General features: G+C 56.8%; 53 protein-coding genes, 1 tRNA gene and 2 pseudogenes (1 of these 56 running past the window's edge). 23 read left to right on the top strand and 33 right to left on the bottom strand.

Annotated features, from left to right (window positions below; genetic code table 11):
• From BN1128_RS26425 to BN1128_RS02390, 4 genes are all read left to right on the top strand, one after another.
• A partial coding sequence (locus BN1128_RS26425; protein WP_042866077.1) for a VWA domain-containing protein occupies nt 1-1675 on the top strand: 1675 nt, incomplete at its 5' end.
• Nucleotides 1644-2267, top strand: coding sequence for a type I secretion C-terminal target domain-containing protein (locus BN1128_RS02380; protein ID WP_167335788.1), 624 nt, complete (start codon nt 1644-1646; stop codon nt 2265-2267). The genes BN1128_RS26425 and BN1128_RS02380, both read left to right, overlap by 32 nt.
• Nucleotides 2268-2353: 86 nt before the next feature.
• Nucleotides 2354-2911 carry a hypothetical protein gene (locus BN1128_RS02385; RefSeq protein ID WP_042866079.1) on the top strand — a complete coding sequence of 186 codons (558 nt, stop codon included), beginning with the start codon at nt 2354-2356 and terminating at the stop codon, nt 2909-2911.
• Between the two features lie 56 nt (nt 2912-2967).
• Nucleotides 2968-3675 (top strand): SIMPL domain-containing protein, encoded by a 708-nt coding sequence (locus BN1128_RS02390; protein ID WP_042866080.1) that lies wholly within the window; start codon nt 2968-2970, stop codon nt 3673-3675.
• A 269-nt stretch (nt 3676-3944) separates the two neighbouring features.
• Here BN1128_RS02390 and BN1128_RS02395 read toward each other — a convergent pair whose 3' ends face one another.
• Nucleotides 3945-5321 (bottom strand): amino acid permease, encoded by a 1377-nt coding sequence (locus BN1128_RS02395; protein WP_042866081.1) that lies wholly within the window; start codon nt 5319-5321, stop codon nt 3945-3947.
• A 361-nt stretch (nt 5322-5682) separates the two neighbouring features.
• Between BN1128_RS02395 and BN1128_RS02400 the strand changes: the two genes are divergently transcribed.
• Nucleotides 5683-5976 (top strand): hypothetical protein, encoded by a 294-nt coding sequence (locus tag BN1128_RS02400; RefSeq protein WP_042866082.1) that lies wholly within the window; start codon nt 5683-5685, stop codon nt 5974-5976.
• Nucleotides 5977-6088: 112 nt separating this feature from the next.
• On the opposite strand, the gene ppsR is transcribed toward BN1128_RS02400, so the two are convergent.
• A complete protein-coding gene (ppsR, locus tag BN1128_RS02405; protein ID WP_082030336.1) occupies nt 6089-6901 on the bottom strand; it encodes a posphoenolpyruvate synthetase regulatory kinase/phosphorylase PpsR in 813 nt (270 codons plus the stop codon).
• 320 nt (nt 6902-7221) lie between these two features.
• On the opposite strand from ppsR, the gene ppsA reads away from it, so the two are divergent.
• Complete coding sequence (gene ppsA / locus BN1128_RS02410; RefSeq protein WP_042866083.1) at nt 7222-9600, top strand: phosphoenolpyruvate synthase; 2379 nt, start codon at nt 7222-7224, stop codon at nt 9598-9600.
• Between the two features lie 354 nt (nt 9601-9954).
• Nucleotides 9955-10932, top strand: coding sequence for an AraC family transcriptional regulator (locus tag BN1128_RS02415; RefSeq protein WP_042866084.1), 978 nt, complete (start codon nt 9955-9957; stop codon nt 10930-10932).
• Nucleotides 10933-11033: 101 nt separating this feature from the next.
• Here the strand turns inward: BN1128_RS02415 and BN1128_RS02420 are convergent, their stop codons facing one another.
• The 6 genes from BN1128_RS02420 to BN1128_RS02445 all read right to left on the bottom strand — a co-directional run bounded on the left by BN1128_RS02420 (nt 11034) and on the right by BN1128_RS02445 (nt 18655).
• Nucleotides 11034-13415 (bottom strand): beta-glucosidase family protein, encoded by a 2382-nt coding sequence (locus tag BN1128_RS02420; protein ID WP_042866085.1) that lies wholly within the window; start codon nt 13413-13415, stop codon nt 11034-11036.
• Between the two features lie 455 nt (nt 13416-13870).
• Nucleotides 13871-14332, bottom strand: a complete 462-nt coding sequence (locus tag BN1128_RS02425; RefSeq protein WP_042866086.1) for a serine protease chaperone — start codon at nt 14330-14332, stop codon at nt 13871-13873.
• Between the two features lie 18 nt (nt 14333-14350).
• Nucleotides 14351-16228 carry a serine protease Asp gene (asp, locus tag BN1128_RS02430; protein WP_042866087.1) on the bottom strand — a complete coding sequence of 626 codons (1878 nt, stop codon included), beginning with the start codon at nt 16226-16228 and terminating at the stop codon, nt 14351-14353.
• A gap of 433 nt (nt 16229-16661) precedes the next feature.
• The gene (locus tag BN1128_RS02435; protein ID WP_042866088.1) at nt 16662-17201 is read right to left on the bottom strand and encodes a hydrolase; all 540 of its coding nucleotides are present in this window, start codon (nt 17199-17201) and stop codon (nt 16662-16664) included.
• Nucleotides 17202-17215: 14 nt separating this feature from the next.
• Nucleotides 17216-17584, bottom strand: a complete 369-nt coding sequence (locus BN1128_RS02440; protein ID WP_042866089.1) for a hypothetical protein — start codon at nt 17582-17584, stop codon at nt 17216-17218.
• Between the two features lie 336 nt (nt 17585-17920).
• Nucleotides 17921-18655: an NYN domain-containing protein gene (locus BN1128_RS02445; protein ID WP_042866090.1), complete on the bottom strand. Its 735-nt coding sequence runs from the start codon at nt 18653-18655 to the stop codon at nt 17921-17923.
• A 717-nt stretch (nt 18656-19372) separates the two neighbouring features.
• On the opposite strand from BN1128_RS02445, the gene BN1128_RS02455 reads away from it, so the two are divergent.
• Complete coding sequence (locus BN1128_RS02455) at nt 19373-20203, top strand: MetQ/NlpA family ABC transporter substrate-binding protein (protein WP_042866092.1); 831 nt, start codon at nt 19373-19375, stop codon at nt 20201-20203.
• 84 nt (nt 20204-20287) lie between these two features.
• On the opposite strand, the gene BN1128_RS02460 is transcribed toward BN1128_RS02455, so the two are convergent.
• Nucleotides 20288-21010, bottom strand: a complete 723-nt coding sequence (locus tag BN1128_RS02460) for a phosphatase PAP2 family protein (protein ID WP_042866093.1) — start codon at nt 21008-21010, stop codon at nt 20288-20290.
• A gap of 371 nt (nt 21011-21381) precedes the next feature.
• Between BN1128_RS02460 and BN1128_RS02465 the strand changes: the two genes are divergently transcribed.
• The 7 genes from BN1128_RS02465 to dedD all read left to right on the top strand — a co-directional run bounded on the left by BN1128_RS02465 (nt 21382) and on the right by dedD (nt 30466).
• The gene (locus BN1128_RS02465; protein ID WP_042866094.1) at nt 21382-22506 is read left to right on the top strand and encodes a 4-phosphoerythronate dehydrogenase; all 1125 of its coding nucleotides are present in this window, start codon (nt 21382-21384) and stop codon (nt 22504-22506) included.
• A 205-nt stretch (nt 22507-22711) separates the two neighbouring features.
• Nucleotides 22712-23728 carry an aspartate-semialdehyde dehydrogenase gene (locus BN1128_RS02470; RefSeq protein WP_042866095.1) on the top strand — a complete coding sequence of 339 codons (1017 nt, stop codon included), beginning with the start codon at nt 22712-22714 and terminating at the stop codon, nt 23726-23728.
• A gap of 278 nt (nt 23729-24006) precedes the next feature.
• Nucleotides 24007-26169: a FimV/HubP family polar landmark protein gene (locus BN1128_RS02475; RefSeq protein ID WP_042866096.1), complete on the top strand. Its 2163-nt coding sequence runs from the start codon at nt 24007-24009 to the stop codon at nt 26167-26169.
• 168 nt (nt 26170-26337) lie between these two features.
• Nucleotides 26338-27147 (top strand): tRNA pseudouridine(38-40) synthase TruA, encoded by an 810-nt coding sequence (truA, locus tag BN1128_RS02480; protein WP_042866097.1) that lies wholly within the window; start codon nt 26338-26340, stop codon nt 27145-27147.
• 119 nt (nt 27148-27266) lie between these two features.
• On the top strand, nt 27267-28130 hold the full coding sequence (gene accD / locus BN1128_RS02485) for an acetyl-CoA carboxylase, carboxyltransferase subunit beta (RefSeq protein ID WP_042866098.1): 864 nt from the start codon (nt 27267-27269) through the stop codon (nt 28128-28130).
• Nucleotides 28131-28132: 2 nt separating this feature from the next.
• The gene (gene folC, locus BN1128_RS02490) at nt 28133-29392 is read left to right on the top strand and encodes a bifunctional tetrahydrofolate synthase/dihydrofolate synthase (protein ID WP_042866099.1); all 1260 of its coding nucleotides are present in this window, start codon (nt 28133-28135) and stop codon (nt 29390-29392) included.
• Nucleotides 29393-29692: 300 nt separating this feature from the next.
• Complete coding sequence (gene dedD / locus BN1128_RS02495; protein WP_042866100.1) at nt 29693-30466, top strand: cell division protein DedD; 774 nt, start codon at nt 29693-29695, stop codon at nt 30464-30466.
• Nucleotides 30467-30563: 97 nt separating this feature from the next.
• On the opposite strand, the gene BN1128_RS02500 is transcribed toward dedD, so the two are convergent.
• The 3 genes from BN1128_RS02500 to BN1128_RS02510 all read right to left on the bottom strand — a co-directional run bounded on the left by BN1128_RS02500 (nt 30564) and on the right by BN1128_RS02510 (nt 33993).
• Complete coding sequence (locus BN1128_RS02500; RefSeq protein ID WP_042866101.1) at nt 30564-30908, bottom strand: TusE/DsrC/DsvC family sulfur relay protein; 345 nt, start codon at nt 30906-30908, stop codon at nt 30564-30566.
• Nucleotides 30909-30933: 25 nt separating this feature from the next.
• Nucleotides 30934-33087, bottom strand: a complete 2154-nt coding sequence (gene yccS, locus BN1128_RS02505; RefSeq protein ID WP_042866102.1) for a YccS family putative transporter — start codon at nt 33085-33087, stop codon at nt 30934-30936.
• A 249-nt stretch (nt 33088-33336) separates the two neighbouring features.
• A complete protein-coding gene (locus BN1128_RS02510) occupies nt 33337-33993 on the bottom strand; it encodes a Bax inhibitor-1/YccA family protein (RefSeq protein ID WP_042652487.1) in 657 nt (218 codons plus the stop codon).
• Nucleotides 33994-34177: 184 nt separating this feature from the next.
• On the opposite strand from BN1128_RS02510, the gene BN1128_RS02515 reads away from it, so the two are divergent.
• Nucleotides 34178-34265 (top strand) — tRNA-Ser (locus BN1128_RS02515).
• A 209-nt stretch (nt 34266-34474) separates the two neighbouring features.
• Here BN1128_RS02515 and BN1128_RS02520 read toward each other — a convergent pair.
• The 21 genes and pseudogenes from BN1128_RS02520 to BN1128_RS24025 form a co-directional block, all read right to left on the bottom strand.
• The gene (locus tag BN1128_RS02520; protein WP_042866103.1) at nt 34475-35854 is read right to left on the bottom strand and encodes an amidohydrolase; all 1380 of its coding nucleotides are present in this window, start codon (nt 35852-35854) and stop codon (nt 34475-34477) included.
• Between the two features lie 317 nt (nt 35855-36171).
• Entirely contained in the window at nt 36172-36537 is a 366-nt protein-coding gene (locus BN1128_RS02525; protein WP_082030337.1) for a type IV toxin-antitoxin system YeeU family antitoxin, read from the bottom strand.
• Between the two features lie 2 nt (nt 36538-36539).
• The gene (locus tag BN1128_RS02530) at nt 36540-36854 is read right to left on the bottom strand and encodes a hypothetical protein (RefSeq protein WP_042866104.1); all 315 of its coding nucleotides are present in this window, start codon (nt 36852-36854) and stop codon (nt 36540-36542) included.
• 117 nt (nt 36855-36971) lie between these two features.
• Nucleotides 36972-37268 carry a hypothetical protein gene (locus BN1128_RS02535; RefSeq protein WP_042866105.1) on the bottom strand — a complete coding sequence of 99 codons (297 nt, stop codon included), beginning with the start codon at nt 37266-37268 and terminating at the stop codon, nt 36972-36974.
• 63 nt (nt 37269-37331) lie between these two features.
• Nucleotides 37332-37562: a hypothetical protein gene (locus BN1128_RS24375; protein ID WP_244464544.1), complete on the bottom strand. Its 231-nt coding sequence runs from the start codon at nt 37560-37562 to the stop codon at nt 37332-37334.
• A 112-nt stretch (nt 37563-37674) separates the two neighbouring features.
• A complete protein-coding gene (locus tag BN1128_RS02540) occupies nt 37675-38217 on the bottom strand; it encodes a hypothetical protein (RefSeq protein WP_042866106.1) in 543 nt (180 codons plus the stop codon).
• Between the two features lie 69 nt (nt 38218-38286).
• Nucleotides 38287-38574: a hypothetical protein gene (locus BN1128_RS02545; RefSeq protein WP_244464545.1), complete on the bottom strand. Its 288-nt coding sequence runs from the start codon at nt 38572-38574 to the stop codon at nt 38287-38289.
• Nucleotides 38571-38933, bottom strand: coding sequence for a hypothetical protein (locus BN1128_RS02550; protein ID WP_042866108.1), 363 nt, complete (start codon nt 38931-38933; stop codon nt 38571-38573). The genes BN1128_RS02545 and BN1128_RS02550 overlap by 4 nt, the downstream gene beginning before the upstream one ends.
• Before the next feature lie 45 nt (nt 38934-38978).
• Complete coding sequence (locus BN1128_RS02555) at nt 38979-39485, bottom strand: hypothetical protein (protein ID WP_042866109.1); 507 nt, start codon at nt 39483-39485, stop codon at nt 38979-38981.
• Nucleotides 39486-39908: 423 nt separating this feature from the next.
• Nucleotides 39909-41660, bottom strand: a complete 1752-nt coding sequence (locus tag BN1128_RS02560) for an amidohydrolase (protein ID WP_042866110.1) — start codon at nt 41658-41660, stop codon at nt 39909-39911.
• Between the two features lie 66 nt (nt 41661-41726).
• Nucleotides 41727-42638, bottom strand: a complete 912-nt coding sequence (locus BN1128_RS02565; RefSeq protein ID WP_209428537.1) for an AraC family transcriptional regulator — start codon at nt 42636-42638, stop codon at nt 41727-41729.
• Between the two features lie 161 nt (nt 42639-42799).
• A complete protein-coding gene (locus tag BN1128_RS02570; RefSeq protein ID WP_244464546.1) occupies nt 42800-43375 on the bottom strand; it encodes a cytochrome b in 576 nt (191 codons plus the stop codon).
• A 140-nt stretch (nt 43376-43515) separates the two neighbouring features.
• Nucleotides 43516-43614: pseudogene (locus BN1128_RS26130) on the bottom strand (transposase); the annotation flags it as partial.
• Between the two features lie 467 nt (nt 43615-44081).
• Entirely contained in the window at nt 44082-46208 is a 2127-nt protein-coding gene (locus BN1128_RS02580) for a sensor domain-containing diguanylate cyclase (protein WP_042866111.1), read from the bottom strand.
• Nucleotides 46209-46560: 352 nt separating this feature from the next.
• Nucleotides 46561-46752 carry a hypothetical protein gene (locus BN1128_RS02585; protein WP_042866112.1) on the bottom strand — a complete coding sequence of 64 codons (192 nt, stop codon included), beginning with the start codon at nt 46750-46752 and terminating at the stop codon, nt 46561-46563.
• Complete coding sequence (gene radC / locus BN1128_RS02590; RefSeq protein ID WP_042866113.1) at nt 46749-47246, bottom strand: RadC family protein; 498 nt, start codon at nt 47244-47246, stop codon at nt 46749-46751. Before radC ends, BN1128_RS02585 begins: the two co-directional genes overlap by 4 nt.
• A gap of 87 nt (nt 47247-47333) precedes the next feature.
• A pseudogene (locus BN1128_RS26540) lies at nt 47334-47599 on the bottom strand (hypothetical protein).
• Entirely contained in the window at nt 47574-48002 is a 429-nt protein-coding gene (locus BN1128_RS02595; protein ID WP_042866114.1) for a hypothetical protein, read from the bottom strand. The pseudogene BN1128_RS26540 and the gene BN1128_RS02595 overlap by 26 nt, the downstream one beginning before the upstream one ends.
• A gap of 10 nt (nt 48003-48012) precedes the next feature.
• A complete protein-coding gene (locus BN1128_RS02600) occupies nt 48013-48438 on the bottom strand; it encodes a DUF2787 domain-containing protein (protein WP_042866115.1) in 426 nt (141 codons plus the stop codon).
• Nucleotides 48439-48458: 20 nt separating this feature from the next.
• On the bottom strand, nt 48459-48806 hold the full coding sequence (locus tag BN1128_RS02605; RefSeq protein WP_042866116.1) for a YkvA family protein: 348 nt from the start codon (nt 48804-48806) through the stop codon (nt 48459-48461).
• Between the two features lie 66 nt (nt 48807-48872).
• Nucleotides 48873-49673, bottom strand: a complete 801-nt coding sequence (locus BN1128_RS24025; protein WP_052445479.1) for a hypothetical protein — start codon at nt 49671-49673, stop codon at nt 48873-48875.
• A gap of 202 nt (nt 49674-49875) precedes the next feature.
• Between BN1128_RS24025 and BN1128_RS02615 the strand changes: the two genes are divergently transcribed.
• From BN1128_RS02615 to BN1128_RS02645, 7 genes are all read left to right on the top strand, one after another.
• Nucleotides 49876-50247: a helix-turn-helix domain-containing protein gene (locus tag BN1128_RS02615; RefSeq protein ID WP_042866117.1), complete on the top strand. Its 372-nt coding sequence runs from the start codon at nt 49876-49878 to the stop codon at nt 50245-50247.
• Between the two features lie 494 nt (nt 50248-50741).
• A complete protein-coding gene (locus BN1128_RS02620; protein ID WP_042866118.1) occupies nt 50742-50945 on the top strand; it encodes an AlpA family phage regulatory protein in 204 nt (67 codons plus the stop codon).
• 373 nt (nt 50946-51318) lie between these two features.
• A complete protein-coding gene (locus tag BN1128_RS24030) occupies nt 51319-52401 on the top strand; it encodes a YagK/YfjJ domain-containing protein (protein ID WP_052445480.1) in 1083 nt (360 codons plus the stop codon).
• Nucleotides 52382-53638: a hypothetical protein gene (locus BN1128_RS02630; protein WP_156140082.1), complete on the top strand. Its 1257-nt coding sequence runs from the start codon at nt 52382-52384 to the stop codon at nt 53636-53638. The genes BN1128_RS24030 and BN1128_RS02630 overlap by 20 nt, the downstream gene beginning before the upstream one ends.
• Nucleotides 53639-54029: 391 nt before the next feature.
• Nucleotides 54030-54548, top strand: coding sequence for a type VI secretion system effector Hcp1 (gene hcp1 / locus BN1128_RS02635; protein ID WP_010634822.1), 519 nt, complete (start codon nt 54030-54032; stop codon nt 54546-54548).
• 327 nt (nt 54549-54875) lie between these two features.
• On the top strand, nt 54876-56912 hold the full coding sequence (locus BN1128_RS02640; protein ID WP_042866120.1) for a type VI secretion system Vgr family protein: 2037 nt from the start codon (nt 54876-54878) through the stop codon (nt 56910-56912).
• 9 nt (nt 56913-56921) lie between these two features.
• Nucleotides 56922-57671 carry the 5' portion of a PAAR domain-containing protein gene (locus BN1128_RS02645; RefSeq protein ID WP_042866121.1) on the top strand. The gene runs 639 nt beyond the window's last position, so the window shows 750 of its 1389 coding nt (coding positions 1-750); the start codon lies at nt 56922-56924; its stop codon lies off the right edge, out of view.

A 57671-nucleotide genomic window follows, 5' to 3' on the forward strand; every position in this document is an offset into this window, starting at 1 on the left:
GGACAACAGCAACGACAACAACCTCATCAGCCTGGCCAGTGGCAAGGTGCTGCTGAGTGCAACGGTGACGGTGGTGGATGGCGACAACGACACCGCGACCGGCACGGTGAGTGCGGATCTGGGTGGCAACATCCGCTTCGAAGACGACGTGCCGACAGCAAGCCCTGCAACTAATGCGGGTCAAGCAACTCAGGCTCAAAATACCAACCTGATGTTGATCCTCGATATTTCCGGCAGCATGGATTATGAATCCGGTTATCAAGGTATGACTCGAATGCAAGTCATGCAGAAATCAGCATTGGAGTTGCTCGACAAGTACAGTGCTTATGGCAATGTCATGGTCAATATCATTACATTTGCTACTTCAGCAACCAACCCGACTGGTGTGTGGGTCAATGTGGATACAGCCAAGGCAATTATCCTTGGTCTGGTATCGACAGATTCAACAAACTATGACGACGCACTTAACGAGGCGATCAAAGCATTCGGTGACACAGGCAAGCTCTCGAATGCTCAGAATGTCTCTTACTTCATGTCTGATGGCGAGCCTAATGACAATGCTCTGAGCGGTAGCTCCGCCACAGTACCCGATGGCAACAATAGCTTGGGTGGCGGGGATGGTATTGATGGTGACGGAACCACTCTCACCGGAGAAGCAAAAGACTGGGCTGATTTCCTGAAGGCGAATGACATCAACTCGTTTGCTCTCGGTATGGGAAGTGGCTCAACCGCCTCGGCATTGGATCCCATAGCCTATAACGGAGTCAGTGAGGTGAACACAACGTCGATTATTGTGACGGACTTCAGTCAGCTGGCTGCCACGTTGCTGAGCACTGTTGTGGCTCCGCCATTATCCGGGGTATTGCTCAACGGGGGGTTAACCGCAAGTGCCGGTGGTGATGGAGGATGGATTGGTTCTATTACTGTCGCAGGTGTTACCTATCATTACGACCAGAAAATAGACAGTTCTAGTGTTACTGGTGGTACCTCAGCGGGAACATTCAACACGACGACCAACGAATGGTCTATCTCGGTTGCTGGCGGCACCCTGAAGGTTGATATGGACAATGGTGTCTATACCTTTACTCCCCCATCGGTAATTCCGTCGGGCGGGATAAGTCAGGTGTTTGGCTACAACGTGATTGATCATGATGGAGATACAGCCTCAAGTACCCTGTCTCTCATTATCAATCCAGCCATCGGACCTACTGTGGTGCGTGATGATTTTGTCATTACCAATCAAGACCCCTCGACTATCCCTGATTGGGCACTGCTTGCCAATGACACTGGGCCACTGGCTGCCACCCAGGCAATCACAGGTGTATCTGGTGCAGTTGGTGGCACGGTGACAGATGGTGTGGGTTCTGTCGTGTTTGATGACACCTCTGGTAGTGCAACACCCAATCTCTATGATGGTTCATTTAACTACACCAACAGTACGACTGCTGATCCGGCCAAGGTATTCGTAGATGTGCAGAATGGCTCTACCCTCACGGGGAGTTATCTTGACGAAATCCTGATTGGTGGTTCAGGGAATGACACGCTCAACGGAAATGCTGGCAACGATACCCTGCTTGGGGGAGCAGGCAACGATAGCCTGAATGGCGGGGAGGGCAACGACATTCTTGTCGGTGGCGTGGGTAATGACACCACTGAATGGTGGCAATGGCAATGATACGGCGAGCTACCTTGATAGTTCTGCAGGAGTCTCGGTCATTGTGAATGGTAACAACCAGGCTACCGGTGGTGCAGGAATGGACAGCTTGAGCAACATGGAAAACCTGATTGGCTCCATGTTTAACGACTCTCTGACAGGTGATGGCAGTGCCAACGTCCTCAGTGGTCTTGCTGGCAATGATATCCTGAGTGGTGGTGGCGGTGACGACATGCTGATCGGTGGCTCTGGCAGTGACACCATGACAGGGGGAGCAGGTAAGGATACCTTCAAGTGGATGTCGGGTGATGCCGGTGGTATTGATACCATCAAGGATTTCACCACGGGAGCTAATGGAGATGTGCTGGATCTGAGCGATTTGCTGAGCGGGGAACATACAAATACAGCAACATTGGATCAGTATTTCAACTTTGCATCCGGTCCAGGTAGCAATAAGTCTACTCTGACGATCGACCTGGATGGCTCGAGCAGTGGGTCTACAACCCATACTATCTTCTTTGATAACGTGGACCTTACCCTTGGAGGAACAAGAACAGATCAACAGATCATTCAAGACTTGCTGGATCAAGGCAACCTCAAGGTTGATCCGTAATCGGGTGATGGGGCCGGGCTATGCCTGGCCCCTGTTTTTTGACTGAGGGGGCGGCTAAGATAGCGGCAGTACAGGAGAGGGTCACCATGCAGTCATTCAATTGGGTCGATATCGATGGCATTCGCTATAGCTGGGATGGGCAGGGCAGCATTACCTGCACCGGCCAGTTTGGCTATCAGGCCACGATGGCAGGTGATCGGATCGATGCACTGGATCTTGAAAGCCAAGATGGCGAAGTAGCGGGTTCCCTCAATGTGGACTTCGCGGCCGCGACCATTGCCTTCACGCCGGCAGTAGATGCAGAGCCACCTCATATGGTGGTGCTGGTTGGGCATGATCAGGGCGAGCAGGAGTATTCGCTGCAGAGTTTGAGCGATACCTGTCTGCAGGATCTGCTCATGCACTCCGACAGCATCGACTGTGTTCCACTCATAACATCCACGCTGGCAGACCTGGTGATCCCGCCGCAAGGACACGTTCTGTCGTGGGATTCCTTCCATTTTGATGATGACGTCGTGCTCGGTTCCCGCAGCGTCATACCGATGGCGCCCAGCCATCAAGGGCTGATGGGCAACGAGATCAGCATCAACATCGACATGACCAATCAGGTGCTGGATCAGATACCGCCATTGCACGATATATGAATCCCATTGGGCCACGGGCATAATGACCTCACTCTAATTGACTGAGGTTTTTTTCTATGTGGCGTCCCCTTCTTACCCTTTCTGCTCTGGTCGTCAGTGCCCCGTTATTCGCGCTTGAAGTACCACAAGCCCCGCATCTGGTGGTGAGTGGCTATGCCGAGCAGAAGGCCGAACCCGATATGCTGACCCTCAATGTGTCGGTGACTGCGCTGGAAAAACAGGGCATCAAGGCCAAGCAGCAGGTGGATGGCAAGGTTGCAGCCTTTTTTGGCCAACTGGAAGGGTTGGGCATCAAGCGCAGTGACGTGGAGGCGGGCAACCTGGTGATCTCCCCCGAGTATCAGTATCCGCAGAACAAGAAGCCGGAACTGGTGGGCTACCGTGCCCAGCGTCAACTCGCGGTCAAACTCTACCAGCTCGACAAGCTGAGCGAGCTGATGGATACCGCCCTCAAGGCGGGTCTGGAGTCTGTATCCCAGATAGAGTACGGCCTCAAGTCGCCGCAGACCATCAAGGAGCAGGCGCGTGTCGGTGCGGTGGAAGATGCTAAGACCAAGGCGGAATCCCTGGCCAAGGCGTTCGGCATGAAGCTTGGCAAGGTCTACAGTGTCGAGTACCGCAACAACACCCCCATGCCCATCTATAGCCGTGCACTCAAGGCGGCCGCCATGGCTGCGCCTGCCGCCGACATGATGGAAAACAGCTATCAACAGCAGCAGATCAGCATCACGGACAACGTGGAAGCCGTCTTCCTGCTGGAATAAGGCGTTGGCCATCCGGCCTTGTCGATCTATCCCATGCCCGAGGCTCATCCCCTCGGGCTTGTCGTTTCTACCTGGCAAGCGGGACTTGAGTGTGCAGGCGAGAGCGCGGCAACCAGATGATAATGTGGCTGGCCGGATCCGGATCTATATGACGCAAAGACGGGTGGCGCTGTGCCCGGCTCGACGCTTTGGTGCCCGCGAGTGCAGATGACGGACAGAAAGATGCCGGTCGGTGACCGGCATCTGATGGCGTAACGAGGTGGCGCGGATCAACCCAGGTTGGCGGCAACCCGTGCACGACGCTTCTGTTTGAGCTGATAGCCGATGGCCAGCACGACGATCCAGACCGGAATGAGCAGCACCGAGATCTGGATGCCCGGAGTCAGGTACATGATGACCAGAATACCTGCCATGAAGGCAAGGCAGAGGTAGTTACCGAACGGGTACCAGAATGCCTTGAACTTGGGCTCAACCCCTTCGGCCTGTTTGCTCTTGCGAAACTTCAGATGCGCGAGGCTTATCATGGCCCAGTTGATGACCAGGGCCGAGACCACCAGCGCCATCAGCAGCTCGAACGCCTTGCCCGGCATCAGGTAGTTGATCAGCACGCACAAGAGGGTTGCTGCGGCGGAGACGGAGATGGCTACCACGGGCACACCGCTCTTGTTGGTCTTGAGCAGGCTGCGCGGGCCGTTGCCCTGCTTGGCCAGACCGAACAGCATGCGGCTGTTGCAGTAGACGCAGCTGTTGTAGACCGACAAGGCGGCGGTTAGCACCACCATGTTGAGCACGGTCGCCACCAGGTTGCTGTCCAGCGCGTGGAAGATCATCACGAAGGGGCTGCCGCCTTCCACGACCTTGCCCCAGGGGTAGAGGGACATCAGCACGGCCAGGGCGCCAATGTAGAAAATGAGGATGCGGTAGATAACCTGATTGGTGGCCTTGGGAATGCTCTTCTCGGGGTCATCCGCCTCTGCGGCCGTGATCCCCACCAGCTCAAGACCGCCGAACGAGAACATGATCACCGCCATCGCCATCACCAGACCACTGATGCCGTTGGGGAAGAAACCGCCCTGGTCCCACAGGTTGGTGATGCTGGCATCCGGTCCGCCGTTGCCGCTGGCGAGCAGGTAGCCGCCAAAACCAATCATGCCGACGATGGCGACCACCTTGATGATGGCAAACCAGAACTCCATCTCGCCGAACGCCTTGACGTTGGAGAGGTTGATGGCGTTGATCAGCACGAAGAAGACGGCAGCCGACATCCAGGTCGGGATCTCGGGCCACCAGTACTGGACATAGATGCCGACCGCCGTCAGCTCGGCCATGCTCACCAGTACGTAGAGTACCCAGTAGTTCCAGCCGGAGGCGAAACCGGCGAAGTCACCCCAGTATTTGTAGGCAAAGTGGCTGAACGAGCCTGCTACCGGCTCTTCCACCACCATTTCGCCCAGCTGGCGCATGATGAGGAAGGCGATAAAGCCGCCGATGGCATAGCCGAGCAGTACTGAGGGACCCGCCATCTTGATGGTCTGGGCAATGCCGAGAAACAGGCCGGTACCTATGGCACCGCCCAATGCGATGAGCTGGATATGGCGGTTTTTCAGGCCGCGCTTCAGCTCCTCGCCGTCTTGTTGAAGATCCATTCTTCCTTCCTTACGTCTCTGATGTCACTCGTCTGTCATCTCGCCCGTCGAGTCACTCCATGTGACCTTGCACGGCAAAGCGTGCTTGAAACGTGACGAAATCCGTATTTATTTCGTTACGGCAGGCCGCTTGTTGTTTTTTGTGGCGGCTACCAACGGAAGCAGAATAGTGATAATCGGTCGTCCACGCACCTGTTTTCCTCATCATTCGCCGGTTTTTTCGGCATAAAGCAGGTTTTTCAGGACTCTAAATACAAAAAGAGGAGTGGCTGGCTACATTGTGAACAATCGAATGCTGTTCAGTTGACTCTTTGGTGGATTCCTGTTTTATGAAGCCTCCTCCGTAAAAAGGATGTGATTCATGCAACGTATTATTGGCAGCCTGCTGGCCGTCGTGCTTTGGTTGACTGTCTGGCTCTCTCCCTTGTTGCTGACCATGGCGGCGGGATGCATGCTGGTCTGGGCGGTGCAGGGTGATGACTATCTGGTGATGCACTTTCGAACCGTGCTGCTGACAGCTGGCGCAGTTGGTTTGCTGCCAGCGCTCTGGTTGACCGAACGGGTGCGCCGGCGTCATGGCGTGCTCAACTTCTATGCCATGCTGATGAACAACAAGGAGTTGAACAGCACAGCCTCCCGTTCCCGCCAATCATAAAAAACCGAGCCAGATGCGGCCGCATCTGGCTCGGTTTTCATTTCTGCCTGTCACTCCTGCTCGTCTGTCGCCCATGGACCATGCCGGGCTCAGCTCCGGACCCCAGCCCGGTTCAATAGAGCTGACGGCGCATGCCGGTTGCCTCCAGAATTTTCGCGCTTATCTCCTCCACCGAATGAGAGCTGGTATCGAGGAAGCGGATCGCCTCTTGGCGAAACAGCCGCTCCACGCTCGCCAGCTCCTGCTCGCACTGCTCCAGCGATGAATAGCGGCTGTTGGCGCGGCGCTGGTTGCGGATCTCGTGCAACCGCTGCGGCGCTATGGTGAGGCCGAACAGTTTGTGGCGGTTGGCCTTGAGGGCGCTCGGCAAGTCCAGCGTGCCCATGTCCTGCTCGATGAAGGGGTAGTTGGCGGCCCGGATGCCAAATTGCAGCGCCAGATAGAGGCTGGTCGGGGTCTTGCCGCAGCGGGAGACCCCGATGAGGATGATGTCCGCCTCCTCATACTCCTTGGTGGTGATGCCGTCGTCATTGGCCAGCGCGAAGTTCACTGCCTCGATGCGATCGTCATAGAGCTTGCGATTCTCCATGCCGTGAGTGCGATGCAGTCTGGGTTCGGCCTTGACCCCCAGTTCCTGTTCCAGCGGGCTGACGAAGGTGTTGAGAAAGTCGTGGCTGCTGGCCTGGGCCTTGAGCACCTCTTCCCGTACCAGGGGGTCGACTATGGTGTGAAACAATATGGGGCGTATCCCGGTCTGGCGGAATTGCTCGTCGATGCGCGCCCGCACCTGCCTGGCTTTTTCCTGGCTCTCCACGAAGGGGATGGTGACTTGCTCAAACACCAGTGGAAACTGGCTCAAGACGGCGTGGCCGAACACCTCGGCCGTGATGGCGGTGCCGTCGGATACATAGAATACGGTGTGCACGATGCGCTCCTGTGGTACTGGTTGGCGAGGTTGCGAGCAGTCAGTATCTCTCGAAACCATACCGATTTTGTCAACCGATCTGCTGTGCCCAAGTTGTGAAGTGGCTTGCAAACCTGAGTCGTTACCTTTTTGTGTTGGCATTGTAGAATGTCTGTGTCATTCGGCCATCCCCAAATCTTGCTCGGGGATTTTTTTGATAACAAGTAGAAAACGTTTTCATGGTCGTTGGCAACAGTAGAAACAGACAATAACGCATATAACTCACGCACCTAATTTGGCGCAGAAGGTGCCACGGCACCCGAGCCCACCAACCTGGAGACATGCAAGTGCAACAGTACGTACTCTGGTACGAACAACTCGGTATGCAAGATGTAGAACGAGTTGGCGGCAAGAACGCATCCCTTGGCGAGATGATCAGCAACCTCTCTGGTGCCGGTGTATCCGTGCCGGGTGGCTTTGCGACCACGGCCTTTGCGTTTAATGAGTTTCTGGAGTTAAGCGGCCTCAACGGCAAGATCCATGATCTGCTCGATACCCTGGATGTGGACGACATAGCCGCCCTCAACCGGGCCGGTCAGCAGATCCGTGACTGGGTGATCGATGCCCCGTTCCAGCCTGCACTGGAGCAGGCGATCTGCGCCGCCTACGACAAGCTGAGTGCGGGTCTGGATGCTTCTTTCGCGGTGCGCTCTTCTGCCACCGCCGAGGATATGCCGGACGCTTCCTTTGCCGGTCAGCAGGAGACCTTCCTCAACGTACGCGGCATAGACTCTGTCATGATTGCCGTCAAGCATGTGTTTGCTTCACTGTTCAACGATCGCGCCATCTCCTACCGGGTGCATCAGGGGTATGACCACAAGGGCGTGGCGCTCTCGGCCGGGGTGCAGCGCATGGTGCGCTCGGACTTGGCCGCCTCCGGTGTCATGTTCACCCTGGATACCGAGTCGGGTTTCAACGATGTGGTCTTCATCACGGGTGCCCAGGGCCTGGGCGAGATGGTGGTGCAGGGCGCCGTCAACCCGGACGAGTTTTATGTGCACAAGCCAACCCTCAGGGGCGGGCGTCCTGCCGTGGTGCGCAAGACCCTCGGCTCCAAACTGATCAAGATGACCTACTCAGGCGATGCAGGTCACGGCCGTCAGGTGAAGATAGTCGACACCGATGAGGCCGAGCGCAGCCGCTTCTGCATCACGGATGAGGAAGTGATGGCGTTGGCGAAACAAGCGCTCATCATAGAGCAGCACTATGGTCGCCCCATGGATATCGAGTGGGCCAAGGATGGACAGGATGGTCAGCTCTACATAGTGCAGGCTCGTCCCGAGACGGTGCGCAGCCGCCAGGAGGCCAACACGCTCGAACGTTTTGCCCTCAAACAGGCGGGCAAGGTGCTGATCGAGGGGCGTGCCATCGGCCACAAGATTGGCGCGGGCCCGGCGCGGGTCATCTCCTCCATCAGCCAGATGGACGAGGTACAGCCCGGTGATGTGCTGGTCACCGACATGACGGATCCGGACTGGGAGCCCATCATGAAGCGGGCCTCCGCCATCGTCACCAACCGTGGCGGGCGCACCTGTCACGCCGCCATCATAGCCCGCGAGCTGGGTATTCCGGCGGTGGTAGGTTGCGGCAACGCCACCGATCATATTGCCCCGGGTCAGCTCATTACCGTCTCCTGCGCGGAAGGGGATACCGGCTTCATCTATGACGGCGAGCTCGATTTCGATGTGGCGGTCACCGAGGTGGGCAACATGCCGCACCTGCCCATCAAGATCATGATGAACGTCGGCAATCCGGACCGGGCGTTTGATTTTGCCCAGTTGCCCAATGCCGGTGTGGGTCTGGCGCGGCTCGAATTCATCATCAACCGCATGATTGGCGTGCACCCCAAGGCCCTGCTGGAGTTCGACCAGCAGAACCCTGAACTGCAGGCCACCATCCGCAAGATGATCGCGGGTTACGACAGTCCCCGTGAGTTCTACGTGGCCAAGCTGACTGAAGGGATCGCCACCCTGGGCGCCGCCTTCTGGCCGGAGCGGGTGATAGTGCGGATGTCGGACTTCAAGTCCAACGAGTACGCCAACCTGGTGGGCGGCCGTGGCTACGAGCCTCACGAAGAGAACCCCATGATCGGCTTTCGTGGCGCATCCCGCTACATAGCCGACAGCTTCCGTCCCTGCTTTGCTCTCGAATGCGAGGCCATCAAGCGGGTGCGTGACGTCATGGGGTTGACCAACGTCGAGGTGATGATCCCCTTCGTGCGCACCGTGGGTGAAGTGGAGCAGGTGATCGACATCCTAGCCGAGAACGGGCTGCGCCGTGGCGAGCGGGGGCTCAAGGTGATCATGATGTGCGAGATCCCGAGCAACGCCCTCCTGGCAGACAAGTTCCTCGAGCACGTGGATGGCTTCTCCATCGGTTCCAACGACATGACCCAGCTCGCACTCGGACTGGACCGGGACTCGGGCCTCATAGCCCACCTGTTCGACGAGCGCAACGAGGCGGTCAAGGCGCTGCTGTCGATGGCTATCCAGGCCGCGCGCAAGGCGGGCAAGTATGTCGGCATCTGTGGCCAGGGGCCATCCGATCACCCGGACTTCGCCGCCTGGCTGGTCGAGCAGGGCATAGACTCTGTGTCCCTCAACCCGGATACCGTGGTCGATACCTGGCTCTATCTGGCCGAGCAGCACAAGGCTGGCTGATCCTCGTCGGCTCCTGCCTGCGAATAATAAAAATGGCGCCCCCTGAGGGCGCCATTTTTATCGTGCAATAAACCCGATGGCATTATTTGTCCGGGATATTTTTATTCCTGCTCAAAATAAGCGCGCCAGATCTTGGTTTTACACTCCGTTACATCTGTTCACTTCATCACCACCCCATAATAAGCCTGCCATGTCATGACGAAGTGGGCGGATCACTATATTCACGTCATGTAGAGCAAGGCGGGATAAACAGGTTCCGCTCGCGTTCTACTTATCAATAAATATGTTGTTTGTTATTAATATGGCCAGGGCAGGCAGATGTCACAGAGCGTATCAAATCAAGTGATCAGAAGAATGCTGACGGCATGTCAGCAGCAAGGGGGAGATACGGATGCCATCCTGATGGCTGCCGGTCTGACGCCATTCGATATTCACCGTGAGCATGGCCGGATCCTGGCCCATAGCCATTACCGCATGCTGAGCCTGATGCAGCGGCATCTGAGCGGCTTTCACGAGGGCATACTGTCTTACGATATCGCCGAGCTTTACCAGCACTATCCGGCGCTCATCAGCCTCTGCCTGAACCAGCCGTCCCCTCGCGCCGCCATCGAAGCTCTGCTGGCCTATCGCACCGTCATCGGCAACTGTGACGACTTGGTGGTGCGAAGAGGTGCGCTGTTTAGCCAATATGAGTATATCAATCAAGGGCCTGCCGCCCTGGGCGCGAGTCAGGCCATCCCCAATTTCGTCATCCTCTACCGGATCCTGCGGGTCTATGCTCCCGGCCTTGGCGTCTCTGTGGGGTTCGTCGGCAAGCCGCCGGCCCATCACCGCCAGCTGGATCACTTCTTTGGTACCCACTGCCGCTGGGATCAGCCGGGCAACACCCTGACCATAGACAATGCCCTGCTGGATAGCCGCGCCGATAGCTACAACGAGCCGCTTTGCCGCCTGCAGACAAGCCAGCTCGCGCATATTTGCAGCGACATCGATGAGCGGGTGCCCTTTGCCAATCTGGTGGCGGACATGATCCGCCATAAAATCCGCGGCGGCGTCATGGAGAGCGATGACCATTTACTCAAGGATGTTTGTTCGGCCATGAATATCAGCCGCTGGACCTTGAACCGAAAATTGCAGGGGGAGGGCAGCAGCTTCTCCGCTATCTTGAAACGGGTCAAGATGATGGAGGCCTGCCGTTTATTGGGAGAGGGAGAGCAACCGCTGCAAAATATCAGTGATCTGGTGGGTTTTTCCTCCCAGAGTGCCTTCAATCGTTTCTTCAAGGCCAATACCAATATGACTCCGCTGGCCTATCGTAATACCCGCCAATAATAACGGGACTAGGACTGCGCCTGATCCCGTCAAGGCTGAAGGCAACAAGGGGGCGTACCCTGGTGCGCCCCCCATCACCTTCATTTCTTACCTGGGCTCGCTTATTTTGTCACAGTGGTGACGGTGGCGGCATCCACGCCGCTGGGCAGGGCCAGGGCGCCAGGGGTCGTGCTGCTCACCACTATCTCCTTGCTCACCGTGAAGGTGACCGGCGTGGTGGCGGAGACATCGGAAGAGGGGCTGATGTAGGCGCTGTAACTGCCCGGCTCCACTATCCACTGGTTGCTGGCCTCATCGAAGCTGGCGAGTATGCTGGCCGGAATGGTGAAGCTCAGCTGCTCGGCAGCGCCCGGTGCCAGCTGCTTGGTCTTGGCAAAGGCCTTGAGCTCTATGGTCGGTTTTTGCAGTTTGACCTCGGGGGCGGTGACATAGACCTGGGCTGCCTCCTTGCCTGACACTGCGCCCGTGTTGGTGATGGTTGCCGTCAGCACCAGGCTGCCGGCCGCGCCCTTGGCCAGGGTATTGCTGGCGATGGCGGGGCTGGTGTAACCGAAGCTGGTGTAGGAGAGGCCAAAGCCAAACGGGTAGGAAACCGCCTTGTCGAAGGTGCTGTAGTAGCGGTAGCCCACATAGATCCCTTCGTTGTAGTAGAGATCGTCCGGCTCGCCGTCACCGTCGGTATCCTCACCCGGGAAGGTGCCGGCGGAGGGCACGCTGGCGTAGCTGAGCGGGAAGCTCTGGGCCAGTTTGCCACTCGGGTTGACCGCCCCCGACAGCACGTCCGCGACCGCATGACCGGTTTCCTGACCGGCCATGTAGGCCAGCAGTATGGCGTCTACCTTGTGGCTCCACTGGGCTGTGTCGATGACGCCGTTGACGTTGAGCACCACCACCACTTTCTTGCCCTGGGTGTGGAAGGCGCTGCTCACCGCATCGATGAGGGCGATTTCGTCATCGCCGAGCAGGTAGTCGCCCTTGCTGTCGGTGCGATCGGCCCCCTCACCGGCCTGACGACCCAGGCTGATGACAGCGACCTCCTGCTCGCTGGCGGCGGTGGTGATCAGGCTGGCGAGCGCCGGGCTGACGGCGGCCTCATCACAGGTGTAGTAGCCCTTGGCGCCGAATTGCCCCTCGTGATAGACCTTGTTGGCCTCATAAAAATCGCCGTAGTAAGCCTGCAGCGCCCCGTTGACCGGGAAACGGCTGGCCAGCCCCCGGGCTATGGTGGTGGTGCTGGCGGCGTTCACGTCCCCGCTGCCGGTGCCACCCTTGTAGGTGTTGATCTGGTTGATGCCAAAGCTGGCCACCTTGCTGGTCACGGCGATGGGCAGGGCGGCAGCGTCGTTGCGCAGCAGCACCATGCTTTCGGCACCGGCCTGGCGAGCCAGCCTTGCGTGGGCGGCCAGATCCGGGCTGTTGCTGACGGCCAGCTGGTTGTAGGAGGGACTCTTCATCGCCTGGGTCAGGATATGGATGGCGGCCTCGGTCACTTTGGCCTCGTTCAGATCGCCCTGCTCGATGGATTGCTGCAACTGCTCCTTGACGTTGCCGGGTTCAATCAAATCTTGCCCTGCCAGCACCTGCTTGTAGGCGTTGTTGGCTACGTCGCCTGCGAACCAGTCTGACATCACCAGGCCGTCGAATTGCCACTCACCGCGCAGCACATCGGTTATGGCATCCTTGCGCTCGTTGACATAAGTGCCGTTGAACTTGTTGTAGGAGGTCATGACTGCCCATGGCTGTGCCTCGTCCACCGCGATCTGGAAGCCACGCAGATAAATTTCACGGAAGGTTCTCGGCTCGCCGATGTCGTTGATTTGATTCCGGTTGGTCTCCGAGTTGTTGCCAAAGTAGTGTTTGATGGTGGTGCCCACCCCGTTGCTTTCCACCCCATTGACCATGGCGGCACCGATTTTGCCAGTGAGCAGCGGGTCTTCCGAGTAGTATTCGAAGTTGCGGCCATTGAGCGGGTTGCGCTGGATGTTCATGCCGGGTGCCAGCAGGATGTCGACCCCGTACTGGCGCACCTCGTCCCCCATGGCTTCCCCAACGGATTTGACTAGGTTGACGTCCCAGCTGGAGGCGAGCAGGGAGCCGATGGGCCAGGCGGTGGCGTAATAGGTGGCGCTGTCGCCGTCGCGGTTGGCGCTGATCCGCAGGCCCGCCGGGCCATCGGCCAGTTTCAGGGCCGGAATGTCGATACCGTCGGCACTGCGTGCCACCCCGTTGATGTAGCCCGCTACCCCGGCGACATCCTGCTTTACGTTGATGGCGCCGTTGGCGCTGCCATACCCTGGGCCGGAGAGCAGGCTCAGCTTCTCGTCCAGGGTGAGCTTGGCCACCATGGCTTCGGCCTGACCGCGGTAGTAGGCATCGTCTTTTACCAGGGGATCCGAGTCGTTCTGGTTGCAGCCAACCAGTAGCCCGGCGAGGGCCAGGCTGACGCCGAGTGAAACCGCTTTCATTTTTGTCGTGATAGGCATGAAGACTTCCTCGTAACTGTCTGAATAAAAAGGCAAGTGCGATATCGACACCGGCAAGTGATCGGGCCGGGCGGCCGCTCTGATGGCGGGTTCCCATGGATATCGATGACGTCTCAGGGTGGGCCAGGGTGCATGTGCAAGGGTGCAGCCATGGCCGGAGCCGCAGGCAGGTTAGCAAGTCGGGCTGGCTGCGCCTTGCCTTGGCGGAGCGAGAAATGTGCAGTTGGGAGCAAGGGTGCCAAGTTGTGACAGGGGTCGCATCACAGGCTGCGCGGCAGGGAGGGGAAAGGGGAGGCTGGATGACCCACCATTGAGGATGGTGGCAACAGGGCGGTCCGGCTTGGGTTGTGATTTGCCGCGAGGTGTGGGGCGCAGACGATCGGGCAGAAGAGAGGGGGCCAGCGGCCCCCTCGGCGTGTGCAAGATACCTCGCGCTTGTCAGCGCAAGGGCTTGCTCACTTTGGCTGTTTCAGTGCACCGGCCAGTTCGATCTGCACCCTGACCCCTTGCTGCTTGAGCTGGGTGGCGATGGCGTTCAGATCCGTGCCGGGTTTGGCTTCCAGCAGGGCGATGCCGCCGCTGCTCTGCTTGAACTGCAGGCCGTGGCGGCCCGCCAGCGCCTTGGCCTGATTGTCATCGGCCTCGACCAGCAGGGTACCGCTGACGGTCAGCTCGGGGCTGGCGACCCCTTGCAGCAGGACGTCGCCGCTGCGCAGGGTCTGTTGTGGCACCTTGCCATCCAGACTGCGGGCGACCCGTTTCTTGTTGCCGTTATCCGGCGTCAGGTAGGTCTTTCCATTCACCTCTACGGTGTTGTACTGCTTGCCATCGATCACCACCGATTCGTCGGCCGTTGCGTGCACGCAGACCGAGGCCAGCAGGCTTGCCAGGGCAAGGCTGAGTAAGCTGTGTTTCATGTTATGACTCCTCTGTGATCAGGAACGGGCTGCGTCGTGACCGAGTACCCGCAGGGACCAGTCGAGCAGTTGACCCGGCTGGCTGTTGTTGCGCTCGGTCAGGGTGCTGCGGGTGTTGGTTCTGCGATCGAGCAGCGAGACCTGGCGGCTGCCATTGGCCACGTCGGTCACCTCCAGGCGCCACTCGCCCTGAGCCGGTTCGCCGTAGAACTTGTGGGAGAGCATGCGCATGTCACGTAGCCCCTTGGTGCGCACATAGCCCAGCTGCTGCCGGTCGAGGGATTGTCCCACCAGGCTGTTGTTAGGGTTGAGCAGCACGCTGCGGGTGCCGGATGGCGAGACCAGTTCGATCAGCAAGTCGGGCAGCCGCTGGTGATCCAGGCTCACCATCACCTGCACGGCCTCGACCGTCAATGGTTGATCGACCTGCGTGCTGGAGCGGGTCGGGCTGCTGCCCACGTCCGGGATGGCACCGACGGCGCGATCCCGGACCGTCACCTTCTGCCAGGGCAACTGTACCAGTGGCGGCAGCGGTTCGTGGCTGGCGGCGCGGGCCAGGGTCTTGTTCACATCCACCAGGCCGAAACCATAGGTCGGGCTGTACCAGAGGCCGGCCGCGTTGCGCTCCCACCCCTCCAGACCCGTCACCTGGCGGCGCTGGCCGTTGGCGGCCGTATAGCTTATCTGCACGGGCCCCTGATTGGCGTCGAGCCGGGTGGCGTTGCGGGCCAGCAGATCGCGCAGATCTCGCACCGACAAGTCCGGGTAGGCGGACATCAGCAGCGCCATGGCGCCTGTGGTGTTCGGAGTCGCCGAGGAGGTGCCGTTCATCACGCCGTTGTAGTCGCAGCTGGCATCCAGTTGCGGGTTGTTGTGCAGCCGGTTGGTGCTGGGATCGTCCACCCGGTTGTAACCCATGTCGCAGCCGGGCAGATCCGTGGTCACCATGGCGGGCGCATCCGTGCCGTATTCCCCGCCGGGGGCGCTCAGGAAGACGTTGCTGCCGACGCTGGAGTAGGAAGAACGTACCCCGTCCGCGTTGATGGCGCTCACCACCAGGTTCCAGAAGTTGCTGTTGGAGGGATCTATATTGCTGTTCTCGAACGGCAGCTTGGGCTGGTTACCGGTGCGGTTGAGCACATAGTTGCCGGAGGCAATCCGGTTGAAGCCGTTGCCCGCCGCCTTGATATAGGCCGCCCCCTGCGCCTGCTGGGTCCGCTGCTCGAACAGGCGATCGAGCTGCACCTGGTCCAGCCCGTTGGCCCCTTCAGGATCGACCAAACTCATGCCGTAGCTCTGGTTGAAGACCCTGTTGTCTGCGGTGACGGCGTTGCCGCCAAGGGCGTAGAGCCAATCTTTTTGCAACTGCTGGCTGTTGTCATCGAGCAGGTTGAAGCCCTGCAATTGGGCGCGAGGGGCTACCCCCAGGGTGCCTATGCTGTTGTCCACCGCGGCTATGATGCCGGATACCGAAGTGCCGTGGGCACTGTCCGGATCGGTCGGGGTAGGATCGCTGCCGCCGGTCACCACGTTTTTGGAGCCGGGGCGCACATTGTCGGCCAGATCCGGGTGCGCTATGGCCATGCCATCGTCCACCACGGCCACATTGATGCCCTGACCCAATACGTCGGTGCGGTGTGCCCACCAGAGGTTGAGGTCATTGCCCGCCACGCCGCCGCGGGTGCTGAAGGCATTCTGCCCGCTGTTGAGCAGGTGCCACTGCTGGTCCTGCAGGGGATTGATGCCGGGCAGACAACGGACTGCGCTGCTGCGGCCGGTATCGAGTCCGGCCTCTTTGCCGGTGAGTGGGGTGCAACTCTCATTAGCCTGAACTGAAGCGATAGGCAGGGCCGAGAGCAGGGCCGAGATTGCCAACGCCAACGATGTTTTTCTCATTTATAAACTCCATCTTATATCGCACCGTCCTGGGTGCGACTGGCATCTATACACGGGAAAAACAGAGCCAAAAAGCGCTCATTTCAGTTCTGGGATAAGGCTCAAAAAAATCCCATTACAAATCTGTTTCAAACCATACGGGGGTTCCGGCGAATCCCTTTATGTGCTGTATTGAGAACTTTTCTCAGTTGCTGGCTGTTGATGTTTGCCTTTATAGATAAACATGTTATTAACTCGTCATTAACCCTGGCTGCGGCAGTGCCGAGGCAGGCGCGTTGGGCTAGCCCTGACCAGATATGACACATACCCAATCTAGCGTTATGTGGCCGGCAAGCCTGCCATGCCGGGAGGCGGGTTTTGCACCCAGGCGGCAATGAAAACGGCGCCAGTGGCGCCGTGTTTATGTGAGGAGTTGGCCGAGCGTGGTCAGCCGCTATTTGATCAAGGCCAGGATCGGGCGAAACGCCGGATGGCGGCAATCCTCCAGCAGCTCATAGAGGCACATTTCCACCGAGGTGAGCCGCGCGCCACGAGTGGCCAGCTGAGCGATGGCCAAGTCGCGGTTGGTGGCGCTGCGGGACGACACCGCATCCACCACCAGGGAGACATCTGCGCCGCTGTCGAGCAGTCCCAGCACAGTCTGGTAGACGCAGATATGGGCCTCTATGCCGCACACCAGCCAGTGGCATCTGCCGGTCCGGGCGAGGGCGGCTGCCACTGCCGGCTCCCCCAGCGCGCCGAAGCTGAATTTGGTCAGCACGGGGGCACCGCTCTGCAGCGGCAGCAACTCGGGCACCGTTGGCCCCAGCTTGTCCGGATTCTGTTCCAGCCAGACAACCGGCAAGCCCAGTGCCTGGGCCCCTTGTACCAGCCGTGCGCTATTGGCAATCAGGGCCGGGCTCTCCTCGACGAGCCGTGCCAGCTTGCCCTGAATATCGACGACCAGCAGGCCTGTGGTAGAGGCGGTCAGCATGATGGCTCCCTGGATCAGAGTGTGGCGCCCAGTGGACGGATGACAGATGTACGCGACTGGTTCCACAAATAGATGAGGGTCAGCGCGATGGCGGTACCGATCGGCAAGGCGAACAGATGCAGCGCGATAAAGCACCAGAAGACAAGCTTGAAGCCCTTTACCGGCTCGCTGAGCCCGCGATAGGCCACATAGTTGAATGCCATGACAAACAGCCCAATGGCCAGTGCGAGGCCAATGCTGACCCCCTGTGACGGGGCTGATCCGGCCGGGTGCAGCGGGCTGACCGTGACGACCGACCATGTAACAAACGCTGTCATGGCTAAAGAAAAAAGCGTCGAAGCGATGAAGATGCCTTTGGCGATCAGCTGTTGTTTGGGGCTCATGAATACTCCTTGAATAGGGTGTGGTCTTGCTCCCTGCTCGTGATCTGGCGTGCCTTCCATGCCGTTCGCCATTGACATGGTGGCGTATAAAATATGAGTCACGGCACCCTGTCGACAAGGCTCATAAAACTACCTGCAATGCCAGCACCGGTCAAAAATAAAGTAATTCAAATTGTAAATGTAGTGATGTAAATATTACGATGAAAATACATGATTAGCTTTAAACAGGCAATCTTGTCGACGCTTTCCTGTGGACCAGACCGAGCAACAATATATATATGATATACGCATAGACTATGTTAATAGTTTCTTTTTTTATGGGACATATCTTCATGTTTATTTGGGTTTGTTCAGCTGGGATGCCCGCTTTTTATCTCTGACCCATAATACTGAGTTGTCAGTTTTCTTCATCTCGAACAGGTCGATCGCCATGAATAAATCACTGAGTTTTTTAAAGCCGTAGTTCCGTTGATCGAATGAAGCATGATTTGATATATGACTACCAATAGGGCTTAACCTTGCCCAACCTCCACCTTCCTCTACAGCCTCAATAGCTTGTCTTAGCAGATTGATGAGGCGTGTATCACTTTTGAGATTCTTCGTTTGCTTTGCAATAGGTTGTTCTTCTTGAATATCTTGGATCTCAGCATCCAGATAGAGAAAGCGGGAGCAACTATTGACGAATGGCATTGAGGCCTTACGTTCGCCAAATCCGATCACAAATTTACCGTCTGCCAGGCAGCGAGTAACAAGAGGGGTAAAGTCACAGTCCGAAGAGACGAGACAGATGACGTCTACATCCGTGGTATAGAGCACATCCATCACATCAATCACCAACGCCATGTCGGTCGCATTTTTTCCTTTGGCCAAATCAAATTGCTGCACCGGTTGGATGGCAAATTCATGCAATATTTCCTCCCATGATTTGAGGGTCGGATTCTTCCAGTTACCATAAGCTTTGCGGATATTGACTACGCCATAGCGAGCTAGCTCGGACAAAACCCTGTCAATCTTGCTGGCCGGTGCATTGTCTGCATCGATAAATACAGCAATTTTTTCTTTGTCCTTCAAATGACCTCCTGTCATTTAACGTCACCTGTTACATCGGCTCTCTGAATGTAGATGCTATTTTTAAAATTCATTATCCGCAAGGTATGCAACTGCTCAGATATTGCTCCCATCCGGATCAAGCAAACATGTGGTGCAATAATTGGAGGGATAGAGTGCGCCAAGTCCAGGTCGCCCGTTGCAGCGAAAGACGGCTTCTGTCTCTGCCTGATGAAACGCATTGGCCTGCTCTTGGCGGGCTGCATTGAAAACGATATGGCTGGAGGGGCTTTCTCATAGCAATGCCTGCCGCTGTCAACGTGGACTCTCTTGATTTCAATGTGCTCGATCACCGCAACTCCTTTGCTGGTTGATGAGGGGCTGCCTCGCCATAAAGAGAGATAGTCCGCCAATGAGCTAGCCCGCCAGCAATCAGGGCCTGCGCGAGATGGTGATAATTGGCCACAATAAGCCAGTTGAGGCCGGTTCGGGGAGGGGGCAAAAGCAATAACTATGTGGTTTATCAAATATTTTCGGTTTGGGCACCCAACAGGGTTGAAAGCCGGGCTTAGCTGCCGCTCGGTTAAGCTTGCCCTGTTTTGTTGCTTGGCGACGGGAAGAGGCTCTGTTATGGTGGCATTAATTAGCCATTTGGATGGCTAGATGGTTGTGGCGAATATATCCATAGTGGCAAGCGCCATCATAGGCCACCGTTTTGATCATGTTGACAGGGAGTATCTTATGCAGCGTCGTTCCTTCTTCACCCTCTCCGCGCTGGCACTGCTGGCCAGCAGCCTGCCGTTTTCCGTTCTTGCCGCCGATCCGGCCAAGAAAGAGATAGTGATTGGCACGACAGTCGGAGACTTCGCCGACATGGTGACCGACTCCATCAAGCCGCAGCTGGAGGCCAAGGGCTACAAGGTCAAACTGGTGGAGTTCACCGATTACGTGACCCCCAATATCGCGCTGGCCGATGGCTCGCTCGACGTGAACTGCTTCCAGCACAAGCCCTATCTGGAGAGTTTCTCAAAAGACAGGGGCCTGTCGCTGGCTCCCATCACTCAGGTGCCGACCGGTCCCATGGGCCTCTACGCCGGCAAGCTGGGCGAGCTGAAGGCGTTGAAAGAGGGGAGCACGGTCGCCATCCCCAACGATCCGACCAATCAGGCGCGGGCTCTGCTGATGCTGCAGGATCTGGGCTGGCTCACCCTCAAGGAGGGGATCAATCCGCTCAAGGCGAGCGAGTTTGATGTGGCGAAAAATCCGCACAATATCAAGCTGATCCAGCTGGAAGCTGCGCAACTGCCGCGTTCGCGGGAGGATGTGGACTTCTCCGTCATCAACGGCAACTTCGCCGCTTCCAGCGGCATTGCGTTCAGCGAGGGTCTGTTCCTCGAGCGCAGCTACAACTTCATCAACTGGGTGGTGGTGAAAAGCGCCGATGCCGAACAGCCGTTTGCCAAGGACGTGGCGGCGGCCTACAACTCCCCCGAATTCAAGGCCTATGCCGCCAAGCGCTTCGTGGGTTACAAGTATCCCGAGGGCTGGCAGGGGCAGAGCGCCAGCAACTGAGCATGGCCAGCGGTATGTGACGCTATCGCATCAACAAAAACGGGCACCAGAAGGTGCCCGTTTTTGTTGACGTCGTCACAGGCGTCAGTAGCGACGCAGCCACCAGCGGGCGGCAACGAGTGCGGTGAGGCTGCCAAGCAGGGCGCTCGCCAGCACGTCCAGCGGCCAGTGCATGCCGATCAGCATGCGCGACAGGCCTATGCCCAACGCCCACAGCGGCAGCAACCAGACCCCGGCGGGGGCGCGGGCCAGCCAGATCAGGCCGAAGAACTGGGCCAGGCTCATGGCGGCGATACTGTGGCCGGAGGGGAAGGCGTAGTTCACCTCCGCCTGCCAGTGATTGCCGAGCCACTCGGGCAGGGCCAGCAAGAGGCTGGCCGCATGCACCTGCTCGCTGCGTACCTCCACCTTGCTGGCGTAGAACTGCTGGATGGCGGGGATCAGGTTCTGGCTCTCCAGCCAGAGCAGATAGGGGCGCGGCTCCTGGGTCAGGTGTTTGACCAGGCTCTTGATGGCCCAGTCTCCCGCCAGCACGGCAAACAGTGCGCCACCGAGGGCGAGCGTGGCGGGCAGGCTCAGCGCCAGCTTGTGTCGGGTCAGCAGCAAGAGGGCGGCGATGCTGACGGCGAGGCCGGGCAGATCCACCATGCGGGTGAGGGCGTAGGGCCACCACAGCCAGCCCGATTGCAGGGCGTTGCTCATAAAGGGTTGCCAGGAGAGGCAGGTCAGCAGCAGCAGCGGCAGGATCAGGGCGGTGCTGAAACCCAGCACCTGGCGGCGCGGCAACGAAGAGGCATGAGTCGGCATAACAGGGCTCGTAACGGGTGCGTGTAACAGGGGCAGATAAAAAAGAGGCGCCATTGTGCCAGCCTCGGCTTGTCGGTCAAGTCGCACCGGCCTGACTGTAACATGGGGTTACAAATGAGTGTGGCCCGGGCCGACATGGTGATATGGGCATGGGGCCGTCAGGATCTGAATATCTTGGCGGTTTGGGCTGGCCGGGCGGATCGATTGTGGTGAAAGGGCATGGGTGAACCAGCATCTGGGCATTTGGCCGTTTTGGGCAGGCTGGGCGGATCGATTGTGGTGAAAGGACATGGGTGAATAAGCATCTGAAAATTCGGTTGGTTTGGGCTAGAATGGCGCGCCTGTGGCCGGTTGCGAAGTGAGATAGCCCGATGAAGATCGTCGTTGATGAAAATATGCCCCACGCCCTCGAGTTGTTTGCCGAATTTGGCGAGGTGATCCCCCTGCCAGGACGACAGATGCAGGCGGCGGATCTGCAAGATGCCGACGTGCTGCTGGTGCGCTCCGTGACCCGGGTCGATGCCGAACTCCTCGCCACCAGCCCGCGGCTCGGGTTCGTCGGCACCGCCACCATAGGCACGGACCACGTAGACAAGGCGCTGCTGGCCGAGCGGGGCATTCCCTTCTTCAGTGCGCCCGGTTGCAACAAGTATTCGGTCGGCGACTATGTGCTGAGTGCCTTGCTGGTGCTGGCCGAGCGTCATGAGCTCAATTTGAGCGAGATGAGCCTCGCCGTCATCGGCGCCGGCAACACGGGGGAATGCGTGGCGGGCAAGGCCGAGGCCCTCGGCATGCGGGTACTGCGCTGCGATCCGCCGCGCGCCCGGGCCGCCGCGCAGGCGGGGGCGTTTGTCGACTACCAGAGCGCCCTTGGCGCCGACATCGTCAGTTTCCACGTGCCCATCACCCACGAGGGGCCGGATGCCACTTTCCACCTGCTGGATGAGCAGGTGATCGCCGCGCGACCTGCCGGACAGATCCTCGTCAACGCCTCTCGCGGCGAGGTGTGGGACAACCGGGCGCTGCTCGCTCGTCAGCAGGGGCTTGAGCCCCTGCGGCTGGTGATGGATGTGTGGGAAGGGGAGCCCGAGCCACTGCGAGCCCTGGTGCCCCATACCGAGATAGCGACCCCTCACATTGCAGGCTACAGCCTTGAGGGCAAGGCGCGTGGCACCTGGATGCTCTATCAGGCGTTGTGCCAGCAGCTGGGCCGCGCGGCACGCCAGGATCTGCAATCCTTGCTGCCAGCCCCCGAGGTACGCGCACTGACACCGGGTCAACCGGCGGATCAGGCGCTTATCAAACAGCTGGTGCACCTTATTTATGACGTGCGTCGCGACGATGCCCGTTTTCGCAACCGGATTGAGCTGCCCGGCAGTTTCGATGAACAGCGCAAACACTACCCGGAGCGGCGCGAGCTATCCTCGTTGCATGTCTGCGGCCCCTTCGCCGGCGATACTCTGGCCCGGCTCGGCTTTGGCACCCAGGGCGAGTGAGCCGACTCAATCCCGAATTCAACACCAGAAAATGGGCGGATCCGGTACCACACCCGGTTCCACCCTTGTCCGGTTTGGCATGATGCCAAATCCCCTATCGGGCAGGTCAGCCTGCCAACTGTGATGCCAGCGTGCGTCAGCGACACCATGGATAGCGGCGGTTAACCGCCGCCATCAATGGGTAATCCCACAGGAGAGAACATCAGTGAGTCAGCAATTCAACGTAGCGGTATTGGGCGCCAGCGGCGCCGTGGGTCAGGCCATGATCGAAATTCTGGAGGAGCGCGCCTTCCCGGTCGGCACTCTCTATCCGCTGGCCTCCAGCCGCAGCGCCGGTGATACGGTGCGCTTTGGTGGCAAGAACCTCGAGATCAAGGACGTGGAAGAGTTTGACTGGAGCCAGGTGCAGATAGCGCTCTTCTCCGCCGGGGCCGAGGTCTCTGCCAAGTGGGCACCCATCGCCGCCGAGCACGGCTGCATCGTCATCGACAACACCTCCTGCTTCCGTTACGACGCAGACATCCCGCTGGTGATCCCGGAAGTGAACCCGGACGCGCTGGCCGATTTTCGCAACCGCAACATCATCGCCAACCCGAACTGCTCCACCATCCAGATGCTGGTTGCGCTCAAGCCGTTGCACGATGAGGTGGGTATTGCCCGTATCAACGTGGCGACCTATCAGTCCGTCTCCGGCTCTGGCAAGGAGGGGGTGAGCGAGCTGGCTGGCCAGACCGCGCAGCTGCTCAACGGCCGTCCGGTGGAGCCGACCCTCTACCCGCAGCAGATCGCCTTCAACCTTATTCCGCAGATCGACAGCTTCACCGACAACGGCTACACCCGTGAAGAGATGAAGATGGTGTGGGAAACCCAGAAGATCCTGGGGGATGCCAGCATAGCCGTGAACCCCACCTGCGTGCGGGTGCCCGTGTTCTACGGTCACGCCGAGGCGGTCCACGTCGAGCTGCACCAGCCGCTGGATGCGGATCAGGTCAAGGAGCTGCTGCGCAATGCCCCCGGCGTCACCCTGTTCGATGACGAAGCTGACTATCCGACCCCGGTGCGCGACGCCACCGGCAAGGATGAGGTGCTGGTCGGCCGGGTCCGCCAAGATATTTCTCATCCGAGTGGTATCAATATGTGGATCGTTGCCGATAACGTTCGTAAGGGTGCCGCGACCAACAGCGTGCAGATTGCCGAGCTGCTGGTGCGGGACTACCTCTGATCCGCGGATCGGCTGGCCCGATGGGGAAGGATCCCTATCGGGCGTGAAACTTGCCACCCGCATGCGGTGTGGATGTGACCGGGGCCGCACTCTATGGCCCCGAGAATTTTTCGCGATATCAACTGATTAAGTTTTTTCCTACACTCAGAAACAAGTTGGGTGCTAAATGTGTCGGACTGCTGGCTTGCAACCTGAGCCTGATTTATATTGAACCGACTGTTTTGGGGTAACTATCCAGATTTTTCAATGCGATAGGGCCGTCATACGAAGGAACGAATATGGGACATTCCCGCATAACATTGGCAACGCTACTCGCATTGGGTCTGCTGGGCACCGCTCAGGCTGAAGACTCGGCGCGGGAGCCTTTTTTTGTTGAGCTCAAGGGCCCGGACGAACCGGCTCCGCCTGCCGTCAATTCCCAGCCGCTGGCACAACCCGTCGCCGCTCCCCGCGCCACGTCCCAACCCAGCCCAGCAAGGGCACAGCCCATAGTGCGGCAGGTTGCGACCAGCAATGCCGGCAGTTATGGCCCGATCCGTCCCACCGATACCCTCTGGAGCCTGGCGAGCAAGCACCGCCCCTCCAACAAGGTGAGCGTCTACCAGACCATGGTGGCGATCTACGAGAAGAATCCCCGCAGCTTTGCCGATGGCAACATCAACCACATACTGGTGGGATCCCGCATTCAGCTGCCAAGCGCCGCCGAGGCCAGCGTCATCACGGATGCGCAGGCTCGCCAGCGTTTCAACAGCGACAACGCCAGCTGGAAAGGGCTGAGCCCGAAATACCTGGCCAACAAGCATGCCCAGCCGGCCAAGCCGGCCGAGACCAAGGTTGCCGCCGCGCCTGCCAAGGCGACTGCGCCCAAGGCCGCGCCCATTCCGGCACCCGTGCCCAAGGTGACCACGCCGCAACCGGCCACCGAGGTCAAAGAGATTGCCAAGGCGGCCGAACCCGTGCCAAGCCAGGCAGCAGCAACCAGCGCCGCCAGTGCGAGCGCGCCGGCTCCGCTGCCGGCCGATGTGGGCAAACCGGTCGGCAAGCCCTCCACCGAGATGGCGCTGGCGCTGGAAGATGCCAATGCCCAGCTCGGCCAGGTCACAGAGATGAACCACAGGCTCAAACTGCGTCTGCAATCCCTGACCGAAGAGGTGGAGACTCTCAAGGCCCAACTGCTGGATCAGACTGCGCTGCAAAAAGAGATTGCCGAGCTGAAAGCCAAGCCGGTACCACCGGTGGCGGCGGCTCCCGAGCCCAAGCAGAACTGGCTGATGGACCTGCTCGCCTCGCCGCTCAACCTTGCGATGATCATACTGCTACCCGTGCTGCTGGTGCTGGCGCTGGTCACGCTCTGGCTGCGTTCCCGTGCCCGCCGCGAGCTGGAAGAGCAGGAGAAGAGCCTGTCCGAATCTACCGCCATGGTCATGGATCAGGAGAGCGGCGAATTTGACGAACTGATGACGGTCGGCATCACGGACGAGGAGCCGATGCGGCCGAGGCCGGATCTCAACACGCCTGATGGTTATATGGCGGTGGCAGAGCCAGAGGCGCCGGCTGATCTGGTGTTCAGCGACGATGGCGAGATGGATCTGGCCAGTTTCGAACCGGAACCTGCGCCCAAGATGGCCATCCGTGACCCGGATCTGGTGCCCGAGCTGGATCTCGCCCATGACGAGTCCATCGAGCTTGATGCCGGGCCGGATCTCGATCTCGCCAGCGAGTTCAATCCGCCCAAGGGCGGTCATGAGATCATGAGTGAAGAGGAGTTGCAGGCCGCGCTGTTTGCCGAGCTGGACGCCGACCTTACTGCTGATCTGGAGCTGGATGCCGACGATGACGGCCAGCCGGATGCCGAGCCAGTGGTCAACGACGAGGAGCTGGCCTCCTTTGACCTGAGTGACTTTGAAAGCGCCTTTACCGAGCCCGCCTCTGGCAAGGGCAGTGCACAGCAGAGTGCCGCCGATACCAGCGCCGACGAAATGTTGGCAGAATTGGGGTTGGCGCCGACTACGGACAAGGCGGCCGAGGTGGATCTTGAGTGGGATCCCAACGAGCTGGCGCTTTCCGATTTTGAGGATGCCTTTGCCGAGGTGGAATCCCATCAGGGTGACGTGAAGCCACGGGAGCAGGCGCAGGAGAGCGGCTATGTCGAAATCGACAAGCTGCTGGCCGATGCCGATGCCAGCACTACTGAGCAGGAGCCTTATCAGGGCTTCTCGCTGGACGTGGGGTTGGATGGTTTCCCCGAAGTGCTGCCGGAATCCACCGGGTTCGATGTCGATGCCGACGATGGCGGCGTGGGGGCCAAGCTGGATCTGGCCCGTGCCTACCTCGAGATCGATGACAAGGATAGCGCCCGCGAACTGCTGCAAGAGGCGGCGGAGCAGGGAAGTGATCACCAGCGTGCCGAGGCCGAGAAGTTGCTCAAGCGGCTGGGATGACACTTTGCATGGTGTGACAAAATAACGAAGGGCAGCCGGCAGGCTGCCCTTCTCTATTGGGACCCCTTGTCGAGCGGGATGCGGTTTTTGGGACTTTTCAGCCTGAGCGCGTATAATCCGCCCCGTTTCTTTTACCGCCCTCCTTTCACCATAAGACAAGTGTTATCCATGCGAATTGCCCTAGGTATTGAATATGACGGCAGCCGGTATTTCGGCTGGCAGCGTCAGCGAGAAGTGATCAGCGTGCAGGCCGAGCTGGAGAAGGCCCTCAGCCGGATTGCCAACCACCCTGTCTCCATCCAGTGCGCCGGTCGCACCGATGCCGGTGTCCATGCCACAGGTCAGGTGATCCACTTCGATACCGAGGCGAACCGTGCCGAAGGGGCCTGGACCCTGGGCCTGAACTCCAACTTGCCGCCGGATATCGCCGTGCGCTGGGTCAAGGAGGTGGACGAGACCTTCCACGCCCGCTTCAGCGCCACCGCCCGTCGCTACCGCTATGTCATCTACAACCACAACTACCGTCCGGCGATCCTCGGCAGCGGCGTCAGCCACTACCACGAGACCATAGATGCCGAGCTGATGCACCAGGCGGGCCAGAGCCTGCTGGGGGAGCATGACTTCAGCACCTTCCGCGCCGTTGCCTGCCAGTCCAACACCCCGTGGCGCAATGTGACCCATCTGTGCGTCAGCCGTCAGGGGCCCTATATCGTGCTGGATATTCGCGCCAACGCCTTCTTGCACCACATGGTGCGCAACATCACCGGCTCCCTGTTGCTGGTGGGGCAGGGCCTCAAACCGGTGGAGTGGATTGCCGAGGTGCTGGCGGCAAAGGATCGCAACCTGGCCGGGCCCACCGCCAAGGCCGGTGGCCTCTATCTGGTAGACGTGGATTACCCGGCTGAATTCGCCCTGCCGCAGTTGCCGCTCGGCCCGCTCTGGCTGCCGGACTCGGCACCGGGTACGACCAGTTTTTAGTAACTGGCCCCGAAAATTTGTGGTTTAATGATCCGTCATTTATTGCCATCGAGCTATTAAGTCATTGAACAATCTAGGCTCGATGCGTTTTGTCAGGCACAAAAGCATTAAGGAATTCCATGAGCTGGCTTGAGAAGATCCTTCCCAAGAGCAAGATCACTACACCTCGTCGTCACAACATTCCGGAAGGGGTGTGGACCAAGTGCAGTGCTTGTGAACAGGTGCTCTACCGGGCAGAGTTGGAGCGCAATCTCGAAGTGTGCCCCAAGTGTGATCATCATATGCGCATCAGCGCTCGTGCCCGTCTCGAGAGTTTTCTCGATGAGCAGGGCCGCACCGAGATCGGTGCCGAGCTGGAGCCGCAGGATGTCTTGAAATTCAAGGATTCCAAGCGCTACAAGGATCGTTTGTCTGCCGCTCAGAAAGAGACGGGAGAAAAAGATGCGCTGGTGGTGATGAAGGGGACCCTCAAGGGGGTGCCGGTCGTCGCCTGTTCATTCGAGTTCTCCTTCATCGGTGGCTCCATGTCCTCCGTAGTGGGCGCCCGTTTCGTGCGCGCCGTCGAGGAGAGCATCAAGGAAGGTCGTGGTCTGGTCTGCTTCTCCGCCTCTGGCGGCGCCCGCATGCAGGAAGCGCTGTTCTCCCTGATGCAGATGGCCAAGACCAGTGCGGCGCTGGACAGACTCACCAAAGCGGGCCTGCCCTATATCTCAGTGCTGACCGACCCCACCATGGGGGGCGTTTCCGCCAGTCTGGCGATGCTGGGTGACATCAACGTGGGCGAGCCCAAGGCGCTGATCGGCTTTGCCGGCCCGCGCGTCATCGAGCAGACGGTGCGCGAGAAACTGCCGGAAGGCTTCCAGCGCTCCGAGTTCCTGCTGGAGAAGGGCGCCATCGATCTCATCATAGATCGCCGCGAGATGCGCAACCGTCTGGCCAGCCTGCTCGCCAAAATGCTGAATACTCACGTCATCGAAGAGTGAAGATGAGTTCAAACATGCAACAATCCCAAAGCCGGTCGCTGGTCGACTGGCTTTCTTATTTGGAGCAGATCCACCCGGTCAACATCGACATGGGGCTGGATCGGGTCGGTGCCGTCGCCCGGCGCATGGGTCTCACCCGATTGCCGTTCAAGGTGATCACGGTGGCGGGGACCAACGGCAAGGGCTCCAGCTGCGCCATGGCGGCCAGCATACTGATGGCGGCTGGCTACAAGGTCGGCGTCTACTCCTCTCCCCATCTGCTGCGCTTTACCGAGCGGGTGCGGGTCAACGGGCAAGAGCTGCCCGATAGCGATCACTGCACGGCGTTTGCCGAGGTGGAGGCCGCTCGCGGCGAGATAGCGCTCACCTTCTTCGAGTTCGCCACCCTGGCGGGCTTGTGGCTCTTCTGCCGCGCCGCGCCCGATGTGCTGCTGCTGGAAGTGGGGCTGGGCGGCCGGCTCGACGCCACCAATGTGGTGGAGTCCGATGTGGCCATGATCACCTCCATCGCGCTGGATCACTGCGACTGGCTCGGGGATACCCGTGAGGCCGTGGCAGTGGAGAAGGCCGGAGTGTATCGCGCTGGCAAACCCGCCATCAGCGGTGAGCCCAACCCGCCGGTGACCATAGCCTCAGAGGCGCAGCGCCTCGGCGCCTGCCTGCGTCAGGTCGGTCGCGACTTCCACGGCGATGAGCACGACACTGGCTGGGATTACCACGGCCTCAACCAGTGGCGGGATCTGCCCAAACCAGCCCTGCCGCTGATGAATGCGGTGACCGTACTGGCGGCGCTGGAGTCGCTGGGCTTGCCGTTGCCGGAGTCTGCCATTCGTGACGGGCTGGAAAATGCCCGGCTGGCGGGGCGGATGCAACGACTGCAAAGCGAGCCCCTGGTCATCGTCGATGTGGCGCACAATCCCCATTCGGCGGCCTACCTTGCCAGCCAGCTGCACCAGATCCCCTGCGCAGGCGAGCGCCGCGCCGTGGTCGGCATGCTCAAAGACAAGGACATGGCGGGCTCGCTCGCCGAACTCGACGGCCTGATTGGCGAGTGGTATCTGGCCAGTCTCACCGGCCCGCGCGCCGCCACTGCCGAGCAGCTCGCTGCCGCGCTGGGGGAGGGCAAGGGGCCAGCCAGGGAGTTTGATGACGTCCGCACCGCCTACCAGGCAGCGTTGGCCGCATCGAGTCCTGATGATATGGTCATTGTGTTTGGTTCGTTTTACACTGTCGCCGACATTCTGGCGGGCACTGCGTCCTGATCGGCACTGGCAGGTTGAGCGGCACGGCCTAGGGCTGTTTGCCCGGGCCGTGCCCTCGGTTCGGCGCGCCATAAGCCAATCAACATGGGCAGGAATCAACCTGGCTTCGAGGTTGCAAAACAGCATGGTCGGAAGGGACCGCTCAGCATGGTTGTCCGTAAAAATGCAGTGGGTTTCAAGCAACATGGGTGGGAATCAACTTGGCTTCGAGGTTGCAAAACAGCATGGCTTGAGGGGACCGTCCGTTATTGTTGTCCGCAAAATTGCAATTAATTCTAAGTAACATGGGTGGGAATTAACTTGGCTTCGAAGTTTCAGAACAGATTGGTGGGGACCGTCATCCTGGTGGCCCTGGTTGTCATTTTTCTGCCGGATCTGATGGACGGCCACAAGCTGGAGCAAAAGGAAGAGGCGTTTGCCAAGATACCGCTGCGCCCCGAGCTTGAACCTGCCAAACCGGCGCTGCAGGTCTCTGCCGCCAGCGCCTTGCCGGCGGAACATCTGGCCAGCCAGCAACAGGCCTCTGCTGCCGAGCAGTGGCAGGTCGAGGAAGTGTCGGATCCGGTCACACTCGCTGCCAACAAGACTCCAGCGACGCAGACCCAGCCGCCTGCCACCAAGCCGGTGACTCAGCCAGTCGTCAAGCCCAAGCCCGAGGTGATCGCCAAGAAGCCGGTCGAGCCACCCAAGCCAAAGCCGGTACCGCCCAAGCCGGTGGAAGTGAAAAAACCGGTGGAGACCAAGTCGCAGGCGGGTCAGATCAAGTCGATGGATGATCTCATCGCCAGCAAGATGGTGCAGCCGACCACGCCGGCACCTGCTGCCGCCCCGGCTCAGGGCAGCTGGATCCTGCAGCTCGGCGCCTTCAAGAATGTCGACAGCGTCAATGCCCTGGTGGGCAAGTTGCGGGCGGCGGGCTACTCGGCTCACACCTCGCCAAGAACGCCGGTGCAGGGTCAGCTCAACCGGGTCTTCATCGGGCCGGATGTCTCCAAGGCCAAGCTGCAGGGCATGCAGGGTCGCATCGGCCAGATGACGGGGCTCAGTGGTTCAGTGGTGGCTTACAACCCCTGATGCGGGTTTGACGAACGCTGAATAAAAAATACCGCGCCTTGGCGCGGTATTTTTTTAGAACCTGCTCATGGTCTCTCAGCGAGAGGCAGGCCGGTTTTTAGATGCATTTCACCGGTTTTGGCAGGCCGCCTATCTTGGTGGCCTGCTTGGCGGGCCCTTCCGGGAACAGCTTGTAGAGATAGCGGCTGTTGCCCTTATCGGGGCCATACTGCTTCTCCATCGCCTTGACCAGGGCGCGAATGGCGGGGGAGGTGTTGAACTCCAGGTAGAAGGCTCGCACGAAACGCACCACTTCCCAGTGGGGCTCCTCCAGCACTATGCCTTCCTGCTCGGCCAGCACCTGCGCCAGTTCCTCGCTCCAGTCGCTGCTGTTGAGCAGGTAGCCCTTGGCATCGGTTTCGATGCTGCGGCCGTTGAATGCCAGCTGATGTTTTTCAGACATAAGGGGCTCCTCGCAAAGGGGGCTATCAGGATTGGGCGGGCATGGTAGCGCCTTGCTCCCCGGTGAGCAACCGGCTCTCGTTGGCCAGGGTAAGCAATTCGTCCGCCAGCTGGCTGATGAGGGTGAGCTGCTGGGTCAGCATCAGCTGCTCCTCGCTGCTGTCCGGCGTGATGACAGGGCACTGGCCTTCGATCTGCGCTGGCATCTCCCCCGCCAGGTGACCGGCGGCGCGTTCCAGGGTATGGCTCAGGTGGCGGCTGATCTCGTCGAGCTCGCCGATGGCTTCCAGCTTGTCGCGATGGGCGCCCAGCGCCGAGATGTAGGAGAGCAGGGCGTGGTTGCGCCAAGTGAGGGTGAAGCAGAGATCGAGGAAGCGGCGACGCTTCTGTGGCTCCACCAGCATGCTTTGCCAAGCCATGGCCAGCTCGCTGTCGGCCAGATGGGCGCTCTTGCGGGCTACCCGGTAGTCGATGGATTCATCCCGTTGCTGTTGCAGGCTGGCGAGCACGGCCGCCAGATAGCGGGCGTTGGCTGACAGTGAATTGGCGATGAGCGTCGGCAGCCGCTTGTACTGCCAGTCCGGCCAGAGCCAGGCCACCAGGGCATAGGAGAGCAGGCAGCCGAGGAAGGTATCTAGCATGCGCGGTCCCAGGATGGCAAAACCTATGCCGTCCAGCAGGTTGAATGCCATCAGCACATAGAGGGTGATGAAGCAGACGGCGGCGCTGTAGTTGCTGCGTACCTGGGTGAAAAACAGGAAGGCGGCCAGCCCCATCACTACCAGCTGGACATGCAGCTCGGGGAACAGCCAGAGCACGGGGATCCCCACCAGCAGGCCGGCGAAGGTGCCGAGCATGCGCTGCACCAGCCGGCGACGGGTGGCGCTGTAGCTCGGCTGGCAGACGAACAGCACTGTCAGCAGGATCCAGTAACCCTTGTCCAGATTGAAGGCCTGCAGTATGCCGTAGCCCACCACCAACCCGAGCGACAGGCGCAGGGCGTGGCGAAACACCATGGAGTTCGGGGTCAGATGCTGCTTGAGCTGGGTCAGCAGCGGCAGGCGGGGCGGGCGCGCCAGGGCCGGCAGGCTTGCCTGTGCCTGGGTCGGGTTTTGCAGCTCCTCTGCACTGCCCAGCAGCTGGTTGATGCTGGCCAGGTTGCGGCGCAGGAACTTCATCGGCGTCAGCAGTGTCTTGGGATAGTGCTGCTTGAGGTGGGTGAACTCCAGCTGATCGCCGAGGGCCTCCAGCGTCCAGTGGATGCGCTTGTTGTGGGCATAGGGCTTGTGCACCAGGATGGCGTAACCTAGCCGCTGGCACGCCTCCGACAGTTGCAGGAACACCTCCTGGAAGCCGTCGAGGACGATGCCCTGCTTGAGTTCTTCTTCCAGCTTGCTGTAGGGGTAGTGGCTGGAGGTGGCCCGCTCGTGGATCTCCAGTGCCAGCAGATAGAGGCGCAGCAGGCTGGCAAGCTCGGGCGCCGCCTGATGGCGGGTGCTGAGGCGGGCGTTGAGTGCCGACTTGGTGAGGGTCAGCGCATTGACCAGATTGATGTTGAGCTGGGCTAGATTGTGGCGAATGGCCTGGGCGCCGTGTTCGTCCGCCGGAAAGAAGCGGGATTTCTCCAGCAGATAGCGGCCGAGGGCAAAGTAGCTCTGGGCCAGCTGCTCGTGCAACGTCTTGTAGGGCAGCAGCCAGAGCCAGATGAGGGAGACCAGGCCGTACCAGAGTGCGCCCGCACCGAGCGCCAGCGGCTGGTAGAAGAGATCCGGCGCCTTGGCGGCCCCCAGCATGGTGTAGATGGCGATAAGCAGGGAGCCGAAGCTGATGGTGGCGTAACGCTGGCCCAGCGCCCCCACCATCACGAAGATGAAGGTCGACCCCGCGAGCCCGAGGGCAAACAGCCAGGGCGTCGGGAAGAGGTACTGCACGCAGAGGGAGGCAAACAGGAAGCAGAGTAGCGTCATACCGAGGTTCTTGACCCGGCCCCACAGGCTGTCGTCGGTTTCGGCGATGGCGCCGGCCACCACCCCGAGGGAGAGCAGCACTGTGAGCTGGATGTCGCCCGTCGCCAGGGTGAAGGCGAGCAGCCCCACCATGGCCAGCAACACCTTGAGGGCGAAATAGATATGACTGTCAGTCAGCAGTCGGCGTAACAAACCAGAGAAGTCCATGGGCATGCTAGGCACCACCCTTGAGCGAAGCAAAATCGATGTAACTGTCAGTCAGCAGTCGGCGCAGCAGGCCAGAGAAATCCATCGGCATGAGACAAGAGCAACCCTTGAACGAAACGAGAACGGGATACTAACCCGCCAAGCGCGAAGCGGCCCTGATTTGGATCAGGGCCGCTTAGCTTCATATCCTTGATTTACAACTTATCCTGACAGAAACCGGCATCAATAAAAACCCCGCCGAAGCGGGGTTGTTCATCAGTTGCGGTTGCCGCCAAGCAGGCTCAGCAGGCTCAGGAAGATGTTGTAGATGGAGACATACAGGGTCACGGTGGCGGAGATGTAGTTGGTCTCGCCGCCCCGGATGATCTGCTGGGTGGTCAGCAGTATGGCACCGGAGGAGAACAGCATGAACATGGCGGACAGGGCCAGGCTCAGGGCGCTCATCTGCAGGAAGATGTTGGCGACCATGGCCACCAGCAGCACCCAGAAACCGACGAACAGCATGCCACCGATGAAGGAGAGGTCACGCTTGGTGGTCAGGGCATAGGCGGACAGACCGAAGAAGGTCAGCGCCGTGCCGCCCAGGGCCGTCATCACTATCTCGCCACCACCATTGTTCATGTACATGTTGATGATGGGGCCCAGGCTGTAGCCGAGCAGGCCGGTCAGGGCGAAGGTGAACACCAGCCCCATGCCGTTTTCGCGGTTCTTCTGGGTCAGGAACATCAGACCATACACACCGATAAGGAACACGGCCCAGTGCAGGGGCGGCATGTTCATCACGGTGGCGACCCCGGCCACAACGGCAGAGAAGCCAAGAGTGAGAGAGAGCAGCATATAGGTGTTGCGCAGCACCTTGTTGGTATCGCGCGCGGCACTCTGGGTGCCGGTGTAGATAGAACGGGTATCCATCTTGGGTGTCCTCTTGATTTCCGGTTGAGGCGGCAGATTCCGCTTCGTTATCGCATTGTATGCACTGAATGTGGGGATGACGAGCGCTGATTTCAAGCGCTACCCCAGCCTGTTGCCCCCCACTATCCCAGAACAAATATGTATTGCATATGAACAAGGGCTTGGCGTAGTATGCACGCCGTTCGGAGGGGTGGCAGAGCGGCTGAATGCACCGGTCTTGAAAACCGGCGATGGGCGACCATCCGTGGGTTCAAATCCCACCTCCTCCGCCATCTATATAGCCCAACTGATTGATTCGGTTGGGCTTTTTTGTATCTACATTTTTTAGTATGCCAGTGAGTATGCCATTGGATGTCGGCTGGCATGCTATCTCGCTGCACAGCCTTGGACACATTTGTTGGCTGGTTTTCCTCATTTAGTCTAATGCAGTTAGAGAGGGCTAATAGCCCTCTCTTGCGGTCAGTGCACCACATGGCGCAAGTTACTTGGCCAGCACGCTAAGTGCGGTCGCCGTATTGACCCGGGCCCCGACCGGGATGGCGGCCAGGTCCACGAAGAAGTCGGGGTTGTGCAATCCATACGGGAAGGTTTTCCCTTCCGCCCTTGCTTTGGCAAACACCTCGGGCGGCGCCACCCCAATGAATTGATAGGCATAAGGGACATTCATTCCCTTGAAGGCTTCGGCAAAGTCTTCAGAGCCCATGGCAGAAGGGAAGTCGCTAATCACGTTCTTCTCCCCCAGCAGTTGGCGCAGCGCCGGGATGACCCTGGCTACCAGTGCGGGATCGTTGACCACAGCATCGGCGTTGCCCTTCATCATCCGGGTCGGCAACTTGTCATCCGATACACCTGCGGCGATGGCGATACCGCGGTTGACCTCGTCGATACGGCGTAGCAGCAGATCGCGTACTTCGTGGTCGAACCAGCGCAGGTTGAGTTTGAGCACGGCACTGGCCGGGATCACATTGTTGTCACGTCCCGCTTCAATAGCCCCCACCGTCAATACTGCTGGTTTTTGGGGATCGAGATTACGGCTGATGATGGTTTGATAGGCCAGTACCGCCTGCGCAGCCATCACCACGGGATCTAGTGTCAACTCTGGGGTCGAACCATGACCGCCAACGCCGTGGAAGGTTATGTCAAGTTGATCGACCCCCGCCATCCTCACACCCGCAGCGCTGGCCACCAGTCCGGTGGGACCTGGCACCACGTGGGCACCAAAGGCGTAATCCGGTTTGGGAAATCCGCGTTGCCACAGACCGTCATCTACCATGCCCTTAGCCCCAGTACCTAGTTCCTCCGCAGGCTGGGCATACACCACCAGGGTGCCTGACCAAGCTGACTTGAGCGCGACCATGGCTTTGGCCATGCCAAGCAACCAGGTGACATGGGCATCGTGGCCACAGGCATGCATCACATCGGTCTCGCTGCCATCCGCCAAGCGCTGTTTGGCCGTGGCGGCATAATCAAACCCGGTCGCCTCCCGCACCTGTAGTGCATCCATGTCGGCCCGATACCAGACCGTCGGGCCAGCACCGTTCCTGAGCACCCCGACTACACCGGTCTTGGCGATCCCCTCGGTTACCTCGAAACCAAGCTCACGCAACTGCTGACTGACGATGCCAGCAGTACGCACCTCCGTGTAGCCAATCTCGGGATGCCGATGAAAATCCTTGAAAAGGGCGATCAGACGCTCGCTGTCACCCGCAACGGTTTCGTTGATCCGAGTTAGCAACTGACTGGAGAGAGGATTGACCAGAGCTTGCTGGCTCTCTTTTGCCTCCGCCCCCGGGGTGACGGCTGAGGACAGGACCAGCATGGCGGCTATGGAGAGTCCCTGACAACATGTGGATTTTTTCATTCAGATACCTTCAATGTTACAAATGGAATGCAGGAGGGCTTGTCGGTGGCTATTTATTACTGGGTTTGTTCCTTCAAGTGGCCCTAAATCACATGACATGAAGCATTATCATTGCTACTGGATAGCATGTTATCTGTCCAGTGTTAATGTTATTGAATGGGATGTTTAAACGGTTAAAATAGTTGGTTTATCAATGGTGTAGCTGATTTGTAATATGAGCTGCGGTACAAATAGAATGCACTTATTTCATTTCGTTACTTCATATTTTTTGTGAAGAATCATAGTTCTAAACAAAATTTGATGTTTTAAGTCGTTGTTCAGTAAAGCGCTATATAGACATAGCCGTGGCTGCCAAGAGTATCTGCTTCGCAGATGAACCCACCATGCTGGATGGTAATGCACTGCTGGCGGCGGGGATCCAATTCCCCTCTCAAGAGCTTTACTTCTAATTCCTTGATGATGGTCGGGAAGGCGGCTTCCAGCTGGTTTATTGCCTCCTCGGCCCATTCGCCTACCAGTGAGGCCCGATCTGACAAAAAGTGCAGGCGGTGATGTTTCTGGATAAGACGAGCACCAAAGCGCGGCGTCACCTTATGGGGCAAGCCCCACTGCGCAAAAATCCGGGTGGGCTGATCTGGTGCTGCGAGTTGTTGGTCCTGGGTGTGGGTGGTTGTCGTGGTCATGATTAGCAATACCTCAGTTGAATGTTAATGCGGGTGCCGGGCACGTTGTGGCGCTGGCGTAGTCTGGCCAGGTGTTCTGGGAGTTCGGTCAGGTTTGCCAGTCGCCCTCGGTAGCGCCGGGAGAGATTGACGTAGTCGGGATGGCTCACGGTGATGGTCACCTGATGCCCTGGCTGCCAGCGACCAAACAGGCGGGCTTTGGCCTCTTTGATGGTGGTGATACCGGGAGCAGGTAACATCTGCCGGTTGCGCAGGTGCAGCTTGTTTAGTTCGGGGGCATAGCGATGCACCTCGAGCCCTGTGATAAGACGGGTCATGTTCGGTGACTCTAATAATGCAAAGGGCCAGCCCTCATAGGCTGGCCCTTTATGTTGTTTGTGGATGAGCGGAGGAGGTTTTTTGTGGCTGTTGACCGCTACCAGGTTGCGGTGGAGCTAGCCGTTGTAAAACAGGATGTAGTTCACGCGAGCCTGCTGGGCGGCAGTGAGCAAGGGCTGCAGCGCTGGCGGGATGGCATCGAGCTCTCTGGCCAAGTTCAGGGTGTACTCGTAGGCCGCCCCCTCCTTCACGCCAACATGTTCATGGGAGGCCATGCGTTTGACCCATTGCCATTCTGGTACCCGGTCTGCGTTATCGTAATCGCCAACGATTGAACTCATAGCGACATCCAACATTTGCATCACCGGATGGCCTGCCAGTGGGTTCGTTGTTGCAGGTAGGGTGTTGGTCATTGCATCGTTCCTTGTTATCTGGGCTGTCGCGCCCTCTGGGAATTGATGAGCGTCTGTGCGTTGTTACAGCTGATTGATAACCTGTTTGCAATTGAGCCGGTCCAGCAGGTGCAGCGAGCCGTATTGAGCCACTAGCCGGTCTATTGCCATCTGGGCGCAGGCCGTTCTGCTGGGCTTATTCTCAGGTATTGCGTAACGAGCGGTGAGCCAGCCACCGAGCAGTGCGATGCGATAGCCGCTCGGGATGTGGGTGAGCGACGTTCCTATCCCCCTCCCGTGAATGAGGAAAGGCACGGCTTGTCCACCGATGTCGATATCGATGCGCTGGCCCTTGAGCTCGAAGGTGGTGATCTGGCCGGTTTTCGGATGCTTTCATGGGACTCTTATGGTGATGTTTTTAGCCATCTCACACCTCCGGTTTGGCTTCAAAGTGGTGGGTCACAACGCCCGCCTCCGGGTCGATGCTGATAAACGCCGGGGCTTGCGGATGGTACTGGTAGAGCTGCGCCAGCTCTGCCCGAAATACTTCGACGTTTGGCGCAATCACATGATTGGTATCCCCCTCGGCGTAGGTAAAGGTCTCGAGCGTCTGTGTGTTAATCCAGATACCAAAATACCAGGCATCCTCCTCGGTATCGTATTGCTGCCAGCCTTGGGCCAGCAGCGTTCGGTCGTAGTAGTAACGATCTACCTGATGGCTACCCCGGTCGATGCGGCAGCCGGTCACTGTAAGTTCAAACGGGATACGCCCCGCCTTGTGGGCTTTCTTGACTCGGCGCAGCAGCTTGAGAGCCTTGGCTCTGCTGCGGTGATTACCAAGCGGATGCGGCTGCCAAGCACGCAATGCCAGGTGGGTCATTATCTTTGGCGTAGTGTTGTGGTTGAGCTGGCCGATGGCAGCGGTTATCTGTCGGGCGGACAGGGTTTTGTAATCACGCAGATCTTGCATGGGTGGGTTCCTTAAAATGCAAACAGCCCCTCGGTGTGAGGGGCTGTATGAGGTTGTGGGGAGGATTGTCTAAAGCGATTGCTTGAGGCGGTTGATGTCTCCCTGATAGCGACAGCGGTGGCTGTGCCAAATCACCCGCTCGGCGGCAGCCTCTAGCTGCGCGGTGGTCACGGTGCGAGGCAGGACCAGATTTGCCCCGTCCCAGTTATTCAGGTTCAGTACGCCGGAGCGCATCAGACTGGCCAACTGCGTATCGAGTTTGTGGGTCAGCTCCAGTGCGATGAACTCCTCGATATGAGCTTGGAGGCTGGCGATAGCACTCTCTGGCGCCATTGGTAATGCCGTGGGCGCTGTCATGTATGGCTACTCCAATTTGGTGCGTCATTGCTGCCGTGGTTGACGTAGGCCCCGACAATCACCCGTTGCCACTCGCCGACCGGCTGACCCGCTGCATTATAGGGGCAGCGAAAGCGGGCGAAGTTAATCTCACGTGGCAGGTTTTCACGCATATCCCGTGGACTGACAAAGATCGTGGTCTTGTGCAGTACCGGGTTGGGGGCCACCAGTGGACCACCAATACGCAGCCCCTTCACATCGTGGGCATAGGCAAAGCCCGGCAACATCAACTGCTGGCTGATGAGCTTGGCAAGCCCTGAATGGGCACACATAGCCTCCGCCACGGCGGCCTGGCTAAAGCTATCGCTGAATTCGATCATGGTATTGCTCCTGATGAAGAAGGGTGTGAGTGACTGTTCTGACCATCACATCTCTCCCCAAGGGGCTTGCTCCCACAGTGACATTCGGGTCAGCACATCTTGGGCGAGAGCTTGTAGCAACTGCTGTATCACCTTCACTAGCCGGGGGGCCTGTTCAGGGCTGCCGGTCCATTCGCTCGATTGGTACAGGGCGCAGCAGGTGAATTTGTACAGCGTCACCAGTTCGCTATCGGTGAGTGGTGCCTGGTGGTAACGATGGGCAGGTTTAAGCGGACTCAGCTTGGTCGAGCGGTGCTGACGTGGTTCCTTGTGCTCCTGCTGACGCCCCAACTGATAGCGATGCCAGACCGCCCGCCGGTTGGCGAGCATCATCAGTCGTACCAACCGGTCTACCCGCCACGTCCAGGTACTGGTCGTGTCTGCTGGTGGTATCCACCAGAGGGTGCGCAGAAGTTCCAGGGTGTAATGGGGTGGCATCGGGGCATTGCAGAAACGGTGTAACTGCACGGAAAAGGCAAGGTAGTCGTTGCGGTCAATCATAAAAGCAGACATGTCGGTGGTTCCTTGAAATGACAAAGGCCACCTGCAGTGAGGTGGCCTTGTGGGGTAGTGGGCTTATTAGAATTGCTCTGAATGTGCCGCGTTATCGGATGGAAAAATGTGATCGACTAGCGATGTTATTTTGTTATCGGCATGCGTGAGGGGGGCTGTGATACCAGGATCATGTCCGTTGCTGCAGATGATCCGGGTGGATGTGTAGGGTGCTTATCGAATTGGGCTGATATGGGGCAGACATCCACCAGTCAATATGTTCTTACAATGGGAATCTTTTTTGCTAACTCCTCAACTCCCTGCCTTCCATGAGCAAGTAGCCATCATTGACGGTATTTTAGGTTTGAACCGGTGATCACCACTGCCTGAGGTCTCCCTATGCAGTGGTTTAATAACCCCCGACCCAGCTCAGCCCGCTTAGTATTAGAGGGCCTGATAGACCAGCTTGCCCTTGAACATGGTCCAGAGCACCTTGGTCTCCTTGATTTGCTCGCTCGCCACCTGCTCCAGATTGCGATCCAGCAAGGCTAGGTCAGCACTCTTGCCTACGCTGATAGAGCCAATCTCTTTTTCCTGCCCAATCACCTTGGCGGCGTTGAGCGTATATGCCTGCAAGATCGCCTGACGGCTGATCTGTTCGCTGGCGGGGGGCAGCAAGCCAAGCTCTCCTTGTCGGGTGATTGCGGTATACATGGCGAGGAAGGGGTTGGGGCTGGAGACCGGCCAGTCACTGGCTCCCGCGATAATTACCCCGTTTTGTAGCAGGCTTCCAGCCGGGTAGAGGCGGGCCAGCAGGGCCGGGGGAACTTTCCCCTCCAGCAGCATGGTGGTTGCCACGTTTTTCCCGGCCCACAACAGCTGCATCGACGCGGCCACATTGAGTGGTTTGAAGCGGGCAATGCTGGCCGGGCTCACCACCTCCAGATGGGTGATGCTGTGCAGCAGGCGGTGATCCTGATTGTGGGCCCGTGCATAGGCGATGGCATCCAGTGATTCACGGACAGCCCGATCCCCGATGGCATGAAAATGAGCGATGAGCTGATGGGCATCCGCAGTGCGGATCAGCTCGTTGAAACGCTGCTTATCCAGATCGTCTTTGCCGCTGTAACCGGGGTGATTGAGGTAGGGCTCGCTCAACTTGGCGGTCTGGGATGGAAACTCGATGACACCATCTTGCAGGATCTTGATCCCCACCAGTTTGACGTCCGGGGCGTCTTGAAACTGCTGTTGCAGCGCCAATACGTCATCAATGATGGCGGGCGATGCGTGGATCCCCACCAGTGCCAGTGCGGATACATGCCCGGTCAGCTTGCCTTCCCGGGAGAGCATGCTGTACGCCGGTAACAGGCCAGTGTCACGGCGATCCGGTTCGGCGTTGAAGATGGGGGCGAGGGGACGAATGTTGCTGATAGGGTCCATCCAGGCGGTAATGCCCACCTGATTAAGCTGATTGGCTGCGGTCAGGATGGCATTGGCAATCGTCTCGTCGCTGACGGGGGGCAGCGCCTTGAGGATTGCATCCCACCCGCCTTCCGAGGCAAAGCCATTCAGCTCGCCGGATGGGGTGAGGCCAAAATTGCCTTTCAGCGGGGCATAACGACTGGCAAGGGACTCGGCATCAATGCCAGCCTTGCGCAGCATGGCCTGATTGGCCCAACCAGTGTGGGCATCCGAACCGGCCAGCACCACCGGGGTCTGCTGGTATTGCGGGCCATTGAACACCTGATCGAGCAGGGGTAGCTGATGCCAGTAGTCGAGGGAGACATTGCTGTATAGCTGCACATCCCCCAGTGTCAGGCGAGGATCACCCTTGCTGCGGGTCAGAAATTGCTGCACCTGCTCAACCTGGTTCATGGCATCTGGAAAGTTAACCGTCATCCCTTGAAAGCCGGCAAATGCCGCGTGAACATGGCTGTCGATGAGCCCTGGCATCAGGTACTTTCCTTTCAGGTCAAGGCGCTTGGCATGGTTGCCGAGTCGGGCGCTGACCTCCTGATAGCTGCCGACCGCCACGATCTTTTTACCTTCAATGCCGACCGCCTCTGGATGAGGATTCGCCGGATCACCGCTGTAGATGGTGCCGCCAAAGATCAGGGTCTGGCTCTGTGGCTGGGCATTCGCGGCAGCGGGAAGCGTCACCAGCAGGCTGGCGAGAAACAGCGTTTTGATATTCATGGGCATGACTCCGTCGCTTCGGCGCCCGAAGGCACCGAAGTGGGTAAGTGGAAATGGGGTATCGGCTTATCGGTTGATCAGCGGGATACCGATATCAAACACGTAATGATCCCGGTCGGGATCCGTGCCCGCGTGGTATTGCTCGTAACACGGGCGATCGTCGCAGTTCAGCCCTTGGCCCACTACCCAGCGAAACGCCGTCTCCCAGCAGGCGACCAGTTGATCGCCGCGAGCGATAAACTGGCATACCGCATAGGGGCCCGCGGCTATGGTTTGGGTGGTTAACTGGCGCCCAACGGGGATCTTTGGCCCCAGCTCAATGCAAACGTCAGTACGGCAGCGCGTCTCATCGGTGATATCGGGGATATCCCAATAAAGACTCAGGGTACCCGCCGGTGTCATCGCCTCGTCTGAGGCGAACTGCGCGAGCAAATCCCGATGGGCTTGCTCGCAGGTCTCCTTGCCATAGGGGCCCAGGCGGCGCATGTATGCCACACGCCGGGCGGGCATCTGCTTGACGCTTGCCCCCTGCAGCAGACCCGGGTGTTCGGTGACCGGGTGCATGACTAGGCCATCATAGGTGTCAAAGGGAAGGGGATCGTTTCCAATCTTGCTTTTCCAGTTTCCCCCCTGCTGCTGGCGGTATTCCGAGGGGCTCATGGCGAAGTGCAGGCGAAAGGCCTTGGCGAAATTCTGGGAGCTGGAGAACCCGGCGGCCAGCGCGAGGGTGGTGATGTCGCTCTGGTGGGAGGCGAGCAGGCGACGGGCGGCACGCTCCATGCGCAGGCGCCGGGTAAATCCGGCAATGGTCTCGCCGACCATCGTCTTGAAAATACGGTGGAAGTGAAAGGTGGAGATGGCCGCTGCCGCTGCGACCTCATCCAGACTCGGATTGTCATCCAGATGGTGGCTGATGTAGTCCATCGCCTTGAACACAGGTTTGCGATAATCCAGAACGGACTCCTTGCCAGCCAGCAAAAGTGGGCGTCAGAGTCGGATTTAATCAGAGCCCTCTGCCGTTGTCGAACCCGTTTGCTCTGGTCACTCACTCATCTTCACTATCTTTTCTGCCAGACAACTCTATGTCCCCTAAAGAAATGGACGCTTTCGGTCGAGAGATTTTTATCTCTCCACTACGTTCATCTCTCAGGTGACGTCCTGCCAAGCATACGCATCAGAGTCTTATCTTTATCCAGCAAGTGATGTTTTACCGCGCCGACAATATGAATCAGCACGAATGCCAGCATGATATAAGGTAGATATACATGAGCGGAATGAGTGATATCACTCAATGATTCACTATATGGAATGACATTCTCTGGATCATTGCTATCTGGATTCATTGGGATAATAAACCAGCCAAACAGGGCAACACCACGGCCCGCGACACCGGAATAACAAATACCAGAAATAGGAATAAGTAGGGTTGAAATAAGCAATCCCCAGTGGATTATTTTGGCTGCCAGTGCCTCGTAGCGGGAGTATTGGCGAACCGGCGTAGGCCACCCTTCGCCAAGTCGGACAATGGCCCGTGGCACCACAAGCAGCAATGCCACCACGCCCAGTGATTTATGCAGGGGATAGAGAGCCCATATCTCAAGTTTCACCATCAGATAACCCAGCAGGGTCAGGCCAATCATCAGCAAGGCGACCGACCAATGCAGAAATCGGGTTAGCAGGCTTAACGGCGGTGAGTGATCCTCTATCATCTTCATTGTTTCCTTAAATTTTTTTGGAATATTTATTTTGGCCGAAATACGTCTAAGCGATTGCCGATTGGCCGAAATTAATAAAAAGTATCGAAATATAATATAAAGTAAATGAAACACCCGCGTTTCCAATCTTGCTTTTCTTGTATTGCATTGACTATCTCTGCCACAGGGTAATGGCGCTCAGTTACCAGCTTGACTGCGGCCAGTTTGAATTCTTCCGTGTAACGTTGCTGCTTGATCATGACACCTCCTGAATGACCTCAGTTTGAGGCTCTTGAGGTGTCTAGGAAAATCGGGGTGATTCACATTGAGTTTTGGTGAGATCCAGCGCATCGTTTAGAAGTACGCCAGGTGTAGGAAGTGAGGTTGCAGCCGAAGGCAAACTGACTACCCGGGATGAGGTGTGTGATGAGGTCTTATGTTGTGGATGTATTGCTAGTGTTTGCAATTCTGATAACCAGTGCGGCTACTGGGTGGGCACTCGGCGCATTATTTGTTTATGTAACAAAAAGCTTTCCATCGTTAGGCCACAGCATGACCAGCAATGCTCCGCCTTGTCAGCCGTTTAACGACGCCAACATACAGCTGCGCCGTTGTCAGAATACGGTTGAACGTTTGCAGCAAAGCCCGCAAAAGAGCTGCAGACTAGCGCAGTCTGCCACCCCGTTTTGAAGTGGCCGCCAAGCAAAGTACTCGATTACCTATCAGTTCAAGTAGTTTCACTGGCTTCCATGATGCTTTTATCGTGATGCGACTCGACAGCGACATTGGTATCAATGACTGCTCCTGCCACCACGACACGATTCCTCCCTGTCTGCTTTGCAACCAGCAAGGCTACATCAGCAGAATGCACGATTTCATCGAAATCTATGGGGCCTTCGCCGTAGGCAACCCCGAAACTGGCCGTGACTGCTGGCATGGCCCCTGACATGCAGGCGAGGTCGAGTTGTTCTCGCACTCTATTCATAACATCCACCGCAACGGTTACGGGAGCATCAGGCAGTATCACGACAAATTCTTCGCCACCATAGCGTCCGACGATATCGGTATTGCGTACCACATCGCTCAATACGCGCGCAAAGACCCGTAGAGCACGATCGCCAGCTTCATGGCCAAAACTATCGTTGAGTCGTTTGAAGTGATCCAAATCACAAAAAGCCACAGATATGGGCCCTTTGCGAGACAGCAACGCTCTCGCTTGGTTTTCAAGGCTGCGCCGATTCAATAACCCAGTGAGACCATCGGTTTCGGCTTGTAACTGTGTTTCTTGCATGGCTCGTAACATGGCGATCCGGGTGCTCGCACGTGATGCGATAGACTGCAAGCGTGAAACAGTTTCACTGTCAAAGACTTGTCCCTGAGCTCCCGATACGTGTAAAACACCGGCTTGCTTGCCCATGCTTGTCATTGGAATACACACGGCAGAGCAAGTGCCACTTGGGCGCCCTCTCAATTTGCGGCATGCATCCATCAACTCTGAATCTGGGAATATCAAGGTTGTCCCTCGTCTGAATGCCAAGCATTGGCGAGGAGTCTGAGCCATGCATCCGGGAGCTCCAGCCGGTTCGGCAGTTACAACCTGGCGAAAATGCATCTGACTCGAGTCTGCCAATAACATTTCCCCTGGTGTTTCTTTGATGGCAAGTGATAGTGCTTCACCCACCACTGCAAATGCCTCCTCCTCCGACTCACTGGCATCCAGCGCCCGGTGCAACTTAGCTTCAAAATCTTGACGCTCAGCTTCTTTAAACAGTGCCTGCTCTCGTCCTTCAGTTGTTCTTCTGACTGAACGGCTGATGGTAAGGGCCAGCCACAGGATCAGTGGAAATGCGATCAGTGAGACAATCACGACAAAATGACCCAAATCACGTGCTGCAATGGATGCTGCCGCAAGATCTTGCTGAACCAGTACTCCCCAGTGATAACCCTTGAAGCCAAGAATGCCTTTGGAGCTGGAATAGCCAATGATTTGGGCTTTTCCACCTGCATCGTCGGCGTCTACTGTGATAAAGCCAGCAGAGCGTTGATGCAGGTCCATGGTACCTAGCGAACCAATTTTCAGTAATTGTGATGGTGCAGCGCCATCATCCGGTCTCGGCTCGAGTATCAAACCATCATGAGACAGTACCTGGGTACCTATGCCCGCATTACCGCCATCCAATAATTGCTGCCGAACGCTTCTCATTATTTCGCCAACAACACGATCAAACGAAACCCAGTTAGCCCATATACGCGCTATCTTGCCATCCGCGCCATAAATAGGTGCAACAAACAGGAGTGTCTGCGCTTCAGTGCCGGTCGCCAATTTAAGCAGGGGGTCATACGTAGCATCACGGTAATAGCTTTGACCATGACCGAGGTAACCACTCATTGCACGTCGGAACCACTCCGTATCTGCGACCGATGTACTTCGTAATGCATCGCTGTTGATCTGCCGACCATCTCCTGTCGACGTGCTGTTGGCGATGATGTTCCCCGCTGAGTCGGCAATCACCATCAAGTCATAAAAACCATATGCTTGGGTGTAAATGTCAGTGGTATTACTGACGCTTGCGGGATCCCCCAATGCCTTGGGGTTGAGGGCCATCATCTGCACGTCGCTATAGCGCTCAAACAGGTTGCGATCAATCTTGTCTATCGCTTCTCGTGCCTGAGCGGCGAGAAAACTACCCGTTTTATCATTCAGACTTTGGCTACTGCGCTGATATGCCAAGAATCCCACCGATATAAGTGGTACCAACCCAATAAAGAGCAAAGATGCCAACAGGTATCGAGTTAGGCTCTTTACATGAGTACTGGTCGGGTTTGTAATGCTATGCATAGAAATACGTTTCATTATTATCCTTGACCCTCAACCCAGCAGAGAATAAAAGCTCAACAATCAGCGACGCTACTGACATGTATAAGAATATAGGTTGATTTGTTGTCTACTGCCAATCTCACATGGCACCCTATGCCAAGAAGTCTGCTCAAATCGTGATTTCAGCAAATCACTTTAATGGCAACAGCAGGGACGTAGTGCTGAGCCCCTGCTGTTCCAGATTAAGCTCTCGTTGCAGAAACAGTCACCTATCAGGGCTGAGTGAATTGATAAGACTCAGAGCAGCTGAGTGGTAGTGGTTGGCAAGACATCTAGCGACTCGTTGAAGGTTTGCTCGAGGGGTTGGGTAATCGAATTGTACTTGTGGCTAATGGCGTAGCCGTTGCAGCAGCGCATCAATGGCCTCGATACAATCGGCCTGGGTGAGTTGGTAGCCGCTCGGCAGGTGAGCCACGATAGCCGGCGCTGCCTGCATCTCGACGTTGTCTGCAAGCCAGCAGCGCAGTTCTATGAGGATGTCGAGTGCTGTGAGGTGTGACTTACCTGGGGTTAGAGTCATAGCTGACCTCGCTCAGCCAGCGAGGCCACGCCTTCGGCACCAACCACCAGATGGTCGAGCAATCGCACATCGACCAGCGCCAAGGCCTCTTTGAGGGCCTGGGTAAAGACCCGGTCAGAGTGACTGGGTTCTGGGTCACCACTGGGGTGATTGTGGACCGCAATGATGGCCCCGGAATTGAGTAACAAGGCCCTTTTGACCACTTCCCGTGGGTAGATGCTGGCACTGTCAAGGGTGCCACGAAACAGCTCCTCAAACGCTAGTACGCGGTGCTGAGAGTCAAGGAACAGTGCGCCGAACACCTCGTGCTCTCTGTCTTGCAGCAAGGTCTGCAGGCGGTCGGCGGCGTCTGTGGTGCTGGTTATGGCAGAACCTTTGGCCAGGCGTTTACGGGCAATCTGGTTGGCGATACGCAGCAGGTCTTGCTCGGTCACCGGTTCAGTGATGACATAGGTGCCGGGGCATTCCCCGGCTTTGAGTTTGTGGTAACGCATGGTGGTCTCCTGAAAAAGAAAACCCCGGCAGCGCGAGGCATACCGGGGCTAAATGCAGAGAGGTTGTCGGTTCACTTTGAGGGATGTTCAGCTGGTCGTGGCGGCGGATTCACTCTTCACAGGCACCAGCGATTCGGGGACCGGCATGGGGCGCCACACTCAGCCGTTCCGCTAGTTGGTAGGCCGGTCCTATGGTGTTGTAGTCTGCTTACCCAGATGGCAAGGTCACTGGCCTCTACCGCTCGCAGGTAGACACTGTAGCCCTGTACGGTCAGGCCACTGTCACGTACCACCTGCGTCTCGCCATCCCGATTAATCGCTTCCAGCTCAAGGGCTATCGGTTGTTTGGGCATCGTGTGCCTCCTCTTGGGGTAAAGGGTCACTCTCCACACGATAGCCATGATGGATACAGGTTTGCTGCAGGTCGCTCAGAAAGCTTCCCAGCACACGGGGTTGGTCAGAGAGCGGGACGGGGCCAGCCTGACGGCGCCAGAAACAGCGACGCTTGGGGTCCACACAGATTTCATCCACGGGCTGGCTCATGGTGCGCCAGTCCTCGGCATTGGTGAGGGAGAGCAGTTGCCACTGCACGCCAGACCAGCGCAGATGCAGCGTGACGGTGCGGGCATGTGGGCAATCAGGAGTCAGGTGCAGCAACCAGCGCTCACCCTGGCGAGTCGGCTGCAGTTTGGCCTTGGCCGTAACCAGTCCCAGCCACTTGCGCGAGGTGAGGGAGAGCGGCAGTTCGTCAGTCATCACACACCTCCTAATCCCCGCTGACCTCAACGGTGAAGTACGCCATCCGGCAGTAGGCAACAAAGTTGGTCTGCCACAGGGTAAATAACTCATGGGCCTCTGAGCGCTGGATTGGCCCCCACCCTTGTAAATAGTGCTCGTCATCCAGGAAGTTGAAATCGAGTTCTTTGCAAAGCTCGGCATCCTGGCCCAGTCCCTGATAACTGAAGTCGGTGACGTAATCGAACAGCCAGCCATCAAGACCACGTATCAGGCGTATCTCAACGGGGTGAGCCCCTCCTTGCTCGGGGCTGTAGGTGGAGCTGCGAAAGTTGAAGGTGAGCTGGGTCAGGCGCTCGAGGTTGAGGTCGTTATGAGCGACCTCCTGATTGAGTAACGCGAGCAGCGCTTGGGCAACGGGCAGGGCAAAGCCGCCCCGAAAAAAGGGAATGGTCATTGAGGAACTCCTTGAACAGGTTAATCGTTGCCGAACAGGTCGTGCATTTTTCTCACAACGCGGGCACGGATTTGGTCATCAATAAAGGCAGTAATGCTGGCGAGCGCGGCACTTAGTACCGCAATGTCATCGGCGAGCCCCATCGGTAACACATCTGGGATGGCATCAATGGGTGATACGAAGTACGCCAAGGCACCATAGATAACGAACTTGGCCCAACGTGGCAGGTTGTCTTTCTGACTGGCGTAGTAAAGCAGCAGACAGACTTCGATAAAGGGACGCCCTGCTCGCTTGGCAAACATCCAGAGTTTGCGCCAGAAGCCGGGATGGTCGAATGGTTCATCTTTGGGGGGCACTATAGGTAACATAAGCAATCTCCATGGGAATAAAAAAGCCGGAGCATGAAGCTCCGGCTGATGGGGGAAAATACCCGATTAATGGGTGTTGAATTGATAGGATGCCTGCCCTTGGTCCGTGAACAGGCTCAGCTCCAGAATGTTGCAGTTTTCGGGAATGATAAATTTGGCCGCGCCACCAAATTTAAGGGCGAATGGTAAACGACCATGTGGGGTACTGGTGCACTGACCCCGGTTAACCACCGCCTTGTGAATAGTGATGTTGTCACTGCGTGATACGACCTGCAGGACTTTCATTGGCACATTGGGCATAAATTCATCCCAGTTCCAGCTCACGTCAAAGGTAGAGGAGGAAAGTGGTGTGGTCACCAGCACTGGCGCAGGGGGTGCTTTGGGCTTCTTGGCCTGAGCTGCGGCTTGCAGGTCACGCTCAACTTTCTTCAGACAGGTGAATTTGGGCGAATCAGCTTTGGGAAGTACCTTATCGGCATCCTCGGTGGGCAATATCAGCCGTTTCCCATCTTCCGTCTTGATAATGATGGTGTCAGCATCCCGCAATCTGTTCCACATAAAGTAAAAGTCACTGGCGAGTGACTGAGTACTTATATCGTAAGGGCGGAAGAAGTCGTTGCCAGAAACCATCAACGTAAAGCCGCCTTTGGCGCCAGCAGACTCGCCATATTCAACACCATCTACGGTCGCCATCATGAAGACCTTTGTGTCTTCGCTACAACTGATGTAGAGCGAGTTTTGCTCATCAACCACAGCGGTATACTCGGTTTGGCCCTGCCCCCAGCCTTCGCTCCAGCGACCAGGCTCTCCAAATGCCATGGCGCTGCCATTTGCCAGCAACAATGAGACAAGTAAATAACGTTTCATAAGTTCTCCTTGGGATAAAAGGGTTCCTTGCATGCATCGGGTCAGCACAAGCAAAGGAGGGGCGAGAGGGGGTGACAAAATTAGGGTGTGCAAGCACTCATCTCAAAAGGTCTTTTGTGGACCTTTTGGGTTTATGTTCGCCTTTGTAGGTTCTTCATGTCAATGGGTCCAAGCTAGACCATATAGGTCCAGTGGAGGACTTATGACCAATATCAACTTCGAACTGTTAGCCAAGCGTGTAGGCAAGGCGATTGCTCGTCAGCGGCAACTTGCCGGACTGACCCAAGAACAGGTGGCTGAACATCTAGACATTGGGATGGCGGCTATCTCACGAATGGAACGTGGACTCGTTGTTCCGACTATTGTTCGACTAGCGGAGCTTGCCGAGTTATTCGGCTGTGAGCTGACAGATTTGTTGCGTGAGACCAGTAACCGCCCCGCTGAACAAGCCGTCCTTTTGAGTCAGCAATTATCTCGACTGAACGAAGCTGACCGCACCCTATTGCTGGATACCCTTGGGGGTTTAGTTGACCGCTTAAGTCGTGATGAGCGAAGCAGTAGAGCCTCCCTTTAATCTGAGAAGTAAGAAAAAACATCCCCTTCATAAGGTCATGAAGCTCACGCCCTTTTCGGGTGAGCAATCTCGCCGTTCGACAAGAAGTCATCACGGTCAAGCAGGCATATCCGATAGGTGTTCAAGCAAGGAATATAGGTTTGAAAAATGTTTGGTGTGACTCCGCAACATATTGATAGTTAAAGGAATGAACTAACTTTGAGATAGTGATGAACTAACTCTGGTCGCTTTTGTAATGGATGTCGTTAGCAGCCTATCTTGGAGGCGATAGTGAGCTGAGCAATCGATTCGCTACAAGGGACGAGCTGTTGGCTTTAGCCAAAGGGCCCGCAAAAATAAGGACAATGGAAAGCGGTATCTTGCGTGAAAACAAAGCAACCCAATTGTGACTCACCTTGCGCAATTCAAGGTAAGGCTAACTTGGTAGCTTCATATCTCGGCATAGAATGCGGCTTCAGCTTATAGTCCCTCCCGTCAACACAGAGGAGGTTGTAATGGCATCAACCATCAAGATTTTGCGCTGCAATGACCTTGTGAAAAAGTTGGAGCTGTCCCGCTCTTCACTCTACGACCGGATGAACCCCTCTTCGCCCCGGTTTGATAGCAGCTTTCCCAAGGCAATTCGCTTGGGCGCCAATTCAGTTGGCTGGTTCGAGCATGAAATCGACCAGTGGTTGCTTGGGCGTCGTGTACACTAACTTTGATTTGCTTGGCTCAAATGCAAATACAAAGTTATTCCGTATAATTTTTCTTTACGTAATGATAGATGAGGTGTTCTAACATCAGACTTTTAACGTCTGACTTCTGTAGTTATTGTTATTAGAATAATCCAATGCAATCAGAACTATATACAGGAGTTCAATTGCAACTCAATCAACTCATATTAAGAATAGTGCAGCCTTAGTGGGTTGCACTTAACTAACCGTCCTTGGCAAGGAGCCTATATCGACTAGTAATACATTAGACATCCAGTTTAGATACAGCCCTCTGGGCTGTATTGCTTTAAATAACCCTCTTATTTAGCTGTGCACAACGATAAATTCTCAAGGATTAAAATTACAAGGCGCACGTATGAATTCGATTTGTAGCGTTGATATGGAATCCTATCAGGCCATCCGCGAACGCAATATTGATATAATGGATGATGGTACGATTGGTATCTGGAAAAGCAGTTCTGATTTTAATGCAGTACGTGAGTGCATTCTCTTCCTTGATACCTTTTCTCAGCAGACACAACCTACAGCCCTGCTGAACAATCGCAGGAAGCCCAATGCATTTTTCCGGGAGTTGAAGCACTGTGTTGATCTGATCGCTACGGTCGACATAGCGCATCAGGTCTTTATCTATAACCCTGTGGTTCACCTGTTTATTGATTTCATTGCTCTTCATCAGCTTGATGATGAACTGAAAGTCCTGCAGAGTGCCCCTGAGCGTGAGTCTTTGTTGCTGGGACATCTCCGTCACTTGCATGAGGACTTGAATAGCGCGGACCTGCGTAAGGCTATCAAGAACTTTAAACGCGGCCCAGACAAGAACTATAAGGAGTTGGAAAAGTACGTTGATGAATTGTTTGCTCGTTATGCCAGGCTGTTGGTTATTCGAGTCGATTTGGCCTTTCTTGAGGCCGAGCGTGGTAATGTTCCCTTGAAAGACGTAGTGCACTATCACACGAAATTACTCGGGGACCGGCGCAACAGCCCTTTTCTTAAAGATGCTGTTGGTTATGCGTGGAGTCTCGAGTACGCCGAAAAAACGGGATACCACTACCATCTGGTGTGCTTATACGATGGTTCTAAGCACCGTGAAGACATGACCATTGGGCTCGGTATTGGTGAGCAGTGGAAAGCTGTCACACAAGGCAAGGGGCGTGTTTATGTGTGTAATACCCACAAGAACATGTATCGACTTTGTGGTATCGGTGCGGTGGATTATCATGACGAAATCAAACGGGAGAATTTGCGTAAAGCCCTGGCCTATCTGACCAAGCCTCAGTTGTTTGCGAAGGTGGGGAGTTTGCTTAAGGGAAGGGTCAGGACTTTTGGACGAGGGGGGCCTCCCAAAAGGGCACTAAAACCCGGTCGCCCCAGAACTAAGCATCATGAGGGAAAACAACAAAAAATGAGGCAAGAAAGAAGTGGCGAAGGAAAAGTTTAACCCGGACGTCGTAGCGCGAGAGAATCAGAAAAAAGCTATCTCGCAAGTACAGTTGAATGACTCTTGCGTGGAGCGTTACAGAACAGATAATAATACGACCATGGCAGTGTTGGGGATATCAATTAGGCTGCTGAATAGATTTAGAGAGCTATCTGCTAACGTCGATGGACCTGCAATTATTCGCCACCCGTACAAGCCTGGTGTCAAGCATAGATTTGCTAGCGACTCCAAAAATTATCCACTAAGATGTATCAAACAGGAAATTGAGGTCAGACGGCATGGGATGCTTTTTTTTGAAGTTTTTATTAAGCTTTTGCCTCAACTGAAAACATGTCGACAGCAACATCAGTTTACCCCACTTATTCAAGCGCTACTTGACGTGGAGCAAAACTTTGCAGATGTCGAATTTGATATGACTCGTATAAATGGCCACTCCGTTGGGGTTGTACTGCGTTTTATAAACATAGAACAGTGGAATTTAGCAATTCATAGTTATCAATCCACTATCTCCACACCAGAATTTATCGAAGCAGAGCAGTCATTTTACGCATCTGTACGGGACGTAGTTGATACCCGTGTAGCTAAACTCCGACGTTACACTAACCTTCCTGATACGCAATCATACCTTAGCTTGGTCGACCTGTTTTTCCTCTCTGAGTCCGATTTAGATAGTAATGCCCTCAGCAAAGTCTGTTACAGCCAATCACAAAAAACTCAATTTTCTCAAATCACGCAGGCAGTTGAACAATGGATAGCAAAACTGAAGCATCGTAAGAGTCTCGGAAGTATTGGGGGTGTCGTAGTCTCCTTTAAATATTCCGAAATGAAGGGGTGGTATGGCAGTGCCATGCTGTTGTTTAACTACCCAGATAAATACACCAATAACTCTTTTGAGTGCGCAAATTTAGATGTAGATGCAGCATTGGACATCTGGCGCACAGAAGTTAATGTAACGGAAGGCCAAGATAGCAATCCTGTCTACCCCTATGCATTAATACATACCACCGCCTTTACCTGTCCCCATCTACCTGTCATTAATAGCCAGAATAGCGGGCTCTATTTTTTCAGCGCTAATGCATCGGAGCATCATGGCAACGAAGCATTGAAGCTCGAACAAGAGAAGTTAGCACCTATCGTTGATGCCTTTGACTACTTGTTCCTTTCGCGATGCTACATGAAATATAAGACTGATCCCGAAAGCCCTCAGAAAAGGATGATGAGGTCATATCGCTTGTAGCATATGTGCACTCTGGAGGAGTAATCAACCAAAGTCGATGAATCCAAGAGACCCCCTAGGCGGATTGCAGCAAGACATGCAGGCAAGTCGTTGCTGGAATGTAGCCGAGGCTTTGACTCAATGAGGGTGTGTGTGGAGCACTAGTGATGTTGGTGAATAATCCTGCGATGCGCAATTTACTGCCCACCTTCCAGTGGAAACCACTGCTGGTGATATTTTTGCCAGTGAATACACAAAGCTTGAGCAAAGACTCGCTCGTGACTGAGTGACTGGCATGCGAGCTGGGAGGTAAGTGACTGATAAATAACAGATCGAAAAAGTGGCATGGTCACTGCTAAAGGGTTTGGTCGAGTGCTAACTCATTTAACCAACCTAATTTAGGAGCATACACATGCCAACTCCATGTTATATCAGCATCGAAGGAAAAACTCAGGGCAATATCACTGCCGGTGCCTTCACCTCCGACTCCGTCGGCAACATCTTCGTACAAGGTCACGAAGACGAGATGCTGGTACAAGAGTTCCAACACGTAGTGACCGTGCCGACTGACCCGCAATCCGGTCAGCCTGCCGGTCAGCGTGTCCACAAGCCGTTCAAGTTCACCGTTGCGCTGAACAAAGCCGTGCCGCTGATGTACAACTCGCTGGCCTCCGGTGAAATGCTGCCGAAAGTGACCCTTAAGTGGTACCGTACCTCCGTCGAGGGCAAGCAGGAGCACTTCTTCTCTACCGTGCTGACCGATGCCACCATCGTCGACATCGACTGCCAGATGCCGCACTGCCAGGATCCGGCAAAGTCTGACTTCACCCAGCTGATCCAGGTCTCTCTGGCCTACCGCAAAATCGATTGGGAGCACACCGTTGCCGGCACTTCTGGTGCAGATGACTGGCGTGCGCCGATCGAGGCCTAAGCTTCGCTTTCTTATCTTGCTATTCCTTGTAAGTAATCTCGTATGTTGTGGCCGGTCTACACCGGCCTTTTATCCCATATTTCTCCAGACAGTCTTGGGCTGCCGGAGTCTTTATGTTTTGCCATCCCTCTGCCTAATAAGTCGGCGTCCAGTTGGTGAATGCGGAGTGATGGCAAAGCAATAAGGGGTGTTCTGTTATGCAGACACAAACAACGTATTACCCGTCATGTTACTTATCTTTGGTGACTGCTTGTGTACCGGAGAGGGCGGTAGCGTGGCGTTTTGACAGGTTTCTGGTGCAGTTTCGAAAGGTGATAGGGAGATATCATGGCTAATCAAACCGGATTGCAATTCACCGTTAAGGTGGGTGCGCTGCCTGCTACCACTTTTGTTGTGGCAAGTTTTACGCTGAATGAGGCGTTAAGCGATCCGTTCATCCTTTCACTGCAATTGGCTAGTAGTCAGCCGGATATCGACTTCGGTGCGGTACTGGATCAACCTTGTGAGTTGCTGGTGTGGTACGAGGGTGAGTTGCAGCGGCGTGTGAACGGTGTGGTGAGTCAGTTCGAACAAGGCGACAGCGGTTTTCGCCGAACGCGCTACAGCATGGAAGTCAAACCTGCGCTGTGGCGATTGGGTCTGCGTCATAATGCCCGTATTTTCCAGGCCCAAAAGCCGGAAGAGATCATCGGCGCCCTGCTACAAGAGCACGGCATTACCGACTACGCCTTTGCACTCAAGCATACTCATGTGCAGCGGGAGTACTGCGTACAGTACCGGGAATCTGACCTTGAATTCATTAATCGCCTCGCCGCAGAAGAGGGGATGTTCTACTTTCATGAGTTTGAAGCTGGCAAGCATCGTCTCGTGTTCGCAGATGATGCTGCTGCGCTCACCAATGGGCCTGCGCTCTTCTTCAATTTGGGCAATCGCTCACTAGAGCAAGGGCCTTACATTCGTCAGTTCCACTATCGAGAAGCAGTGCGTCAGGCTGAAGTTGAACTCAAGGATTACAGCTTCAAGACCCCGGCCTATGCCTTGTCCCACAAGAAGATGGGGGCCGAGCTGGAACATCAGCGCGATACCTACCAGCACTTCGACTACCCTGGGCGCTTCAAGCAAGACCCCAGTGGTAAATCCTTCACCCAATACCGGCTTGATGCACTGCGCAGGGATGCCATGGCAAGCCGAGGCCAATCAAACTGTGCGGCGCTGTTGCCGGGCCAGACTTTTGCATTGAGTGAGCACCCAAATGCAGCGTTGAATACCGATTGGCAAATCGTCAGCATTGTTCATACCGGCAAGCAGCCTCAAGCACTGGAAGAAGAAGGCGGCGATGGTGCGACAACGGTGACCAATGAGTTCTCGGTTGTTAAAGCGCTGCAAACCTGGCGACCGCTCTTACCACATAAACCCATGGTTGATGGGCCTCAAATTGCCACTGTCGTGGGACCTTCTGGTGAAGAGATTTATTGCGACAAATATGGCCGGATTAAGCTGCAGTTCCCATGGGATCGCTATGGTGCCAGCAACGACCAGAGCTCCTGTTGGGTGCGTGTTAGCCAAGGTTGGGCGGGTGGCCAATATGGCATGATGGCGGTACCGCGTATCGGTCACGAAGTGATTGTTAGCTTCCTCGAGGGGGATCCGGATCAGCCTATCGTGACAGGTCGTACTTATCACGCCACCAACCAAACCCCCTATGTCTTGCCCGAACATAAAACACGAACACTGCTGCGAACCGACACACATAAGGGCCAAGGCTTCAACGAGCTGCGTTTTGAAGATGAAGCATCGAGAGAGCAGATTTACATTCATGCCCAAAAGGACATGGACGTCGTCATCAACCACATTCATCGTCAAAGTGTGGGACTGGATCAGCACCTGACGGTCAATCAGGATCAGTTCCAGCGAGTAGACCGTCACAGTCATCGCACGGTAGCTCAAGATGATTTTGAGCAAATTGGGCAGGATCATCACCAACTGATTGGCCGCCATTTTGTGCAAAAAGTCATGGCCTCATTCAAGCGCTTCATTGGTGGGGGAGAGATCACTCATCTGGATGGTAGCCGCCAGACCTCTATTTCTGGTGGAGAAGAGTTGGTCGTAGGGGCACATCAGCGAGTGGTGGTTGGCACAGACAGCTATCTCAAAGCCACCGATATTGTGCTGGAGGCGGGGCAAGCACTGACCATCAAAGGGCCCGGTGGTTTTATCAAGCTTGATGGCTCTGGGGTAACCATCTCGGGTAATGTGGTCAAGATCAACGATGGTGGCTCACCTGGCGCCGGCACTGCGCCGGTCGCAATAGAACCAGAAGCACCCAACAAGCCCACCCTGCCGGACGCGCCGGATCGTCGCTAAGGAGCCGATATGCCAAGTGCTGCTCGATTAGGTGATAGCTGCGCCGGTCATGGTTGTTTCCCAGCGACCCCCATCATTGCAGGTAGTGGTGATGTCATCATTAATGGCAAGCCTGCTGCACGTAAAGGTGATGCTGTGTTGCTCCATGCCTGCCCCTGTCCCAACATGCCCCATGGAATTCACAGTCGCGCCATCTCCGGTGGCTCCGGCAATGTGTTTATCAACGGTAAGGCGGCGGCAAGGGTGGGGGATGCCATCGGCTGTGGCGGTTCTGTTGCAGCAGGCAGTGGCAATGTGATCATTGGGGATAGCCCCTATCAATCCCCTGCCAAGAGCTGCGCCGAGCAAGCCGCCAAAAAGCGGCTGCCACTGTTGGCGCTCTCTCCCATGCTTGTGCCATGGCAAACGCTGCTTGAGTGGGCTGCTCCTGTTGCCCTGCCAGAGGTGGAAAAAACATTAACAGAAGCACAGCGCAAGCTGCGCTATCAGGCGCGTAAGCAATTATCTGAGCGTGCCGGCAAGGTGCCAGGGCTTGCGGATGCTGGTAAACGGCTTGGTTTTAACAATGACAGTATTTTGCGGGCAGAGGCTGCTAAGTACGTCTACGAGGTTGATGAATTCAATCGTGGTGTAAAAGATAAATTATCTGCATCCCCGGTGGGACTCCAGCTGGTTGATGCTAAAAAAATACCAGGCTTGGAAAAGGCTGTCTTTACCAGTAAAGAGAGCGGATTTGGGGCGGCTTTGTTTAAGTCGTCC

The organism is Aeromonas piscicola (assembly GCF_000820005.1).
Lineage (GTDB): Bacteria > Pseudomonadota > Gammaproteobacteria > Enterobacterales > Aeromonadaceae > Aeromonas > Aeromonas piscicola.

Excerpts from the sequence above, each read along its gene's own strand:
- radC (WP_042866113.1), bottom strand. The coding sequence starts at position 47,246 with ATGCGTTACCACAAACTCAAAGCCGGGGAATGCCCCGGCACCTATGTC.
- BN1128_RS02395 (WP_042866081.1), bottom strand. The coding sequence starts at position 5,321 with ATGGATCTTCAACAAGACGGCGAGGAGCTGAAGCGCGGCCTGAAAAAC.
- BN1128_RS02385 (WP_042866079.1), top strand. The coding sequence starts at position 2,354 with ATGCAGTCATTCAATTGGGTCGATATCGATGGCATTCGCTATAGCTGG.
- BN1128_RS02525 (WP_082030337.1), bottom strand. The coding sequence starts at position 36,537 with ATGACCACGACAACCACCCACACCCAGGACCAACAACTCGCAGCACCA.
- BN1128_RS02415 (WP_042866084.1), top strand. The coding sequence starts at position 9,955 with ATGCTGACGGCATGTCAGCAGCAAGGGGGAGATACGGATGCCATCCTG.
- BN1128_RS02400 (WP_042866082.1), top strand. The coding sequence starts at position 5,683 with ATGCAACGTATTATTGGCAGCCTGCTGGCCGTCGTGCTTTGGTTGACT.
- BN1128_RS02620 (WP_042866118.1), top strand. The coding sequence starts at position 50,742 with ATGGCATCAACCATCAAGATTTTGCGCTGCAATGACCTTGTGAAAAAG.
- BN1128_RS02520 (WP_042866103.1), bottom strand. The coding sequence starts at position 35,854 with ATGAAAAAATCCACATGTTGTCAGGGACTCTCCATAGCCGCCATGCTG.
- BN1128_RS02580 (WP_042866111.1), bottom strand. The coding sequence starts at position 46,208 with ATGAAACGTATTTCTATGCATAGCATTACAAACCCGACCAGTACTCAT.
- BN1128_RS02555 (WP_042866109.1), bottom strand. The coding sequence starts at position 39,485 with ATGTCTGCTTTTATGATTGACCGCAACGACTACCTTGCCTTTTCCGTG.
- BN1128_RS02455 (WP_042866092.1), top strand. The coding sequence starts at position 19,373 with ATGCAGCGTCGTTCCTTCTTCACCCTCTCCGCGCTGGCACTGCTGGCC.
- BN1128_RS02600 (WP_042866115.1), bottom strand. The coding sequence starts at position 48,438 with ATGACCATTCCCTTTTTTCGGGGCGGCTTTGCCCTGCCCGTTGCCCAA.
- BN1128_RS02475 (WP_042866096.1), top strand. The coding sequence starts at position 24,007 with ATGGGACATTCCCGCATAACATTGGCAACGCTACTCGCATTGGGTCTG.
- BN1128_RS02460 (WP_042866093.1), bottom strand. The coding sequence starts at position 21,010 with ATGCCGACTCATGCCTCTTCGTTGCCGCGCCGCCAGGTGCTGGGTTTC.
- folC (WP_042866099.1), top strand. The coding sequence starts at position 28,133 with ATGAGTTCAAACATGCAACAATCCCAAAGCCGGTCGCTGGTCGACTGG.
- BN1128_RS24025 (WP_052445479.1), bottom strand. The coding sequence starts at position 49,673 with ATGAAACGTTATTTACTTGTCTCATTGTTGCTGGCAAATGGCAGCGCC.
- BN1128_RS02615 (WP_042866117.1), top strand. The coding sequence starts at position 49,876 with ATGACCAATATCAACTTCGAACTGTTAGCCAAGCGTGTAGGCAAGGCG.
- BN1128_RS02640 (WP_042866120.1), top strand. The coding sequence starts at position 54,876 with ATGGCTAATCAAACCGGATTGCAATTCACCGTTAAGGTGGGTGCGCTG.
- yccS (WP_042866102.1), bottom strand. The coding sequence starts at position 33,087 with ATGCCCATGGACTTCTCTGGTTTGTTACGCCGACTGCTGACTGACAGT.
- BN1128_RS02570 (WP_244464546.1), bottom strand. The coding sequence starts at position 43,375 with ATGAAGATGATAGAGGATCACTCACCGCCGTTAAGCCTGCTAACCCGA.
- BN1128_RS24030 (WP_052445480.1), top strand. The coding sequence starts at position 51,319 with ATGAATTCGATTTGTAGCGTTGATATGGAATCCTATCAGGCCATCCGC.
- hcp1 (WP_010634822.1), top strand. The coding sequence starts at position 54,030 with ATGCCAACTCCATGTTATATCAGCATCGAAGGAAAAACTCAGGGCAAT.
- BN1128_RS02465 (WP_042866094.1), top strand. The coding sequence starts at position 21,382 with ATGAAGATCGTCGTTGATGAAAATATGCCCCACGCCCTCGAGTTGTTT.
- BN1128_RS02550 (WP_042866108.1), bottom strand. The coding sequence starts at position 38,933 with ATGATCGAATTCAGCGATAGCTTTAGCCAGGCCGCCGTGGCGGAGGCT.
- BN1128_RS02425 (WP_042866086.1), bottom strand. The coding sequence starts at position 14,332 with ATGAAACACAGCTTACTCAGCCTTGCCCTGGCAAGCCTGCTGGCCTCG.
- BN1128_RS02585 (WP_042866112.1), bottom strand. The coding sequence starts at position 46,752 with ATGACTCTAACCCCAGGTAAGTCACACCTCACAGCACTCGACATCCTC.
- BN1128_RS02440 (WP_042866089.1), bottom strand. The coding sequence starts at position 17,584 with ATGAGCCCCAAACAACAGCTGATCGCCAAAGGCATCTTCATCGCTTCG.
- BN1128_RS02530 (WP_042866104.1), bottom strand. The coding sequence starts at position 36,854 with ATGACCCGTCTTATCACAGGGCTCGAGGTGCATCGCTATGCCCCCGAA.
- truA (WP_042866097.1), top strand. The coding sequence starts at position 26,338 with ATGCGAATTGCCCTAGGTATTGAATATGACGGCAGCCGGTATTTCGGC.
- BN1128_RS02560 (WP_042866110.1), bottom strand. The coding sequence starts at position 41,660 with ATGAATATCAAAACGCTGTTTCTCGCCAGCCTGCTGGTGACGCTTCCC.
- BN1128_RS02540 (WP_042866106.1), bottom strand. The coding sequence starts at position 38,217 with ATGCAAGATCTGCGTGATTACAAAACCCTGTCCGCCCGACAGATAACC.
- BN1128_RS02595 (WP_042866114.1), bottom strand. The coding sequence starts at position 48,002 with ATGACTGACGAACTGCCGCTCTCCCTCACCTCGCGCAAGTGGCTGGGA.
- BN1128_RS02510 (WP_042652487.1), bottom strand. The coding sequence starts at position 33,993 with ATGGATACCCGTTCTATCTACACCGGCACCCAGAGTGCCGCGCGCGAT.
- BN1128_RS02380 (WP_167335788.1), top strand. The coding sequence starts at position 1,644 with ATGACACCACTGAATGGTGGCAATGGCAATGATACGGCGAGCTACCTT.
- accD (WP_042866098.1), top strand. The coding sequence starts at position 27,267 with ATGAGCTGGCTTGAGAAGATCCTTCCCAAGAGCAAGATCACTACACCT.
- BN1128_RS02500 (WP_042866101.1), bottom strand. The coding sequence starts at position 30,908 with ATGTCTGAAAAACATCAGCTGGCATTCAACGGCCGCAGCATCGAAACC.
- BN1128_RS02605 (WP_042866116.1), bottom strand. The coding sequence starts at position 48,806 with ATGTTACCTATAGTGCCCCCCAAAGATGAACCATTCGACCATCCCGGC.
- BN1128_RS02545 (WP_244464545.1), bottom strand. The coding sequence starts at position 38,574 with ATGACAGCGCCCACGGCATTACCAATGGCGCCAGAGAGTGCTATCGCC.
- BN1128_RS02435 (WP_042866088.1), bottom strand. The coding sequence starts at position 17,201 with ATGCTGACCGCCTCTACCACAGGCCTGCTGGTCGTCGATATTCAGGGC.
- asp (WP_042866087.1), bottom strand. The coding sequence starts at position 16,228 with ATGAGAAAAACATCGTTGGCGTTGGCAATCTCGGCCCTGCTCTCGGCC.
- ppsA (WP_042866083.1), top strand. The coding sequence starts at position 7,222 with ATGCAAGTGCAACAGTACGTACTCTGGTACGAACAACTCGGTATGCAA.
- BN1128_RS02420 (WP_042866085.1), bottom strand. The coding sequence starts at position 13,415 with ATGCCTATCACGACAAAAATGAAAGCGGTTTCACTCGGCGTCAGCCTG.
- BN1128_RS02535 (WP_042866105.1), bottom strand. The coding sequence starts at position 37,268 with ATGACCAACACCCTACCTGCAACAACGAACCCACTGGCAGGCCATCCG.
- BN1128_RS02390 (WP_042866080.1), top strand. The coding sequence starts at position 2,968 with ATGTGGCGTCCCCTTCTTACCCTTTCTGCTCTGGTCGTCAGTGCCCCG.